The organism is Candidatus Harpocratesius sp., from assembly GCF_054039255.1.
The window spans coordinates 1-46,904 of the sequence record NZ_JBPLBG010000037.1 but is presented as its reverse complement, the minus strand read 5'-3'; the positions used below and the strand labels follow the sequence as shown (position 1 = coordinate 46,904).

49 protein-coding genes and 1 tRNA gene are annotated in these 46,904 nt (G+C 31.2%); 17 read left to right on the top strand and 33 right to left on the bottom strand.

All coding sequences use genetic code 11. The features are described 5' to 3' along the window. Positions 1-180: 180 nt before the first annotated feature. The gene (locus ACXLDF_RS09465; RefSeq protein ID WP_457558276.1) at positions 181-312 is read right to left on the bottom strand and encodes a hypothetical protein; all 132 of its coding nucleotides are present in this window, start codon (positions 310-312) and stop codon (positions 181-183) included. A 321-nt stretch (positions 313-633) separates the two neighbouring features. Between ACXLDF_RS09465 and ACXLDF_RS09460 the strand changes: the two genes are divergently transcribed. Further along, positions 634-2,733, top strand: coding sequence for a hypothetical protein (locus tag ACXLDF_RS09460; protein WP_457558275.1), 2,100 nt, complete (start codon positions 634-636; stop codon positions 2,731-2,733). Positions 2,734-2,790: 57 nt separating this feature from the next. Here the strand turns inward: ACXLDF_RS09460 and ACXLDF_RS09455 are convergent, their stop codons facing one another. From ACXLDF_RS09455 to ACXLDF_RS09445, 3 genes are all read right to left on the bottom strand, one after another. Next, positions 2,791-3,915: an ABC transporter ATP-binding protein gene (locus tag ACXLDF_RS09455; RefSeq protein WP_457558274.1), complete on the bottom strand. Its 1,125-nt coding sequence runs from the start codon at positions 3,913-3,915 to the stop codon at positions 2,791-2,793. 82 nt (positions 3,916-3,997) lie between these two features. Further along, entirely contained in the window at positions 3,998-5,755 is a 1,758-nt protein-coding gene (locus ACXLDF_RS09450; protein ID WP_457558273.1) for an ABC transporter permease, read from the bottom strand. 19 nt (positions 5,756-5,774) lie between these two features. Next, a complete protein-coding gene (locus ACXLDF_RS09445; protein ID WP_457558272.1) occupies positions 5,775-7,049 on the bottom strand; it encodes a thiamine ABC transporter substrate-binding protein in 1,275 nt (424 codons plus the stop codon). A gap of 146 nt (positions 7,050-7,195) precedes the next feature. On the opposite strand from ACXLDF_RS09445, the gene ACXLDF_RS09440 reads away from it, so the two are divergent. Together ACXLDF_RS09440 and ACXLDF_RS09435 are read left to right on the top strand one after the other, a co-directional pair. Beyond that, entirely contained in the window at positions 7,196-7,870 is a 675-nt protein-coding gene (locus tag ACXLDF_RS09440; RefSeq protein WP_457558271.1) for a thiamine diphosphokinase, read from the top strand. Positions 7,871-8,015: 145 nt separating this feature from the next. Further along, complete coding sequence (locus ACXLDF_RS09435; RefSeq protein ID WP_457558270.1) at positions 8,016-8,489, top strand: zinc ribbon domain-containing protein; 474 nt, start codon at positions 8,016-8,018, stop codon at positions 8,487-8,489. Between the two features lie 65 nt (positions 8,490-8,554). On the opposite strand, the gene ACXLDF_RS09430 is transcribed toward ACXLDF_RS09435, so the two are convergent. From ACXLDF_RS09430 to ACXLDF_RS09420, 3 genes are all read right to left on the bottom strand, one after another. After that, positions 8,555-9,052 (bottom strand): NUDIX hydrolase, encoded by a 498-nt coding sequence (locus tag ACXLDF_RS09430; protein ID WP_457558269.1) that lies wholly within the window; start codon positions 9,050-9,052, stop codon positions 8,555-8,557. A gap of 296 nt (positions 9,053-9,348) precedes the next feature. Beyond that, on the bottom strand, positions 9,349-9,699 hold the full coding sequence (locus ACXLDF_RS09425) for a nucleotidyltransferase domain-containing protein (protein WP_457558268.1): 351 nt from the start codon (positions 9,697-9,699) through the stop codon (positions 9,349-9,351). Beyond that, on the bottom strand, positions 9,686-10,096 hold the full coding sequence (locus tag ACXLDF_RS09420) for a DUF86 domain-containing protein (protein WP_457558267.1): 411 nt from the start codon (positions 10,094-10,096) through the stop codon (positions 9,686-9,688). Before ACXLDF_RS09420 ends, ACXLDF_RS09425 begins: the two co-directional genes overlap by 14 nt. 406 nt (positions 10,097-10,502) lie before the next feature. Between ACXLDF_RS09420 and ppdK the strand changes: the two genes are divergently transcribed. Further along, entirely contained in the window at positions 10,503-13,199 is a 2,697-nt protein-coding gene (gene ppdK / locus ACXLDF_RS09415; protein ID WP_457558266.1) for a pyruvate, phosphate dikinase, read from the top strand. A gap of 149 nt (positions 13,200-13,348) precedes the next feature. Further along, complete coding sequence (locus tag ACXLDF_RS09410) at positions 13,349-14,491, top strand: tyrosine--tRNA ligase (RefSeq protein ID WP_457558265.1); 1,143 nt, start codon at positions 13,349-13,351, stop codon at positions 14,489-14,491. 66 nt (positions 14,492-14,557) lie between these two features. On the opposite strand, the gene ACXLDF_RS09405 is transcribed toward ACXLDF_RS09410, so the two are convergent. Next, complete coding sequence (locus tag ACXLDF_RS09405) at positions 14,558-14,731, bottom strand: hypothetical protein (RefSeq protein ID WP_457558264.1); 174 nt, start codon at positions 14,729-14,731, stop codon at positions 14,558-14,560. Positions 14,732-14,947: 216 nt separating this feature from the next. Between ACXLDF_RS09405 and ACXLDF_RS09400 the strand changes: the two genes are divergently transcribed. Further along, on the top strand, positions 14,948-16,459 hold the full coding sequence (locus ACXLDF_RS09400) for an acetate--CoA ligase family protein (protein WP_457558263.1): 1,512 nt from the start codon (positions 14,948-14,950) through the stop codon (positions 16,457-16,459). Positions 16,460-16,523: 64 nt separating this feature from the next. On the opposite strand, the gene ACXLDF_RS09395 is transcribed toward ACXLDF_RS09400, so the two are convergent. Further along, positions 16,524-16,832, bottom strand: coding sequence for a hypothetical protein (locus tag ACXLDF_RS09395; protein WP_457558262.1), 309 nt, complete (start codon positions 16,830-16,832; stop codon positions 16,524-16,526). A 373-nt stretch (positions 16,833-17,205) separates the two neighbouring features. Between ACXLDF_RS09395 and ACXLDF_RS09390 the strand changes: the two genes are divergently transcribed. After that, on the top strand, positions 17,206-17,577 hold the full coding sequence (locus tag ACXLDF_RS09390; RefSeq protein ID WP_457558261.1) for a roadblock/LC7 domain-containing protein: 372 nt from the start codon (positions 17,206-17,208) through the stop codon (positions 17,575-17,577). 298 nt (positions 17,578-17,875) lie between these two features. Then, positions 17,876-19,123: a DNA repair and recombination protein RadA gene (gene radA, locus ACXLDF_RS09385; protein ID WP_457558260.1), complete on the top strand. Its 1,248-nt coding sequence runs from the start codon at positions 17,876-17,878 to the stop codon at positions 19,121-19,123. 96 nt (positions 19,124-19,219) lie between these two features. Here radA and glgP read toward each other — a convergent pair whose 3' ends face one another. After that, a complete protein-coding gene (gene glgP / locus ACXLDF_RS09380) occupies positions 19,220-20,929 on the bottom strand; it encodes an alpha-glucan family phosphorylase (protein WP_457558259.1) in 1,710 nt (569 codons plus the stop codon). An 82-nt stretch (positions 20,930-21,011) separates the two neighbouring features. Next, on the bottom strand, positions 21,012-22,136 hold the full coding sequence (locus tag ACXLDF_RS09375) for a tRNA-dihydrouridine synthase family protein (protein WP_457558258.1): 1,125 nt from the start codon (positions 22,134-22,136) through the stop codon (positions 21,012-21,014). Between the two features lie 73 nt (positions 22,137-22,209). Here ACXLDF_RS09375 and ACXLDF_RS09370 point away from each other — a divergent pair, with 73 nt between their 5' ends. From ACXLDF_RS09370 to ACXLDF_RS09345, 6 genes are all read left to right on the top strand, one after another. Continuing rightward, a complete protein-coding gene (locus ACXLDF_RS09370) occupies positions 22,210-22,713 on the top strand; it encodes an MPN domain-containing protein (protein WP_457558257.1) in 504 nt (167 codons plus the stop codon). Between the two features lie 45 nt (positions 22,714-22,758). Next, positions 22,759-23,625, top strand: a complete 867-nt coding sequence (locus ACXLDF_RS09365; RefSeq protein WP_457558256.1) for a hypothetical protein — start codon at positions 22,759-22,761, stop codon at positions 23,623-23,625. Positions 23,626-23,919: 294 nt separating this feature from the next. Next, positions 23,920-25,215 carry a glutamine synthetase family protein gene (locus ACXLDF_RS09360; RefSeq protein WP_457558255.1) on the top strand — a complete coding sequence of 432 codons (1,296 nt, stop codon included), beginning with the start codon at positions 23,920-23,922 and terminating at the stop codon, positions 25,213-25,215. Positions 25,216-25,421: 206 nt separating this feature from the next. Next, positions 25,422-25,958, top strand: a complete 537-nt coding sequence (locus ACXLDF_RS09355; RefSeq protein WP_457558254.1) for a hypothetical protein — start codon at positions 25,422-25,424, stop codon at positions 25,956-25,958. Positions 25,959-25,974: 16 nt separating this feature from the next. Next, entirely contained in the window at positions 25,975-27,831 is a 1,857-nt protein-coding gene (locus ACXLDF_RS09350; RefSeq protein WP_457558253.1) for an ABC transporter ATP-binding protein, read from the top strand. Between the two features lie 2 nt (positions 27,832-27,833). Beyond that, a complete protein-coding gene (locus ACXLDF_RS09345; RefSeq protein WP_457558252.1) occupies positions 27,834-30,098 on the top strand; it encodes an ABC transporter ATP-binding protein in 2,265 nt (754 codons plus the stop codon). Between the two features lie 174 nt (positions 30,099-30,272). Here the strand turns inward: ACXLDF_RS09345 and ACXLDF_RS09340 are convergent, their stop codons facing one another. The 4 genes from ACXLDF_RS09340 to ACXLDF_RS09325 form a co-directional block, all read right to left on the bottom strand. Then, positions 30,273-31,364 (bottom strand): M42 family metallopeptidase, encoded by a 1,092-nt coding sequence (locus tag ACXLDF_RS09340; protein ID WP_457558251.1) that lies wholly within the window; start codon positions 31,362-31,364, stop codon positions 30,273-30,275. Between the two features lie 24 nt (positions 31,365-31,388). After that, entirely contained in the window at positions 31,389-32,177 is a 789-nt protein-coding gene (locus ACXLDF_RS09335; RefSeq protein ID WP_457558250.1) for a hypothetical protein, read from the bottom strand. 31 nt (positions 32,178-32,208) lie between these two features. Continuing rightward, positions 32,209-32,496 (bottom strand): winged helix-turn-helix domain-containing protein, encoded by a 288-nt coding sequence (locus ACXLDF_RS09330; RefSeq protein ID WP_457558249.1) that lies wholly within the window; start codon positions 32,494-32,496, stop codon positions 32,209-32,211. Between the two features lie 170 nt (positions 32,497-32,666). Further along, positions 32,667-33,230, bottom strand: coding sequence for an HD domain-containing protein (locus ACXLDF_RS09325; protein WP_457558248.1), 564 nt, complete (start codon positions 33,228-33,230; stop codon positions 32,667-32,669). A gap of 180 nt (positions 33,231-33,410) precedes the next feature. Between ACXLDF_RS09325 and ACXLDF_RS09320 the strand changes: the two genes are divergently transcribed. The 3 genes from ACXLDF_RS09320 to ACXLDF_RS09310 all read left to right on the top strand — a co-directional run bounded on the left by ACXLDF_RS09320 (position 33,411) and on the right by ACXLDF_RS09310 (position 36,534). Further along, positions 33,411-35,036: a hypothetical protein gene (locus ACXLDF_RS09320; protein ID WP_457558247.1), complete on the top strand. Its 1,626-nt coding sequence runs from the start codon at positions 33,411-33,413 to the stop codon at positions 35,034-35,036. 367 nt (positions 35,037-35,403) lie between these two features. Beyond that, entirely contained in the window at positions 35,404-36,318 is a 915-nt protein-coding gene (locus ACXLDF_RS09315) for an ADP-ribosylation factor-like protein (protein ID WP_457558246.1), read from the top strand. Between the two features lie 126 nt (positions 36,319-36,444). Further along, a tRNA-Sec gene (locus ACXLDF_RS09310) sits at positions 36,445-36,534 on the top strand. Between the two features lie 555 nt (positions 36,535-37,089). Here the strand turns inward: ACXLDF_RS09310 and ACXLDF_RS09305 are convergent. From ACXLDF_RS09305 to ACXLDF_RS09220, 18 genes are all read right to left on the bottom strand, one after another. Next, the gene (locus tag ACXLDF_RS09305) at positions 37,090-38,064 is read right to left on the bottom strand and encodes a tyrosine-type recombinase/integrase (protein ID WP_457558245.1); all 975 of its coding nucleotides are present in this window, start codon (positions 38,062-38,064) and stop codon (positions 37,090-37,092) included. Then, a complete protein-coding gene (locus ACXLDF_RS09300; protein ID WP_457558244.1) occupies positions 38,061-38,345 on the bottom strand; it encodes a hypothetical protein in 285 nt (94 codons plus the stop codon). Before ACXLDF_RS09300 ends, ACXLDF_RS09305 begins: the two co-directional genes overlap by 4 nt. Positions 38,346-38,361: 16 nt before the next feature. Next, entirely contained in the window at positions 38,362-39,006 is a 645-nt protein-coding gene (locus ACXLDF_RS09295; RefSeq protein WP_457558243.1) for a DUF5591 domain-containing protein, read from the bottom strand. Between the two features lie 14 nt (positions 39,007-39,020). Further along, a complete protein-coding gene (locus ACXLDF_RS09290) occupies positions 39,021-39,290 on the bottom strand; it encodes a hypothetical protein (protein WP_457558242.1) in 270 nt (89 codons plus the stop codon). 27 nt (positions 39,291-39,317) lie between these two features. Then, a complete protein-coding gene (locus ACXLDF_RS09285; RefSeq protein WP_457558241.1) occupies positions 39,318-39,779 on the bottom strand; it encodes a hypothetical protein in 462 nt (153 codons plus the stop codon). 187 nt (positions 39,780-39,966) lie between these two features. Next, complete coding sequence (locus tag ACXLDF_RS09280; RefSeq protein ID WP_457558240.1) at positions 39,967-41,349, bottom strand: winged helix-turn-helix domain-containing protein; 1,383 nt, start codon at positions 41,347-41,349, stop codon at positions 39,967-39,969. A gap of 8 nt (positions 41,350-41,357) precedes the next feature. Then, positions 41,358-41,699, bottom strand: coding sequence for a hypothetical protein (locus ACXLDF_RS09275; protein ID WP_457558239.1), 342 nt, complete (start codon positions 41,697-41,699; stop codon positions 41,358-41,360). 3 nt (positions 41,700-41,702) lie between these two features. Next, entirely contained in the window at positions 41,703-42,560 is an 858-nt protein-coding gene (locus ACXLDF_RS09270; RefSeq protein WP_457558238.1) for a DNA methyltransferase, read from the bottom strand. Further along, positions 42,547-43,956, bottom strand: a complete 1,410-nt coding sequence (locus ACXLDF_RS09265; RefSeq protein ID WP_457558237.1) for an ATP-binding protein — start codon at positions 43,954-43,956, stop codon at positions 42,547-42,549. The genes ACXLDF_RS09270 and ACXLDF_RS09265 overlap by 14 nt, the downstream gene beginning before the upstream one ends. Beyond that, positions 43,953-44,393 (bottom strand): ASCH domain-containing protein, encoded by a 441-nt coding sequence (locus ACXLDF_RS09260; RefSeq protein ID WP_457558236.1) that lies wholly within the window; start codon positions 44,391-44,393, stop codon positions 43,953-43,955. Before ACXLDF_RS09260 ends, ACXLDF_RS09265 begins: the two co-directional genes overlap by 4 nt. Further along, positions 44,390-44,824 carry a DUF488 family protein, N3 subclade gene (locus ACXLDF_RS09255; protein WP_457558235.1) on the bottom strand — a complete coding sequence of 145 codons (435 nt, stop codon included), beginning with the start codon at positions 44,822-44,824 and terminating at the stop codon, positions 44,390-44,392. The genes ACXLDF_RS09260 and ACXLDF_RS09255 overlap by 4 nt, the downstream gene beginning before the upstream one ends. A 2-nt stretch (positions 44,825-44,826) precedes the next feature. Beyond that, positions 44,827-45,156 carry a hypothetical protein gene (locus ACXLDF_RS09250; RefSeq protein WP_457558234.1) on the bottom strand — a complete coding sequence of 110 codons (330 nt, stop codon included), beginning with the start codon at positions 45,154-45,156 and terminating at the stop codon, positions 44,827-44,829. Next, the gene (locus tag ACXLDF_RS09245) at positions 45,153-45,467 is read right to left on the bottom strand and encodes a hypothetical protein (RefSeq protein ID WP_457558233.1); all 315 of its coding nucleotides are present in this window, start codon (positions 45,465-45,467) and stop codon (positions 45,153-45,155) included. The genes ACXLDF_RS09250 and ACXLDF_RS09245 overlap by 4 nt, the downstream gene beginning before the upstream one ends. A 13-nt stretch (positions 45,468-45,480) precedes the next feature. Next, positions 45,481-45,687 (bottom strand): hypothetical protein, encoded by a 207-nt coding sequence (locus ACXLDF_RS09240; RefSeq protein ID WP_457558232.1) that lies wholly within the window; start codon positions 45,685-45,687, stop codon positions 45,481-45,483. Then, positions 45,684-45,980: a ribbon-helix-helix domain-containing protein gene (locus ACXLDF_RS09235; protein ID WP_457558231.1), complete on the bottom strand. Its 297-nt coding sequence runs from the start codon at positions 45,978-45,980 to the stop codon at positions 45,684-45,686. Before ACXLDF_RS09235 ends, ACXLDF_RS09240 begins: the two co-directional genes overlap by 4 nt. Next, positions 45,977-46,162 (bottom strand): ribbon-helix-helix protein, CopG family, encoded by a 186-nt coding sequence (locus ACXLDF_RS09230; RefSeq protein WP_457558230.1) that lies wholly within the window; start codon positions 46,160-46,162, stop codon positions 45,977-45,979. The genes ACXLDF_RS09235 and ACXLDF_RS09230 overlap by 4 nt, the downstream gene beginning before the upstream one ends. Before the next feature lie 17 nt (positions 46,163-46,179). Beyond that, complete coding sequence (locus ACXLDF_RS09225; RefSeq protein WP_457558229.1) at positions 46,180-46,389, bottom strand: hypothetical protein; 210 nt, start codon at positions 46,387-46,389, stop codon at positions 46,180-46,182. After that, positions 46,386-46,571 (bottom strand): hypothetical protein, encoded by a 186-nt coding sequence (locus tag ACXLDF_RS09220; RefSeq protein WP_457558228.1) that lies wholly within the window; start codon positions 46,569-46,571, stop codon positions 46,386-46,388. The genes ACXLDF_RS09225 and ACXLDF_RS09220 overlap by 4 nt, the downstream gene beginning before the upstream one ends. Positions 46,572-46,904: the final 333 nt, after the last annotated feature.

Here is a 46,904-nt window from a genome sequence, read left to right as displayed (position 1 = left end):
CGATTGGATTGATATATCTAATGGTTCACTTATCATAATAATAAGGAAGAATGGAAATATTATAAATGCTTAACAATTATGATATATTAATTAGATTTTTGTCGAACATGGGAATTTAAAAATTCTCTAAAAATGAATTAAAAAAAAATAAATCAAGTTTTTAAATTAAGGACCACCCAATTATATCCCTTTTGTCATAGTTGAAATAAGATATCCACCAATTTGTATTGAGACAAATATGCCAATTTCAATACTTCCAGAGTTCATCACAGTGGTAGTAATATATGGAAGTAAAAATTCGATGTAAAACATGTTTAATCCATTCTAAAAGACGATTTTAAGCACTATATTAAAGTCAACGGTAAAAGATATTTCTCTTTTTTCTAATTTGGGCGATAGGTCTGGGATTCTATTATTTTTATTATTTTCCATTGATATAAATAAATGATTAGCTAATTTGAAATTTTGGTTGAAAAAAGTGTCAAATAAATTCAAAATCATGAAAATTTGTGTTCGAAAAAGTTGGAAAGTGCATGGCAATTTTAACGAGAAATCAAACTTTAAAGGTTTTATTACTTTTTCTAACCATATTTGAAAAAGAATAGAGCGTAAAGGGTGGGTCGTTCATACAGTATGAATCAATCGAAAAAAAAAATGGAATGTATTTTTTGCAATCTTCCGATAAACTTTTTAGATTTGTCCAGTAAGGCAAAGTTGAAGGATCAAAAAGTGTATAAGTGTGTCAACGGCCACTTAATTCATCATGATTGTTTAAAAAAGCGCTTATTAATTGCACAAACTTGTCAAATCTGCGGAGAACCATATTCATCTGAAATAATTCAAGTTTTAGATATCAAACCTATAAAAGTACCATTAAATTCAGCAGCTTCAAATAAAATATCATCAAATTTGGTCTCAACGAGTGCCTCAAATACTGAAAATAGAAATGAAATCCAAATGCTCGAGAAAATACAAGAGAATATTGGTGAATTAGGAAAACAATTAGTAGAAATCAAGCAACAAGAAAAAAAACTTAATAAAGATCTCACAATAATCAAAAAGCGCAAAACAACACTTGAACATGAACTTCAAACATTAAATGGAAAAGAAATTGCTCTCCGTATGCAATTGGAACAAATTCACAAGCAAATTAAAGCGGTTAATAAACAAATTAACGAATATGAACACATCATTCCTACATTAACGACATCAACTGGAAAATCTTCACAACAATTAATATCAAAACGTAAAGTAGCAGAACAAAGTAAGAATATTGTATCAAGTTCAGATCAATCAAAATTGTATTCAGATGTAGATAATGATATAAAAAAATTCGAAAAAAAGCGTAAAAAAGTTCGTACTAAATTAATGGGTCCTGGAATGGACGAATCTATTAATAAACGCGCCAATACAATGCGATCTTCTTTAAATTTTGCCAGTTCGATAGCAGAACAAGTGAATCAAAAAGGATTAAATAATGAGTTATTTTCAACCAACTCTCTGAATAATCATAAAAGTGCTAGTGAAGCAGATGTTTTTGATCCTGGTTTAGATGATGATTTTGATCCATTGAATTTTGCTGAAACAGTCACCAGACGGGCGAAACGGAAACAACATGAGACGAATAAAAAAGAACATATTCCTTTTCAAGATATTACTGCAAAAACAGCAAAAGAAATTCCTGGAAAAATCATTCGTCCTTCCTTTATTGATACAGCGGATATCGCTTCTGAAATTCAGAAACCAACTCCAAAAAAGCAAACCTCATTAAAATCAGTTCGCACTTCATCCCAGATACTAAAAAATAGATCTAAAACACAAAGTAAATTTATAGCTCCTGAAAAAAAGCTAATGAAACCACGTCCAAAGGTTGCTTCATTGAAAAGTCTACATCCTATTTCTTCAACAGAAGTATCAAAATCTACTTCAAGTAAAATTCCAAAACCTTCTCAATCTTTTTCTTCTTCTAAGTCTAGTTCTTCTCTTACATCGCAAAAATCGATCTCACAGGCGAAATCAGATAAAAAGGGTCCACTTTGTGTTATTTGTCATGCTCCAATCATAGAACAAGATCTTGGAGAATCTGAAAATAATTTTGATGATGAATTAATAAACTGTCCAAATGATCATCCAGTTCACCGTGGTTGCTTGAAAATGTGGATTGTGCACAGTAATCTCTGTCCATTATGCCATGAACAGTATAGCGAAGAAGTTGTTGCAAGTTTTGATAGTTTTAAGAAAGAATTTGAAGATCAAAAGCAAACAGAAAAAGAACAAGCTGAAAGGGAACGGTTAAAACGTGAACGTGAAGAACTCTTAAAAGAGATCAATCCAGAATTTACGAAAAAATACAACGAAGCCGATAAATTGATGAAAGTTAAGGAATTTAATAAAGCACTTAAAATATTTTGGGAGATTATAGATAATGAATATTTTCCTCTAAAAGACCAGCGCATGTTACGAACAACCTTAAACATCGGTTTAATTTATTACAAACAAGGTAAACACGCTCAAGCGATCAAACAATTCATGAAAATTGTAAAGATTGATTTTAATTATCCTCTCGCTTTCTACTTTTTAGGATTGTGCTATGATCAAATGGGTTTTGCTGATAAAACTAAGTGGGCTTTTGAAAGAGCTTTGAAAAATACTCAAGCTTTGGCTGTTGATAACCCAAAATATAGTAAATTTGTTAAGGATATAGAGCATCGATTGCAAAGACTTCCAATATAGAATTAAATAAATACAATTCGATTATTCAAGATTGAATTATAATAAAGATGAAAGTTATTAAAAAATTACAAAATCGGACCATGAAATTCGAATCCTATAAAAAATGTTTGAAGAACAAGATAAATTTAAATCATTTTTAATAAATATCTTGATAATTTCCGAGTAATTGGGCCAGATGCGTAGAATTATTTTTTTATACTCGCTTTTTTGATCAATAATTGCATTGATTTTACATATGAAAGAAAATTCTTTTTTCTTTTCATCTATATTAATAGATGATTCATTTTCCATGTAACTTGAAGATTTTGATTCAAAATCAGGAAGAAGTTCAAGAGAATAGATATTTAATGGAAGTTCAATTCCTGTAGGTGATTTTGATTTTAATGATTTTTCATAAATAATAATGCTTCCTAAATTAGTTTTAAGGATAACAGAATCACTTTGTTTGATGATTTCTATAATAGGCCAGATATTTTCTTTTCCTAAAATCTTGGCGACTTGATAATTTTTTGGATGACTATATACATCTGGAGTATGTCCAATCTGCTGAATTTTACCATCAAAAAGAACCGCAATTCTGTCAGCAAGCAATCTTGCTTCCTCATGATTATGGGTCACATAAATAATCGTAGTATTCGTTTCTTGTTGAATCAAACGAATCATTAAAGCCAATTCTTCTCTACCTGTTGCATCAATGCTACTTAATGGTTCATCAAGTAATAAAAACTGAGGTTCAATAACCAAAGCCCGTGCAAGAGCCACTCGTTGTTGTTGACCGCCGCTTAATTCATCAGGAAATCTATCTTCAAATTCAATTAACTGTGTTAGTGCTAATGCTTGTTTGTAGCGCCGATCTGGTTGAGTTAAAGACTTGTTTACTCTCAAACCAAACATAATATTTTCTTTTACTGTCATATGTGGGAATAAAACTTGAGCTTGAGGAACATAACCCATTTTTCTTTTTTGGGGAGGAAGAAAAGTAATATCTCGTTCATTTAAGCGAACTGTTCCTTCATCTGGAGTTAATATTCCTAAAAGAATTTTCAGTAATGATGTTTTTCCACATCCACTTTGGCCTAAAAAAACAATTATTTCCCCTTCATTAATTGTCAGATTCAAGCCATCTATAATGAATTCTTTTTGATATTTCAAACGAAGATTAATAATTTCCAGTTTTTTCATTAAATTTTCACTTCAAAATGATTCATCATTCTATATTTTCGAATTTTTCAGTTTTCAATTTTTCATATAAATTTCGAATAAATTATATACGAAAGCGTGTTTCTCCTAAATGTTGAATTAATATAAAAGATAAGAATGTTATTACAATAAGTATTGCAGCCATACTGGCAGTAAGTTGAATATTTCTCGTATACATTAATTTTGAAATTGCTATGGAAAGTGTACTGAATTTACCACGAGCCAGAAAATTAGTTGCACCAAATTCTCCAATGCTAATTGCAAAACTAAAAAGTCCGCCAATAAATAGACTACGTTTAATTAGGGGAAATTCTATTTTTCGAAAAATTTCCCAATTTGATGCACCTAAAGTTGAAGCAACATTAAGTAATTCAGTATCAATTCGATTATAAGCATTGATTACGGTGCGGGTTGCAAAAGGAACTCCAATAAGGATATGAGCTGCAATAATTAGCATCCACGGATATTTTACATAAAGGATACTATCTTTAAATTGGAGAAAAAGACCAAGAGCGAGTGTAATTGTGGAAGTTGCCATGGGAAGTATGATGAATAATGCTAAAATTGTATCAATTGATGAATACTTATATTGAGAAATAGAACGATAACGTCGTCGATAGATAAGCAATATAGCAAAAGTAAAAATTAGAGTTATAATCATCGTTATAAGCGCAAATAATAGAGTATTAATAAGTAATCGAAAAATTGAAGCACCCAATAAAGGATCATAAGAAGAAGAAAATAATAAAGAAAATCCTGTAAAAATAGAATTTGATTCTCTTATAGGGGTAAATGCGGTGATTATTACAGCAATTAATGGTAGTAACTCGAAAATCAAGATAATACATAAAAAGAAAATTCTTCCAATTAACTTCATTTTTTGAACTTTAGATAAGTTATAAAAAATAAGCTGCTTATATTCAAAGGTGCTTTTAACGTTAGAATTTGTTCTTATTTTACTACGATCCAATTGAAGATAAGTTAGAATAAGTAATATATTAATCATTAATTGTGTGATCGCCAAAATTGTTCCAGAGCGATAATCAAATGAAACCTGTATAAGTTTATAAATTCTAACTTCCAATGTTTGTAATTGAGCATTTCCTAAATATAAAACAATTGCGAAACTATTAAAAGAATAAATCAAAACAAGTAACGCAGAAGAGATTAAAGAAGATCTTATCTGTGGAAATATAATTTTCCAAAAAATTTTCCATTGTGAAGCTCCAATTGAACGAGCTACATCAACTTGATCATAATTAAGTTGTTGCCATGCAGGAATCATGAATTGAACTACGACTGAAATATTATAAAATACATGAGCGAGAATAATTCCTACATAACTACCATAAATTGAAAAAAGTCCTTGTGTTCCGTTAGAAATTTCTTTCCACAAAGAATTTATCCAGCCACCATCACCATAAACTATTACAAAACCAATTAAAACCACAATAGGAGGAAGAACAAAAGGAATAGTCATAATTTGTAAAAGAAATTTTCTACCTTTGAAATTATATTTAGCAATGAAGATTGCAACTGGAATTCCTAAAATTAAGCAAAAAAAAGTAGTAATTAGCGATTCAATTAAGCTGAATTGAAGTGCTCGGAAATTTAATGAATAACTGAGAATTTCTCCAAAGGATTTGCTTGATTCAAAAGGGTCTAAAGAAAAAGCAAAATGAAATACTGTTCCTAAAGGAAAATAAAAAAATACAAGAAAAAATGAGACCAAAACAAGTAAACATATAAGAATCACTCCAAAAGGGGTAAAGATTCCAAATTTCTTCTTTAATTTGTTTTTTTCTGTTTGGTCTGTAATCATATACGTTCATTCCACATGATTAGGTGCAAGAAGCATTCTTTCCAAATTGGAAGATTTTTCGCTGCTGTAAAAGTAAAATTACCCCAAGACTAAAACTTATTGCGAAAATAAATAGAAAAGGGTTCTGAAAACCTGAAATGTTAGGAGATTTCATTACAATTGTTTCTTCCCAATCTTGTTTCCATTTAGCAAGATTTGATTCCAACATTGAAGGAGCTATCAAATTATTTAGAATATTTACATCATCTGGATTAATTGCAGCATTATTAAAGCAAGAAGAAATTTGAACATGTTGATTTGCAGGATACATCCAATTATTTTCTGCAATTTGACTTTGCAATTCTTCTCCGAGAAACCAATCAATAAAGTGTTGACCTTCAATTGTATGCGAAGCGCCATTAACCAAACCAATTCCTTCAATCTGTAACCACGCATTTGCTGTACCATTCTCATGAGACAAAAATGCTTTTAGATTATCTCCCCATCCTTGGCAAACAGTATAGGCAGGGCTTGTACCATAAGATACCATTATTGGTCGATTTTCATTTGGTTCATAATAAATATCAAATGCAGCTCCCCAACTATTTGCAATCCGAAGATCTTCAGCTGCACTCTTCCACCAATTTCGCCAATCGTTACCCAGTATCCCAGTAAAATTTATTGATGGGTCTCCAAATACAGCAATTGTCCATAAAAGAAATCCTAATCCGGGAGAGCTTAGTGTGGGATCTTCAACAACAATCTTATTTGCTAAATCCAAATCTAAAATTTCATTCAACGTTAGATTTTCAAGATCTGGAACTGTTGTTGTATTAATTCTCAACTGATCGTAATTGAAAGCAATTATTCCGTAATCATATGGTAAAAGATAATGTTCAGGATCTAAATTGCTAATCAATGATGAAGATAAATTCTCTACTAATGGTGAAGAATAAGGACTTAAAAGATTATATCTTTTTGCTTCAAAAATTAAACTGTTGTCCAGTCCAATCACCACATCGGCAACAGGAGAGTCTTTTTCTCCCAATAATCGTGTAATTAAACTATTTGCATCTTCTAAGGCCACTACTTTAATCTGATCTTTAGGAATTCCAGAATAATTAGAATAACCTCCGATGAAATCATAACCTGGATCCGCAAGTAAAGATTCATATGTATAGATTGTCAATTTAGGTTCTGACTCAACAGCTCGAATTGAATGTGGAAAGGCAAATATTCCAAAAAAAAGACAGAAAAGAAGTATAACTTCAAAAACTCGATTTTTTTTCATGATTTTGAACTTCATTTTACTCATGTAAATTGGAGAAACAAATATATAAAAATTTTTTACTTTTTGGTTCTATAGCCCATTATTTTCCCGCAAAACACCGTTTCTGAGGAATATTTTTAATAAATTTTGTTTGAGTTAACTTTTTTTACTAAAGGCACGTATTTTTGATTATGAATTATGGCTATCTACAAAAAAAAACTGCACTTCTTATTTCTGGGAGCCCTCAATTTGACATTAAAGCTTTAAAAATAATTCCAGAAATCATTCTTAAACATTCTTTTATTATTGCAATCGATAAAGGATTAGAATTTGCATGGGAAAATCATATTTCTCCTGATTTGATTATTGGAGATTTTGATTCTGTCGATCCTGTTCTTTTGAACTCATTCTCTAAAACAAAAAAAAAATCATTTCCATCAAAAAAAAATAGATCAGATACAGAAATTGCACTGGATTTTTCAATAGAGAAAAAATTTGAACTAATTTTAGGAATCAATATGATAGGAGGACGATTAGATCACGATCTTTTTAATAGGCTCTTATTATTTAAAGCACCTGAGATATTTTGGTTAATTAGTGCAAATGGATCTCTAAGGGCTTTGTCTCCTTTGAAGAAATATAAAATACCTGTCAAAAAAGGAAAAATCTTTTCTCTTATTCCATTTTCTGAGTGTTATAATGTTAATCTTTCTGGATGTGAGTATCCTCTACAAAACCAAACTTTACAGCAATCTTCATTAACTTTAAGTAATGTAAGTAATGGAAATATACAGATATTCTTTGATTCAGGCAATCTCCTGCTTTTTGTTGAAGATTTATCCGTTATTTGGAAAGAACTCGAATAGAAAGTAAGATTGCTAATTACCAGCCTCCAAATGCTTTTAGATTTGTTAAATTCTATTAATAATTAGAAATATTTATTCTGTATAAGGTTATATTTTAATACAAATAAATCATCCAAATCTTGATTACTCATTTAAGGTAAGTATTATGGCAACAAATTCAAATTTAAATAATTATAAATACGAAAAAAAAATGGATAGCGGTAGAGATTGTTCAAATTCAGAATATAATGAAACTAAAGATTCTTTTGAAGAAATTCCATTAAAAGATTATTTAAAAGCAAAAGGGAAAAAATTCAAAATTCAAGTAAAAGAGAAATCAAAGGCCATCAAAAAAAAATCGAAAAAATTATCGAAGCAAATTAAAGAACAAGCAAAAACCACTGCTATGAGAATAAAAGAGCTTTCTATTGAAACAAAAGAAAAAATTCAGAAAAAACACAAAGAATGGAAAGAAAAAGAAAGAATACATAAGCAATCACAAATGGAAAATGAAACAACTTTCGCCTCTACTAGGGAAAAATCTAAAACATCTCGTGATTCCCCTCGATTTTGTCCATCATGTGGGCATGAAGTGACTCAAGGAGGAAAATTTTGTCCTAACTGCGGTAATTCTTATTGATCCTTAATAATTTATCAATTTTATAATTTGAATTCTAAATTAAAATATTTTCTTCATTTATAGAACTACTTAAGAATTTTTAGATTTTTGAATAATTTCCTCACAGTTGGTGTAAGTTCATAGTTTGGTAATTCTTTGAAATGAACAAAACGCGCATCAATTACATCTGATTGAGGAATTAACTGAGGTGGTTCTTGAAAGGATTCAGCATTTGGTATTATCATCCAATAATCACAAAGGACATAATGATATTCAATTTTTCCAGTTGAATCATAATCAATTTTATCAATCACTGAAGCCAATTTTCCAACTTCAAGTAATAAACCTGTTTCTTCTATGCATTCGCGTAAAGCACCATCTGAGGCGCGTTCACCTAATTTTAAATGTCCTCCAGGAATAGCCCATTTTCCTTGATTCGGATTATATTTTCTTTTTATTATTACGACATAATCCTTCCAGCAAATTATACCTCCAACACCTACGTGAGGTCGAACAGGATAATGTCGAAGATCGAAGTTTAGCTTTTGCTCAGATGTAAATCTTTCCTTTTTTCTTTTAACCATACAAAAAATAATATTTTAATAGAATAATTTCTTTTGATATTTTATTTATTCTATATGGATTTAATATTCCATGAAAATTTAGTTAAAGTTATACTGATCACATAGAATACCCAGAATTAATAAAAAAGGGAATATTTGAAAGAATTAGGAAATCAGAAAAAATTCGTATAGATCTTTGGAGATATTTAAAAATTATTATTTTTTTCAATTGTTAGTTCAAGAAATTAAAAAATTTGAAAATTTGGAATTTCTTTTCAATCTTTTGTGAAAAGTTATTAAATTCAATGTACTTGCTCTTATTGAAGAATTCGGTGTTTACAATCTCTCCAAAGTTTATAAAAATAATAAAAATATTCTGAAATTTCCAAGGGATCTCCAAAAATAACAAAATAATCTTTAATGATACTCATTTGTATATAAATGGGAAAAAGTTCAAATACTCTGAGATCATAACCATCTCGATAAAAATTTAAAACATCTATTTGAATTTGTATATTAACATCAATATCACGGCTTCGTGTTATAATGGCAATATCATAATCTGATTGAGGGCGTGTACTACCAGTTACTTGCGAACCATACAACACAACCTCAAATTTATTTTTTAAACCACTTAATTCTTTTCTAATTTGCTCAATTGTCTTCAAGTGTTTCTAAAACCTCTTCAATTTTTTCGATCCATTCATTTAAATTTGTTTTTAATAAATTTAGAGTCTTAGATATTAATTCTTTTTGAATTCCATTATATTGGTGAACAATTACATTGCGTAATCCATTAGCTTTAATTAGATTATTGGCCATTTCAGATTTCCATCTCAAATGTTTAACTAAATTTTCAATATTAGTTCGATCATCAGAAATTATAATTCCTAAATCTTTTACAAGCATTGCAGCTAAATCAACAGTACTTTCGATTGCGACTTGGATAGAATATAAAATTCCACGATTGATAATTTCATCTTCGCCAAAATCTTGAAAGTAGGTTAACGATTCTTTCACATAATAGATTTTATCTTTATACCTTTTTCTTCGCAATATATTCATATATATCGTACTAAGATAAGTAATTACTAAAAAAATTTATTGAAAAATTACAAATATGGTAATTCTAGCAAGTAAGGATTAGTGTAAATTGATTTCGCTATATTATTCAAATCAAATTTCGAAATTCATCTAAAAAGTATATGAATTAAAGTGAACAATTTTTATAGAAAGCGTAAAATTGTTTATATAAGATTAATATTCAAATTTTCAAATGAATTATTATTTAATGTATCATTTTGAATAGAAAATAATACAAAATACTGTCATTTGTAAAAATCTTCCTATTAAAACCTTTAGAGTGGAAATATCAGAAATTTTATTTTTTTTGCTTCGTTATCATACTTAAAAAAATTTCTTTCACTAATTTTGAAAAAGTGTGAGAAAAGAAAAAAAATGTGAAAATGATATGGCCGAAAAAATGGTTTATATGTTTGATGAAATTGATCCAAATCAATTTGGGTCAACAGCCGAATTAAAGGAATTTTTCGGCGGAAAGGGTGCAGGATTAGCCAATATGACTGCGCTTGGATTGCCAATTCCCTATGGATTTAATATTCCATGCAAATTTAGTTTATATTATGCCAATCATAAAGAATGGCCGGAAGGATTAAAAGAACAAATTATTGAAAGTATAAAGAAGTTGGAAAACAAAAGTGGATATATTTTTGGAGATATTCAAAAACCATTATTACTTTCGGTCCGTAGTGGAGCACCTATCAGTATGCCAGGTATGATGGATACTGTTCTAAATTTAGGTATGTCACAAGAAATTGCAGAACAAATGTCTAAATCTAACGAACGATTTGCTTGGGATTCATGGCGCCGTTTTGTTATGTCTTATTCTGATATTGTTAAAGGTACGGGTCGTGAACCTTATGATCTCATTATGGAAGATTATAAGGAGAAAAAGGGAAAAAAACTCGATATTGAATTAGATGCCTCAGAAATGCAAGAATTAGGTGAGTTGTATTTAGTTGAATATGAGAAATTAATTGGAGAAAAATTCCCTATGGATCCTTGGATTCAGTTATTTGGAGCAATTAATGCAGTATTTCAATCATGGGATAGCGAACGGGCTGTAGCTTATCGAAAAATGAATAAAATTCCAAATTATGGAACTGCAGTAAATGTAATGCGAATGGTTTTTGGAAATCAAAATGATAATTCAGGAACTGGAGTTCTTTTTACCCGATCTCCAATGGATGGGGAGAAAAAAGTTATGGGGGAATATTTAGTTAATGCCCAAGGAGAAGATGTTGTTGCAGGTGTTCGAACTCCAATTAGTTTAGATGAATTGAAACAAGATCATCCTGAAATTGTTGCTCAAATTTATGAATTAGCTCATAAATTAGAAGATCATTACAAAGATATGCAAGATTGCGAATTTACTGTAGAAAATGGTAAGTTATACTTTTTACAAACGCGTACTGGAAAGCGTACAGCTTCAGCAGCAGTTAAAATTGCTATTGATATGTTAGATGAAGGTTATATTGATGAGAAAACCGCAATTTTACGCGTTTTACCCTCAAAAATCGAAGAATTGCTTCATAAACGTATTTCCCCTAATGAACGAAAAGCTCCTATAGTAAAAGGTTTTAATGCTTCACCTGGTGCTGTTTCTGGAAAAGCTATTTTTGATGTGCATCGAGCAATTGAAGCTAAAAAAGCTGGTGAAAAAATTATTTTAGTTCGTAAGGAAACTAAACCTGAAGATTTTCCTGGAATGGTAGCATCTGTTGGAATTTTAACTTCTCGAGGTGGGAAAACATGCCATGCTGCAGTTGTTGCTCGTGGAATTGGTCTTCCTGCTGTTGTTGGAGCTGGAGATTTGGAAATTGATGAAGAAGCTGGAATTGCCAAAGTGAGTGGTCAAATTTCTTTCAAAGAAGGAGATATTATTTCTATTGATGGTTTAAATGGTAATGTTTATGTTGGTGAAGTAGAGGTTGTGGATCCAGAAATAACTGGTGCTTTCCAACGATATTTGGATTTATGCGATAAATATCGAATTTTAGGTGTTCGTACAAATGCAGACACTCCTCAAATGGCTATGGATGCTGTGCGAAATGGTGCAGAAGGAATTGGCTTGTGTCGAACAGAGCGAATGTTTAATGCACAAGATCGTTTGCCAAAAGTCGTGAAAATGATTGTTGCTGAGGATTTAGAGGGGCGGGAAGAAGCCTTAAAGGAATTAGAACCCTTGCAAAGTAGTGATTTTTATGAGATTTTCAAAGTGATGAATGGAAAACCAGTCACAATTCGTTTACTCGATCCTCCTCTTCATGAATTTTTACCAGACTATAAAACAATGTTGGTTGAATTTACCGAATTACGTGTAAAAGGAGATAAAGGTGAACGTTTCAAAGAATTGGAGTTTATGATTCGAAAATATGAAGAATTGAAAGAAGAAAACGCTATGTTAGGGCATCGAGGTGTTCGATTAGGAAATACAAATCCTGAAATTTACGAAATGCAAGTACGTGCCTTGATGACAGCACTAATCCAAGCTCAAAATGAAGGTATTGATGTACATTTAGAAATAATGCTTCCCTTAGTTTCTCATGTAAATGAATTTATTCGATTGAAATCCATTTTAAAGCCTTTAGCTGAACAAATTATAACTGAAGCTAATTTTACACCTAAAAATCCAATAAAATGGGGGACTATGATTGAAATTCCTCGTGCAGCATTAACTGCTGAAGAAATTGCTAAGGAAGCAGAATTCTTCTCTTTTGGAACCAATGATTTAACTCAAATGACCTTTGGATTCAGCAGAGATGATGTAGAAGCTAAATTTTTGCAGAAATATATTGATGAAATTAATCCTCCTATCATGAAAGAAAATCCATTTGAGCATATTGATGTGAAAGGTGTTGGAAAACTTGTGAAAATGTGCGTGGAAGATGGAAGAAAAGGTAGAGCTGAATCTCACAACGGTGAACATTTAAAAGTTGGAATATGTGGTGAAGTCGGAGGCGATCCTGATACAATTATGTTCCTGCAGACCGTTGATTTGGATTATGTAAGCTGCAGTCCATTCCGTGTTCCTGTGGCTCGAGTTGCTGCCGCACATGCAGCAATTAAATATCAAAAGCAAGAATAAGAGCTTTTAACCATTTAATATTTTAATTTTTTATTTTTTTTCTTGAGTTATCGAGGAATAAGGAATAGTCTTGATAAATAGATAACTCACTTATTAAGAGTTAAGTAAATCAACAGAAAATTTTTGTAAGATCCTACTAATTTCAATTCATGCAAAAAACTAATGTGCAAGATCCCGCTAAATTATCTATAGATGAACGCTTAGCTCTATTAATTTCTGTTGGGAAAGGTGGCGAGATTGTTGAAGATGAAGGACATTTACGATGGTTGTTAGAACATCGAGAACCTTATGAGATTATTGCATACGATGGATTTGAACCATCAGGGAAAATTCACATTGCACAAGGTCTCCTTCGAGCTATCAATATTAATAAATTTACTTCAGCAGGTGTAAAATTCGTTATGTTTGTAGCAGATTGGCATGCTGCTGCAAATCAGAAATTTGGTGGTAATTTAGATGTAATAAAGAAAGTAGGTGATTATTTTGTTGAAGTATGGAAAGCTTGTGGAATTAACCTAACTCATGTTGAATTTATATATGCGAGTGATTTAGTTAAAGATCCGAAATATTGGGAGTTAGTTTTAAAGATATCAATGAATACCAGTTTGAATAGGGTTTTAAGATGTACACAAATTATGGGTCGAAATTCAACAGATGCTCTCCAATCTTCTCAAATTTTATATCCATTAATGCAATGTGCGGATATTTTTACATTGAAAGCAGATATATGTCAACTAGGATTAGATCAGCGTAAAGTGAATATGCTGGCAAGAGAAGTGGCAAAAACATTGGGATATCATAAACCTGCAGCAATTCACCATCATATGTTAATGGGCTTAGGAAAGCCTCCAGAAAATAACTTGGATGAAGTAGATAAGAAAATAGCTCGTAAAATGAGTAAATCTGATCCTAATAGTGCAATTTTCATGCTAGACTCTCGCAAACAAATACAAAAGAAAATTGGAAAGGCATGGTGCCCACCAAAAGAAATTAAAGAAAATCCTGTGTTGGAATATTGTCAGTATATTATTTTCGAACGTTTTGATACATTTGAAGTAAAACGACCTGAAAAATATGGTGGAAATATCTCTTTTTCATCCTATAAGGAGTTAGAAAATGCTTATCATCAAGGAATTTTAAGTCCTATTGATCTTAAGAATACAGTGGTCGAATATTTAGATAAGCTGATTAACCCTGTTCGGGAATATTTCGAAACAAATCATGAGGCAAAGCAATTAGCGGAATTTGTTCAAAAAGAAATGGAAAAACAAGCCAGAAAAGGCAAAAAATAAAAAAACCCCTTTTTATTTATTTTTCAATCAAAAATAACATTTCCTAATTTTTTTCTTATTACTCAATTAAATTAAACTTGGATATAATGTATGTTCAATCATTCGAGCAATATCTGGATTATCTTCTGGATCAGTGATAAATCCATCTAAATGTCCTTCATAGTCGATCATAAGGACATCTGCTTCGGTATTATAAAATTTAAACACATTTCTTACTTTATATTCGCTAGTTTTTGACATTATTTCACACTACCAATTATTTATTTATATAAATAACTCTTTGAAAAAAAATATTTAAAGATTTTACAACCATTACGAAGATTAGATGTCGGAAGTTTCTAATTTCTGTAAATTATCGAGAACATAGAAAGAATGGGGGATTCTCAATTTCTTTTTTAATAAATTTTGAAATAATGAAAACAAGAGTTTTTATTAGATCAGAATCGATAACGAATCATGGTAAATGGCGATATCTCATCACATTTCTTACACAATTTTGTAAATCCAAAATCTATCGCAATTTTCGGTGCTAATGAAAAAATCCCAGAAAATATGGGTGCTTTTCAATTATTGACCCTAATTGATAATGGATATTCTGGTAAAATTTATCCAATTCATCCAAAATTGTCTTCCGTCTTTGGGAAAAATGCATATCGTTCAGTAAAAGAAGTTCCTGGTAAAATTGATCTAGCAGAAATTATCTTATCAAAACAACATGTCCCTCAAATTTTAAAGGATTTAGGAGAACATGATTGTCATAATGTGATTATTGTTTCTGCAGGATATCGGGAGCAAAATAACGTTCAAGGTCGAGAAGAGATTTTAGATATTGCAAAAAAATATGATATGCATATTTTAGGTCCAAATTGTATCGGAATTTTAAATACACATTGTCATTTTTCTAATGATCCACAAGAAACCTGTATTTTGAATACAACTGTGCAATCTTATAATCAAAAAGCAGGTAATGTTAGTATAATCAGTCAAAGTGGAACATTTGTCTCGCATGTTTTTATGGTACTCGAAGAACGTGATCTACATTTATCAAAAACCTTTTCTGTGGGTAATGAAGCAGATATTGATATTTGTGATTGCTTAAGTTATCTGGGGGATGATCCAGAAACAGATGTAATTTTGATATATATTGAAGAAATAAAAAGGGGACGTTTGTTTTTTAATTTAGCACGAAAAATTTCACTGAAGAAGCCCATTGTTTGTCTTTATGTTGGGGGAAGTGAAGGTGGTGCGAAAGCAGCTATGTCACATACTGGTTCTATTGGAGGTAATGATGCTGTATTTAATGGAATGATAAAACAAACAGGGATTATTAGAGTAAGTTCATTAGAAGAACTTGTTGATACTGCTATGATCTTTGCAAAGTTACTCCCTCAAAATGTTTTACCAAAAGGAAAGCGAATTGCGGTAGTTACAAATTCAGGAGGGCCTGGAGCAACAATGGCTGATAGGTGTTCTAGACTTGGTTTGGAAATTCCTGATTTTTCTCCAGAGTTACAAGCAAAACTTAAGAGATACATGCCTCCAACAGCACAAATTACTAATCCACTTGATTATACTTTCTCTTTAAATCCTGTATTTTTTTATCAATCGGTTCCTAAAATAATTGCAAAATCCAAAGAAGTTGATGCCATGCTTGTTTATGGCGCTCTTGGAGAGTCTTTCTTTAGTTATGAAGGTGTAGGGGCAGATGTTCTTCAATATACTAATAATAAGAAAAAAATGAAAGATTGGCTTTCTTTAAGTCGTGAAAGTATTAAATCTGCAAGAAGAATAATGAAGAAATATTCATTTCCAATAATTAATGTCAATTTCCTTGGAATTAAGGAGCCGATCTTTCAGTTTTTAAATTCTATTGGCTTTCCTTCTTTTAAAATGCCTCATCAAGCTGTTTTATCTCTGAATAATATGATCCAATATTATATTTGGATTTCTAATCAAAAAAACAAATAAAAAGCAATAATTTATTGATAAAAGAAATAATAAAAAGAAGAATGAGAAGAGGAAGAACAAAAAATTAATCATAATCTGCTTCAAATAAATCTTCAAAAGCAGCACGTTCTTCTTCTGAAATCGAAGGTTTTTTTTTAGTTTCTTCTACAATTGCTGTTTTAAGAATTTGTTTTTTTTCTTTTTTCTTGATTGCAGCTCCTTTTCTGTCAACTTTTTTGTATTGTTGCATTTTATCCTTCATTGGATATTCTTTATTACATATTCGGCAATAAAGTGTGTTTGTACGACGTTTAGGCAATAGTATATTTCCACAATCAGGACAGAATCCAAAACCGGATTTGATTGTTTTCTTTTTTGGTTTTGCTGTACTCATATTCATCACCTTTTGATTTTGCTATCACTAGAAGATGGTTAAAGTTTCTACATTCATATTTATCTGTTAAATTTATATGAACAATTAAAAGGGGTACATATTTTTAAAGGTTTAGTTTCAATTTCTTTACATTTTATGATTTTTCGACTATCATTTAAATGAATCTTTAAAAATGACAAGATTAATATTTATAGATCATTCATGTAATAATTTATATGTAATTTAATTCGTTTTAGGGTCTTCTGATCCTAGTGAAAAAGAAAATATTTAAGGTATTTATTGTAATTATAATTGTAGAGTGTCAATTATTTAGACGATTAAATTTATTATATGATCGATAAAAGCATTCATAGCAAACGTTGGTGCAAAAAACTTGGAAGAAGAAGCGCAGTTAAATTATTTATTACGAGAACTTATGCAAAAGATAGAAGGGTTGGGTAGTGCAGCGTTAGTATCACGGGAAGGTTTAATTGTATCGGCTGTATTGGAAGATGGAATCAGTGATATGCATATTGCCGCTATGTCTGCAATTATTTTATCGACCTGTGAGCGTGTATTAATGGAATTGAAAAAAGGAACGCTGGACATCTGTATCATCCAAGGTAGTGAAGGGAAATTTTTGGTTATGCAATGTGGAGAAGATTACATTATCGTTGGCGTATTAGACGCTGATGCACGAATGGATCTCGCCTTTGTTAATATGCGAGCTACAACTAATCGAATTATCGATATACTCGAAGAATAATTTTTTATTTTTATTTTATTAATGGCATATAATATGTTATTATTATTTCATCGAGTAACTTTTTTGAGAAAGACAAAATTAATTCTCATTTGTTCGATCTTTTTATTGATATTTTGAAATTATTAAGTTAAATAAAATAAATTAGTAATTTACCAATAGGCTTCTTTTTAAATAAAAATATAATATTTGATATATATTAGGAATGAAATTCTTCTCGCTCAAAATTTAATTTAATTTTCTAAAATTTTGAGTCGAATTTATTTATTTCTCAGTTAATGGAAAAGGTTATCGATTTATTATGCCAGCAAAAAAGAAAAAAACATCTAAATCAAAAGCAACTACAAAAGCAAAAAAGAGTACTGCAAAAAAAAGTACAAGAAAAAAGACTGGAGAGAAGAAAATTGAAGAAATCAATGAAGATGAACTTTTGGAAGAATTAATTAGTGATGATGATGAAATACTTGACAAAAAAAATAAAAAAAATTCTTCAAAATCTATAACTGAAGTTAATAATAATAATAATAATATAAAGAATTCTGAAATTGATGAAGAACTAGAAGAAGAAATATTAGATGCCGCCATGGATGGTTTATCTGAAATCAATTATGATATTAAAGATTTACCTGGTGTTGGTGCTACAATTGCTAAAAAACTGACAGATGCCGGATTTGGTACAGTTAATGCAATCGCAATCACTCCAGCAAAAATCCTAATTGAAGAAGGTGGGTTGGGGGAAAAAACAGCTCAAAAAATAATTAGTGCTGCTCGTGAAGCTTTAAATATTGGATTTAAAACTGCAGATATTGTTTGGGAACGTCGAAAATCACTTGCTCGAATTACCACAAATAGTAAAAGTTTAGATGAACTATTAGGTGGAAGTGGTGTCGAAACTGGGGGGATTACGGAATTTTATGGTGAATATCGGACAGGGAAGACACAAATAATGCACCAACTTTGTGTCAGTGTTCAAATGTCTCGTGAAGATGGTGGAATTAATGGAAAGGCATTATATATAGATACAGAAGGTACATTTCGACCAGAACGTTTAATTCAAATGGCAGAAGCTAAAGGATTAGATTATAAGAAAGTACTAAAAAATGTAATTTATGCTCGAGCTTATTCAAGTGATCATCAAATAATGCTAATAAAAGATGCTATGAAAATAATTGCAGAGAAAAACATCAAATTAATTATTGTAGATTCCTTAATTTCACATTTTAGAGCTGAATATATTGGACGTGGGACACTGGCAAATCGACAACAACTATTAAATTTACATATTCATGATCTTCTACGACTTGCTGAAATGTATCCAGATGTAGCGGTTGTGGTAACCAATCAAGTTCAAAGTAAACCAGATGTCTTTTTTGGTGATCCAACAAAGTCTACTGGGGGTAATGTAGTTGCTCATGGTGCTACTGTCCGAATTTACTTAAGAAAAGGAAAAGGAGATCAAAGGGTTGCAAAAATGATAGATTCCCCTAATTTGGCTGAAGGTGAAGCTGTTTTTCGATTAGCTGAAGAAGGCGTTTTAGATATTGAGTAAATTACTATTTTTTTAAATATACTTTTTTTAAATATGTTTATTTAAAGATACAAATAAAAAATATTGTAAAGGAATATAAAATAATTATAAAAAATTTTAAAAGTTTAATTCTGATTGCCAACGAGGTTGTAACTTCAATTTCCATGCTCTTTTTGCATATTCTTCTATCATCCGATGAGTATTAAAGTATGCAGATAATCTAATTGCATGTTTCATTCGTTCTGTCCATCCGTCTCTATTATTATAATAAAGTGGAATGATTTCTCGTTCAAGTTTGTGATAAAGATCATTTGCATCATAAGAATCAGGATATTTAGTTGCATTTGGATCTTGTGGGCCTGGACCAATCGCCCATCCAGCCATTGGATCTTTTTGATAACCCTCAATCCACCATCCATCCAATACACTAAAATTTAAAACTCCATTTAATGTTGCTTTCATTCCACTTGTTCCTGAAGCCTCCATATATCTACGTGGATTATTTAACCATACATCTACACCACTTACCAGTAAATGAGCAAGATCCATATCATATGCACCTAGAAAAACCAATCCTATACCATACGAATCATAAAGATAATCTGACATATCACTTATTTGTTTTATAAAATCTTTTCCTTGAGTATCTCTTGGATGAGCTTTTCCTGCAAAAATAAATTGAACTCGATTCTTACATATTTTCCCTAGTCTCTCAACATCATTAAAAATCAAGGTTGGTCTTTTATATTCTGTAATTCTTCGAGCAAATCCTATCGTCAATTTCTTTTCGTCTAATAAGACCCAACTATGAGACTTTTCATAATCCATTAAATCAATTTTTGCTTTCATATGCTGGTTCCATAATTCATAATTTCCGATATCCCATACATCTTGGAGTAAATTATAATCCATTGACCATCCAGGAATCTGTTCATCAAAGAGTTTTCTAAAATATGGATTTAACCAGAAGTTATTATGAATTCCATTAGTAATTCCATCAATCTCAAATCCAGGAAACATTTTACGAGATACAATTGCATGCTTTTGAGCAACTCCATTACAGTATCGTGAGCCATTTAATGCCAAAAGTGACATATTAAGCTGATCTTTACCACCTAAATCTCTAAAATTTGATGGAAGTCTATCTCGAAAGATATCTTTAATTAGTTCATAATCGAACCGATCATGACCAGCAGGGACAGGTGTATGAGTTGTAAAAATGCAGCGTTTTTTCACTTCTTCCAAATTTCCATGGTATTTATTTAATAATTCAAAAACTCCAAAAGCTGCATGTCCTTCATTCATATGGTATGTTTGGATTCCAGAAAAACCTAAAATTTCTAGCATTTTAATTCCACCTTGACCTAAAATCATTTCTTGAACAACACGCTGAAACGGAGTTGCATCATAAAGGATATGGGTGAAATTCTTTTGCCAATGCTCATTTCCTTCAATATTCGAATCTAATAGAACAACAGGAATCTCAAACCCAGTTTTTCCTCTTACTTTGTATAACCAACCTCCAATCTTAAATTTCTTGTCTTGAATATGCAATTCTACAATATTTGGTAGTTTTTCAAATTCAGAACTGAATTCCCATTGAATTTCACGTTCAATTTGGCGACCTTGAATTACTTCTTGAAAAAAGTATCCTTTATCATAACATAACGTGACTGCAACTAATGGTATTTCTAAATCTGCTGCTGATCGTAGGGTATCTCCTGCTAATACACCTAATCCGCCGCTGTATGTTGGAATGTCGCTCTCTAATGCAATTTCCATAGAAAAATAGGCAATTTTCCGGTCTTTATTTTCTAATTCAAACATATTGAATATATTAATCAAAGGTTCTAAAAATATTTCACGAATATCTAAAAATAAATAAGAATATGCCAGAGTTTATTCAATTTTATTGGATTTTTAATTTTTTTAACCAATTGGACCATAATTCTATCGATATTTCCGGAAAAACGATATTAAGAGTTTTAACAAATTCAATGGGGGTGAAATGGGAACGATGCCATTTATTAAATCCATAACCTGGAGGCAATGATTTTCCCATATGAGTAAACTTATATTTAATAAATGGATAGATTTGCCTTTTTAGTTCCCCAATAGATGTCCACCTACCTTGTTTATGTGTGGCATAGAATTGAGCAATTTGCATAAATTTTTCTAAACCTTCTTTTAAATTATTGGGTTTTAAATTTCTTTCTTGATCTTTTGTTTGAAAAAAATAATTTAGGGTTGATTGGAAAATTTGTGGATTTCCCAAAGCTGATCGCCCAATCATTACTCCAGAAATTTCTATTTGTGAAAAAATTTCTTGAATTTGCTTTGGAGAATTAAAACCCCCATTCGCAATTATAGGTATTTTATTTTCAACTGCATTTATCGCTTGTTGAAAAGGTTGGATGTTCTCAATGATTGAATTAAAATCTATTCCCTGCATTTTAACTGGTGCGCGATTAATTGTTATCCACGCTATGTTTTGACCAAATTCACTGTAAATTTGTGATAGTAATGGGATTGGCGTGTCTTGTAATGAGTATCCGCGCCGAATTTTAACTGAAATAGGGAGATCTGTATATTTTATTGCTTTTTCAATAATTTTTAAAATAATATGTGGGTTTTTAAGTAATTCTCCTCCTCGATTTTGAGGGAGTATTTTATATCCAGGACAGCAAAAATTTAAATCAATGTAATCAATTCCAAGTGCATGTGAATTGTCAGAAAGAAATTTTAAGGCTGGTTTAAGTGGATCTTCTAGATGAGCGATAATTTGTACTCCGTCATATATTGATTTTTTCGATTTTTGAAGAATTTTCTCCCAATATTGCCACTTTTTCGCCTTTAATAAATGTTGTGGGAGAATTTTAGGGCGACATACCACTTTTGCGCCAAAATCTCCCATTAATTCTCTTAATATTGGATTTGCAGTTAATGGTTCCATAGGAGCAAAAAAAAGAAAAATTTCATCCTTATTTGTTCTTTCTATAGATTGGTGAAAAAGGCGACTAAAATCAATGTTCATTAATGGAAAGAAAGGAATTCTAAAAGAATAAAATTATTCTTTATCTGTATACTAAGGGAAATGAGATTCTCAAATGCTGTCTAAAACTGATCTAATGATCCCGCTCTCAGTTTATGAAACAATGATGGATTTTGCACAATCTTCACCTAATAGGGAAGTAATTGGCCCTATATTTGGTATACCTTATGAAGATGGTTCTATTTTGCTTACTGCTTCATATACTTTTCGTATAGGTTCAACTACTGAAGTACATTTTATAGATTCTGATTATGAGAAGTTATTACCCCTTATTAAAAAGCATGAACAGCAAAATGAAGAATGGGTTGGATGGTTCCATAGTCATCCTTTTCAAGGTGGTGATTTTCTTTATATGTCAAAAACTGACATAAAATATCATACTATTGCTCAAAAAGGAAATCCGTTATGGACTGCCATTATTTTAAATCCACATCAAAAAAATGATCCTAAGGCAATTTATGGTATGCGTGCTTTTCGTTTAGTAGAGTATCCATCAAAAAGAAAAAAGTCTAAATATCGTGTTAAAGAATTATTCTTTAATATAATCGATGAAAAATGATAAATATTAAAACTTTTAAGATTGGATTTATAAACTAAGTTTAATATGCAGATTTCTGATAAATTCTTGATTGTACTCTGGAATTTAATTGAAAAAGAAGCAACTATTATTAAAACTCAGAAAATCAGACTGCATGAAATTTTAATTCTTCATTGGAAGGATTATGACTTTCAAATTCCAGAAATTGATGATTTTTTACCAGATAAAGTAGCATTTTTTTCTGATCTCTTATATCGAAAGAATTTACTTCATCAACTTGCGCAAATTTTTACTCAATCTTTACAAGCAATTCTTCGAATTGTCGAAATTCTATTAATTTATTATACCGAATCGCAAGATTTTAAGAATACTTTTTCTTTCAAAAATAGTGATTTTATCATTTATAAGATTGCTTCAGATATGATAGGGAGCTTACTTCCAATTCTTTCGTTTTGTCAAACACCAATAAAAAAAGATCTAGTTTTAATAGGTGCATTTAAATCAGAATTAAAAATTACTGGTCTATCAGTAGAAGAAATTCAAGAAAAATTACTTCATTATGGACTACAATATCATCAATCTGAAATAAATGAAACATTTCGAAAAATTCAAGAAAATTGTAAATATTTATCAATTTCACACTCATTAACAGATGAAGGAATACGAATTTGGAAAATAAATAACGAAACCCCAATTTCACAAGAAATACTAAATAAATACACAAGAAAAATAACTCCTTTAGTCAATTGGGTCATTAATACATGGAGAAGTTTATATAATATACGAGAATTACATATGCCGATTCCACCAGATTATCCTGAAGCAGAAGGGCTTCAAAAAGTAGTAAATCTTGCAAACAAACAGGGTTTTAATGCAGCTTTGGAAGTAATAGAGAATTTGAGTGCATATTACAAATATATTGCCGAAAAATGACAATTAAATTTCTTTTATAATATATTCGGGATGTTTCTTTGCCCATATTAATAGATCTTGTTCAATTTTTTCCAAATCTTTGGAATTGATCATTACTTTCACCTTCCTAAATAATTAAATGCTTTCCAAACCGACAAAAAATTAAATCAAATTTAAAATTTTCGGCACTCAATTCTTTTATTCATGCAAAAATGGATTTTTGTATGAAAATGATGCATTAAATGGGAGTTGAATGGGAAGACCAAGAATTTTTATCTTGGGAGAGAATTAATATAACTACTTAGGTTGAGTATTATGGATTCATTTAGTGCAGAATATTTTGAAGAACAAGGAATTCAATTTATTCAATTTCAATTCACTACTATATCTGGAGAATTGAAAGAAGTTGAATTTCCAGCAAAAAACTGGGAATCGATGAAGAATGGGACAGGAGTCGATGGTAGTTCTTTAGGTTTTTTATCAACAGAACAGTCAGATATGCGTGCCATCCCCGATCTCAATACATTTTCTATTCTACCCTGGGATCCTCAAGTGGGACGATTTATCTGTAATCTTTATGATAATGATAATAATCCCTATCCTACAGATCCTCGCTCGTTATTAATTCGTGTTTTGAAAAAAGGAGAAGAATTGGGATATTTTTTTAAGGTTCGACCTGAATTAGAGTGGTATTTTATCGATGATGATCTTCAACCTGCAGATTCTGGTTCTTATATGTGTACTGTTCCTGAAGATGACCTACATTTAGTAAGACGAGAAATCGCTCGTGATATGTTATCGATGTTTTCTCATGGATCTCCTCATACTATTCACCATGAAGTAGGGCCTGGTCAACAAGAAATAGAGTTATCAAAAGAAAATGCTTTATATCAAGCAGATAATGTTCAAACTTCCAAGATAATTGCAAAAAATGCAGCTCAAAATCATAATTTAAACTGCACCTTTATGCCAAAACCGTTCCCAGAAGAAGCAGGAAGTGGGCTACATATTCATATATACATGGAAGACAAGCAAGGTAATAATTTGTTTGCAAAAGAAAATGGAATTTCGGATGAGTTGCGATATTTTATTGGAGGAATCATCCATCATGCAGATGCGCTTTCGGCTATACTTAATCCTTCTACTAATTCTTATAAACGTTTGGTACCAAATCATGAAGCACCTGTTTATAAATCTTGGGGTGTAGGAAATCGTACTGCATTAATCCGGGTTCCTGGCTATGAAAATAAAGCGCACTTAGAATATCGTGCAGGAGATGCTTCCATGAATATTTATTTAGGTATGGCGGTATTATTTTCTGCTGGTTTGGATGGGATTAAGAATAAGATTCAACCCAATGAGCCCACATCATTGAATGTTGATCACATGAATATAGAAGAACGCAGTAAATTGAAAATTAGTAGATTACCCGTTGATTTAGAGCATGCTGTAGATGCTTTCAAAAAATCATCATTTATGAAAGATCTACTTGGAGAATTTCTAAATCAGATTTTGCTTGAGAATTATGAGAAAATTTTGGAAGCTCATCGTGTATCTATACGAAATGGCTATGAACACGAATGGGAATTGGATCAATATCTTGAATGCTGAGAAATTCAATATTTATATGAATTTTTTTTGAAGTATTTTTTTTCAAATTGAAATATTTCAAATCACTGTAATTTTAAATATCGAATATTTCAAAATGAAAAAAAATATAAATTCGGATCTATTTTTTTCATTAATTTATTATTTATCAACTTTAGTTAAATTGTGTATTTAGCTTGTGGATCAAAAATTTTCAAATAAAAAGTTTGATGGAAATCTTCAGTAAATTAAGATTGTTACTGATTTTTAATACTATTAAACAAAATTCTAATGGAATTACTTTTTATGAATTGAAGCAGTATAATCATATTCCTCACTCAAGAATATACCGGGAAATGAATCGTTTATATGAACATGGATTTTTAAGGAGAGAAGAAACTCAAAATGAACTAGGACGGCCAAAATATCTCTTTTTTCTCTCAAAAAAGGGTTTACAAGAAAAAGAAAAAATTACTGCAGATCTTCAAAAAATATTGGTATTTTTAAAAGAGAAATTTCCTGAAGATGGAAACTTGGATGTTGAGTCCTTTTTGTGTAATGCTTCTTTAAGTATGTGGCAAGATCCCATACAAAATATTTTAAAATCGGAGAAATCTTATGAGAAAAAAAAAGAAATTCTCGAAAGAATGTATGAAGATGTAGAAAATAGATTATCGATGATCTCTGATGCTCTGGAAAAATTAGAGAAGACTTATTCATCATCTACAAAAAATTTAACTGAAAAACATATAAAGGAAAATAAATAGAGGATAAAGAAATAAAATGGCAAAAAAAACAGAAAATAATCATGATTTATCAACCTCAATATCTACAAAAAAAAGCATTAGAATGATCTTCTCTTATGCGTGGATAAGTAAAAAGGAATTTATTCTGATGTTAGTTTTTATGGGTATTGGGATTGGATTTATGATGATATCGCCGCAAATTTTCCGAAGAGTTATAAATCTTTTGGAAAACAATGATTCGAGCGTAACAATAAGTGATCTTATTGAGATTATAGGTTTAGGTGTCGGAATTGCACTAGTTGGGGGTATAATTTTGGGTATTGGAAGATATTATTCTGCAATCGTGGGGACTGAAGCCCAGTACAACATTAGAAAAAGTGTTTATAATGCTATTAATCGCCAAACATTCTCGTTTTTTAATAAAGCTGAAACAGGTGATTTGGTTGCCAGAGCAACTTCTGACATTGAAATGACAACTGCTGTATTCAATCAAGGAATAACTCTCGGATTTCAATCAATAATTATGATGATCGGTGTTGTAGTTGGAATATCAGTTACCTTTCCTTCAATTTCATGGATAATTATAACAGCAGAAATAACATTCTTGTTTGTTATTGTGTTTTGTGCGAAGAAAATGCAAGATGCATATCTTAAGTCTCGTCGTACATTTGGAAATTTAACTACTGTTTTTCGAGAGAACATTATTGGTGCTCAAGTAGTTCGGATTTTTAACAGTCAAAATAAAGAAATTCGCAAATTTCAGGTTGAAAATGCTGATTTTAAAGATTATACCATTCAAGCTATTAAGTGGTCTACAATTTTGCGATATTCTGGTTGGGTCATGCTGGCTGTAATGTCTTCTTTCATTTTAGTATTTGGAGGTTGGAATGCCTATCAAGCATACTTAGCTAATGATCAATCATTTAATTTAGGTGTTTTTGTAGCAATGTTGAGTTATATTTCCATGTTGGGAATGCCTATTAATCAAATTAATAATGTGGTCATGAATTTTGTTCAAGCTAATGCCGCTATGGTTCGAGTTAAAGAAGTTTTAGATTCGATGCCTGAAATAGTTGAATCTCCTAATGCAATATCTGCTAAGGAAATCCGGGGTGATATAGAATTCAGAAATGTTAATTTTGGATATACATCAACATTAGTTTTAAAGAATATAAATCTAAAAGTTAAAGCAGGAACAACCGTAGCACTATTAGGAACAACTGGTTCTGGAAAATCGACTTTAATTTCTCTTTTACCGCGTTTTTATGATATACTTGATGGTGAACTCTTAATTGATGGCCGTAATATCAAAGATTATAAAATTGACGAATTGCGACGACAAATTGCAGTTTGTTCTCAGAATATTTTCCTATTTAACATTTCAATTGCCGATAATATACGTTATGGGCGTGATGATGCTTCTCTTGAAGAGGTAATTGAAGCTGCAAAAGCAGCAAATATCCATGATTTTATTGAAAGTTTGCCAGATAAATACGACACTCTAGTAGGAGAACGTGGTGTAGCCTTATCTGGAGGACAAAAGCAAAGAGTGGCAATTGCTCGCGCTTTAATATTAAAACCAAAAATCTTGATTCTGGATGATAGTACATCAAGTGTTGATATGAATACTGAATACAAAATTCAACAAGCATTGGAAAGAGTAATGAAAAATCGAACTACATTTATTATCACACAACGTCTCTCAACTATTCGGAATGCAAATTCAATTGTGGTAATGGATCAAGGAAGAATCGTAGGGGCAGGAACACATGAAGATCTCATTGGAAAAAATGCAATTTATACTCAAATCTATCAAACATTATTTGCAAAACAGAAATCAATGGAAACCCCCCAAGTTGCTGAAATTATGGCCGAAAAGAAAGGAGGTAACTAAATTTGTCCCATCAAAGGAATCGAATGATTTTAGAAAAAACAAAACGGTTTGTTGATGATAAAACACTTTGGAAATGGATGCTTTCCTATTTAAAAGATAATTTAGGTGTATTTATTATTGTTCTTTTAGGAATGTTTCTGTTCACAGGAATGCAGGCTGTATTGCCACTGCTTCAACAACGGTTAATAGATGATGGGATATTAAAAAGTAATGCTTCAGTTGTTATTTCAATCTTAATAATTTACGCCAGTTTCCGTATTATTTCTAGCGTTGGGAATGGATTCTCAGAATATATTTTGGCAAAGATAGGAACAAATGTTGTTTATAAGGTTCGTCAAGACTTATTCATCAATTTACAGAAAACTTCTATGGATTATTTTGATAAAGTGCATAGTGGAGATATTATTAGCACAGTTACTAATGATGTGGACCAACTCAACATGGTTTTTGGCGGTCAACTTGCAACCTTGTTAACAGATTTGTTCCGAGGATTGATGGTATTAGGATTAATGTTTTTTATGAATTGGGAATTAACCTTGGTTGCTTTATCACTTACCCCTCTGCTTTTTATTTTATCTCGGTTTTTTATAAAAAATGTACGTAATATGTTTAAAACTACCAGAAAGAAACTTTCTCAAGTAACCAGTGTGGCAGAGCAAAATATTTCTGGAATGAAGGTAATTCAAGCATATGGTAAGCAACGAGAAGCTGCAGAAGAATTTGATAGAGCAAATCGTAGTAACCAAGAGGCTTTTCTAAAGGTTCGTCGCATAATGTCGTTTCTATTTCCATTATTCTTTTTTATTTCTAGTTTAATTAGCGCAGTTGTGATGTTGTATAGTGGAAGTGCTTATCTTAATGGGATTGGATTCTTAGGTTCTACAATAACAATTGGTATCGTTTCTTCTTTTTCAAATTATTTAAACCAATTAATGATGCCCATAATGATGATTGCTTTCTTTACTCAGCAAATGCAATCAACTTTAGCTGCTGCTGAACGGGTCTATCTACTGTTAAATGAGAAAAGTGAGATTCCTGATCCTGAAAATCCTGTTGATTTTTCTAATATTTCTGGTGAAATCGAATTTAAAGATGTAACTTTTGCATACAGTAAACGGAAAGCGAAAAAGCCGTTAAAAATAATTGATCCTTCGGCAAAACGCAAGAAGAAAGCCTTAAAAAGAAAGAAAGAAGTAAAAAATGAAGTGGTTAATCCAGAACAGAAACAATTTATGCAAATGCAAGCTTTACTTCAAAATTCTGAAACATTTTTAAAATTAGCTCGACGTTTAGATGCTCAATTGAAGGGAAATAACTTTAGTCTTAAAATTTCTTCAAGTGGTGGGAATGGAGGAAGCAGTGGAGGAAGTGGGATAACTTCTGGGGAATCATCTATATCTGGGAAAGATGGAAAAGAGTCTATCTTAGATAATCTTCCCCGTGCTAAGATCCTTCAAATTTTAGGCTCACCTCGAGTCCCCAAAGAGATTTTCGATCAATTTTCTCCAACAGTTAAATCTTTGATTCAAGAAGATAAGTTAATTCGAGAACATGAATCCCAAACAGGAGATGTCTTGAAAAATGTATCATTGCATTTAGAAGCAGGGCGAACATTTGCTATAGTAGGACCAACAGGTGCTGGAAAAACGACCTTGATAAAATTAATTACCCGATTTTATGATCTGAAGCAAAATAATGGTGAAATTTTGATAGATAATATCAATATTAAGGATTTACGAAAAGAAGACTTAAGGAAAGCAATAGGTATGGTTCCTCAAGATAGTTTTCTTTTTAATGGAACAATCTTGGAAAACTTATATTATGGTCTTCCTGATGATGTTCCTCATGTAGTCGATGATAAAGTCTTAGAAATCACGCGCTTTTTAGGATTGGATAATTTTATCCGTGAAATGCCTGATCAATATAATACACGATTAAATGAGAATGCAAGTAATCTTTCCGTTGGACAGCGTCAATTAATCGCTTTTGCTCGTGTATTAATGGTAGATCCTGAAATATTGATTTTGGATGAAGCTACAAGCTCAGTTGATCCATATACTGAGACTTTGATTCAAGAAGCCCTTGAGAAGGCTAAAAAAGGTCGCACTACTATTATTATTGCACACCGATTATCAACTATTAAAAATGCGGATGAAATTTTTGTTATTGAGCATGGAGAAGTGGTTGAGCATGGAACACATGAAAACTTGATGCAACGGCAAGGAAGTTATGCCAAATTAGTAGAAATGCAGGCTAAAGGTATTTAATTTCCAGACTTTTTTCACCTTGATCTTTTCACTTGATCATATTTAATAATTATCTAAGCTCCGTTCTTCTTCTTTTTTTCTTCTTCTTTTACTTCTTCTTTTAGTTCATATTCTTTTATTCTTATTTTTTTCCAAATCATTTAGGATGTAAAGAAAAATCAAAAAAAAAATTGATTAAAATCCAATTTCAAATGGTTGTGAAATTGCTTTAAATAATACATTTACGACTGCTTCAACGTCAACCACATAATTTTGGGCGAGTGGTGAATGAATATAACGGCAGGGAACTGAAACACATGCTGCTGGAATTCCCTTTTTTAAAGTGTGAAAAGAACCAGCATTTGTTCCTCCAAATGTGGGAAGTTTATATTGGTATGGAATTCCCAGATCTTTTGCAGTATTTTGCAGATATTTAAGAAATTTTAAATTATAGACGGTTCCATGATCAGCAGCGCTAAATGCAGGTCCGTGTAAACAACTGGTTGGATTTTTATCTGGAGATACTCCAGGAACATCTGCGGCTATCGTATTTTCTAAAGCAATTCCAATATCTGGATTTAAACTATTTGCTGCAACCTTAGCGCCTCTTGCACCCACTTCTTCAGCAACTGTAAAAGCAAAACAAATTGTGTTCTCAATCTGATCAACTTCTGTAAGTATTTTTGCAATTTGAAGAAGAACATTACAACCGGTGCGATCATCAAAAGCTCGACCCCGCATTATGCCTAAAGAGGGGAGATATTCAAAATCTGCAGCCAAAACACCAGTAGATCCAATATCAATTCCCATTTTAAGAACATCTTCTTGAGTCTGTGCTCCAATATCGATAAATAAATCCATATAACTTGGGATTTTTTCTCGCTCTGATTGCGAGGTTATATGAGGTGGTGGCATTCCGATAATACCTGTGATTTTTGTTCCTTCATCAGAGAGAATTTCCACTTTACTTCCAGGATATAGACGAGGATCAATTCCTCCAAGTGGAGTAAATCGTAAAAATCCTCGTTTATCAATATAGCGAATCATAAATCCAACTTCATCCATATGTGCATCTAGCATAATCCGTAAACCATCAGCTTTAGAACCCTTTTTTTCAGCTAATACATTACCTAAGGGATCGATCCAAACATTATTTGCAAATTTCTTCATTTCTGTATAAATAAAATCGCGAACTTCGTCTTCCCGACCAGCTACTCCAATTAAACTGGTTAAATTCCTTTGTATGGCTACAATATTTTCTTTAAGAATCGAATTTTTCTCTACCATACCTTTTATAAAATAGAAAATATGTTAAAATTTTGGATCTTCTAAAAGCTTAGATAATTCATCCATATTAGGTAAATCATGGATAATTTGTTTTTCAATATGATTTATCATACGGAATCTTTTTGACCATATAATAAGTTGTCCGAATTCAAAACAGAGATAAATAAAGCATAATAAGGCACTTAATCTAAGCAATGTTTTATAAATAAAAAATATTTTAGGAAATTGGTGAGTTGAAGGAAGATGAATGTAATTTCGATAGATAATAAAGAAATAGATAAGAAGAAATATTGTCATAAATATTAAGATACGAATAAACTGAATTTGATTAATTATATGAAAATGTGTTCTTGTTAAAGAAAATTCCTTGGATCTTCTTGATAATTGATTCCATTTGAAGATAACGATGAATTGAATTACAGCCAAAATACTGATAAGAAAAAGAATGATAAAAATTCCGACAAATCGTAGAAGTTGAATACGTTCGAGTAAATAATTCATTCTTCGAGCTAAACGGTATATTATATATTCAATTAAAATAGTTAAAATTGTAAAAATAGCTCCAATAATTTGTATTATTTGGTTTTTGCGAGTTATACTACTATATTGATTTCGTAATCTTTGGTATTCGGGACTACTCGATGAAGATGGAATATATGTTTTTATTAATGTATCACCCTTTTGTTTTCTTGATTCTTCTGAGATAAAGAATTGTTCTGAATTTTGCTCCAGATCATGGTTTTGCGATATTTTTTTATGAAGATTTGGATACGATTTATCTTCATTATCATCTGGATTTTCTGGGTTATACAATTAAAGTCACCTTTTAATTTTGATTTTTTTTTCACATTTCTAATTCATTGGATAGCTGCATGAACCATGTAAATCTTTGTTCTCCCTTTGGTGTTATATGAACTTTCATACGAACACGTTCTTTACCCCAAGGTTCTTCTACAACATTAATATATCCTGCTGATACTAATTGTTCTATATATTTTTCACCAATTACTGTTTTAATTCCTACGTTTTTGTAGATCTGAGTCTTAACCATGCCTCCCCGCCCTGCTTTAATCAATTCTTCTAGAATAGATTGAATTAACATTACAGCAGATCGATATTTACGCGTGGTCATTCGACATCATTCTATTTTTCTTTAAGAGGTTAAAATATTTGAACTCTGAGGCACCTTTGGTACCCATTGTTAAAGATTAAATCTAAATATTCATTTAAAACGCATTATTCTATCATAAGAAAGGATGCTTCTTATTCTTATACAATACTACATTTTTAGTAGAAGATAATTTATATTATGATGTTTAGCATCTTCCAAAGCTTGTTAATCCATGGGATTCTTTTTTTTTCATAGAATTTAAATAATCGTTTATAATTTGCAATAATTTCATCTTTTTCAGCATGAAAAAAGGTAAAAATTGACCCACCTTGTTTTTTCCACCATGAAGTCATATCATCTAAATTATGATATTTATCTGCAGCAGATAAGCGAATTGCACTAATCGATGCAGTAGTAATTAAGCGATTATAATATCTTTGCTTTCGTTCTTGCCAAGAAAGTGATTTATTAGGTTCACTTACATCTGAAACAATATCTGCAACAACTTTGCCAAACTCTCTACTAATTTCTTCTAATGTCACTTGTGTATCTTCAACTACATCATGTAATATTGCTGCTATGATTAAATTTTTATCGTTGTAATAATCCGCTAATAAAGCTGCGACCGCAATAGGATGTAAAATAAAAGGTTCTCCACCTATTTTTCTCTTTTGACCTCGATGTGCATCAGCTGCGAATTCAATTGCATGATAGTATGTTTTTGTAGATAGAGAATCAAAACGGAATAATTTCATGGATAATGAAATTGTAACAAATATTTAAACAAGATCATTTGAAAAAAAAAGAGAGAAAATCTAAATTGTGGACCATTGGTCCGCAATAATTTATATGTAAAAACTGTGATAAAATTAATAGAACTTATTGTTCTCTTTATTTCTTCATTTTAAACTACATCAATGGAGATTATGATTAATATGAAAAAAAATACAACTATTATTACAAGTCTTTTACTGATGGTTGTCATGCTATCTAGTACTACAATTGCCTGGGCAACTGGAACTTATACCGTGTCTAATGCAATTGGGCATAAATTTACTGAAGAAAGTTGGGCCATCCGCTATGATGTCTTGAGTAAGAAATTAGTAGAAGATCTCACGCCTGGAAATTATTCTGGTGATCTTGATCCATCGATACCAGATCAAGCACCATATAAAGATGCTATATTCTATATTGCATATATGAATTTAGGGCAAGTGCAAACAGTATACATGGCATTCGATAGTTATTCGAATGATAATCGAAACACAACATATTATGGAGTATCACCTTATCAAATAATTCAACAACATTATCGCACTGCAGCAGGAAAACATGTGATTGTTCAAAATGCGTTTACAGGTCTGGTTGCATATAAAGAAAATGGAACTTTAAATGGTGTTCCAGATCGCAACGATAGTTTATACTTTGGAGATAGTATGAATAATCAACTGTACAAATATTATCTCAACCGCTTGTTATTTTTTACCTTAGGATATTTTCCTTTCGATATGAACAAAACTCCGAGTGCTTCTCCGAAAGTATTATCAAAAACTGAAACTGCAGATACATTTGAATATCGATTTGGAATGGACTACAGTGATCTTTTTATTGTTTGGTATCCTGTTGATATTCCAGATGATGTCAATGAAATTTCTAAAGGAGATTCACTATTAGGAAAAGTGGTTGCTTTTTCTGAATTATCATATTTGAATTTTACATATACCCTTTCTGGGGCCTTAATTGAAGACAAGCCTGTAAATATTACATTAACAACAGAATATGATATTGGACCAATTAATGATTTATGGATTGTCAACGATCCCCAAGACAAGACAGAAGCATTGGGAGGCGATTATTATTATCTATTTTCAGTTGGTGAAGCAATTTCACATTATAACTCAAGTGAAAGTATCATTGCCAGATTATCTGGTTCTGAGAATGTTCCGGGTTTCAGCTTAGCTGTTTCAAATTATGCCAGAATCATCAATATTGAAGCCACAGTTGAAGATGCCTATGATACAGAGGTTACTTCTGATAATGGGACAGTAGTTGATGGAGATCAGGCAAATGAAAATGTTACTTCTTTAGATTTAAGATCTGGTGATAAACCTGCCTATAAAATCGATTTTGCAAGTAAACCTGATTATACTTTAAATGGAGAAGCTACTTATGATGCTCCAGTTAAATTGTTTCCATTTGCACGAATTCGAAATCCAATATTCAATAAATTAGATGCTTTTGCATTTGTGTATTTAAATGCAATGACTCGAAGTATGATTCAAGCGCGTATAGAATTGGCAAAAGAGAAATTCTCATTGGAAGATAAACAACTTACAATTGATGTTACTCGTAGAAATGTCTTCTATACAATTTGTTTTCCTGAATGGGGCGGACAATCAATTTATCAAGATCCTACTTTTACAGCTTATGCTGATCCGGGAGATTTAAGCTCTGCAGCTGGAATATTAAGTAGAATTAATGGATTTGGATTAGGTGTATTTGTCCTTGCTGGATTAGGTGCTATAGCACTGATATCGAAAAAAACTAAACAAAATAGATAAAAATCACGTTCTAATGTGCGAATAAGTTTAAATTCAAATTTTTTTTTTTGTTTTTTTTTGACTTTTTCTTATTCATTTTAAGATTCGAATTTTTTTTTTTTAATTCACTGAAATAAGCAAAACTTGAATAAATTTTATTTCTAAGAAAAAAAAAGACGCAGTAATGGCTTATTTTTCTTCAAATTCTGCTAATGGTAACTATTTTTGATCGATTTTTAATTTCAAATCATATTATAAATTAATCAAATTGGAGATTTTATTAAATTGGTGATTTTAATTCTTCTTTTTTTATTATTCCAAAGTAATATAAGGATCATTTTTGCATTATATTATAAGGGGAAACTGACCTTCATTAATGGGGGATAGTATGGCAGATTCAAATCTTAAAATTGCACTTGTTGGGTTGGAAAATGCAGGAAAAACATCCATTATTCGAACTTTGAATCGCACTTATAATATTAATGGAAAAATTGCACCAACTAAGAGTGTTGAGAGAACAACTTTTACTTTATTTTCTCAAGAAGGTAGTATTTGGGACTATGCAGGACAGCTTGAGTATCGTCAAAGTTATCTACAAAATCCCGAACGCTATCTATCCGAAATTCAATTTCTCTTTTTCGTAATAGATATACAAGACTCATCACGATTTTCCAAAGCTTTTGAGTATTTCGAACAAATGTATAACTATATTCACCGAGAAAATCCAAAAGTTATTGTGGCAATTTTGTTTCATAAAGCTGATCCCAAATTATATGAAAATAGCCAAATTCCCCAAAATATTGAGGAATTATCCTTAAGATTTCAACACATTGTTGAAAATAACGAAATAAGTTTCTATCATACTTCAATTTTCGATCCTATTTCACTTCTTAATTCTATGTCTTTACCGATTTTAGGATCACAACCAGTTTATAATATTATTTCAATGATCTTAGCAGAATTTGCAATGGATCATTCTATTGAATATATCTCAGTATTGGTAAATGAATTGCTTGAATTGGGTTCGTTTCGTTTAAAAACACCTAAAGAAAGTTTTATCCAAGCATCACTTAATTTTTATCATCAAATTTCTAACAAAAATTCGAAATTTAAACCTGGAGAATATGAACTTAAAGGTTACAAATTTGTGATTATAAATCGAAATGTTTTGGATTATAATTATTGCTTGAATTATGCCCATCCCACTACTGAAGATGCTAAACCACCTTCAAAAGAAGAACTTCGACAACTTTTTGGAATAATCAATGAGAAAATCGAAGAATATAATCCAACCTTAATTTAAACTTTTTTTTTTACTCAATTATTCTATTAATAAGTCCTATGATTAAGGATTCCATTATAAATATGAAAAATTAAAGCAAAACTTTTTTTTGATGCTTCTTTTTCTTTTTTGTATTTAATCAATCATGGCCTCTAACAGTCAGGGTGGTCTCTGACGCTGGACTTCAAATCCAGATTACCTTCATAGGGTGGGGAGTTCGATTCTCCTTAGAGGCCGTTACTTTTGTATATACATTTGTATATACAACTTTCCTGGAAAATGTACTTACATTTTTTTGTGCTACACTTTTTTAAATCGGAATAGAATTAGTGTGTTTTTGAAATTTCTCACAAAATCTTTCCTTTTCTATGAATATTTGTTAATTTCATATTTTTTTAGAGAAAAAATCAGATTTTTCAAATATATTTATTTTTTTCATTCTAAAATTGAAGATTGAAAAAATATACATTTTTGGAGATTTTTCACTTTCGAAAAAAGTGAAAAATTAGTGAAAAATTTACTTGATTTTTCGAAAAATCAAGTCGCTAAAAAAGTGAAAAATTACCACAGAATTAAGAGAGTTTAGCCCAAGTTCCCTAAAATGAAATTTTTCACTTTTTCTCTAATTTTTCACTTTTTCTCTAATTTTTCACTTTTATTTGTTACTTCGATTTTTCATAAATTTTGTCAAATTTAAATCGCTTTCAAAAAGTGAAAAATTACCACAGAATCAAGATTAAAAATCAATTCCCTAAAAAAGTGAAAAATTACCACAGAATTAAGGAAAAAATTTTACTTTATAAAGCGCGCTTCAGGATAAGGAAAAAATTTATCATATAATTCTCGCAAATCTTCTGGGTATTCCGGATCTTTCAAGCTGTCAACATAATGTTTGACGTTTACATCACTTACATGCTGATTCAAAAGCATTTTTCGCAAATCTGGATCAATCAACCCCATTTTTAATCGCTCTACATTCAGAGTTTCCCTGAACTGATGAAGATGATAATCATTGTATGGATATTTTTTTAGTTGTCTGCGCAAATTTTGACTCGTAATATTAAAGAGATCTTCACTTTCCTGTCTTTCTAAAATGAATGCTTCTAAATCATTTCTGAAAAACTCCGGGAAAAAATACCTTACTTCTCCTGTCCGATTTGTTTTAGTTCTTTTTCCGATAGTTTTTATCATCCGATTTTTAAGATCAATATTCTGAACTTTTATATTCAGCAAGCCAATTGGTCTCATGCCTGTAAAGGCTAAAATTGCAAATGCAATATAATCCCGAAAATTGCGCGCGAAAAAAAATTTTAATATCTTTAGTACATCTTGCTTTGACATCTTATTTTCAGGCATTTTATTCTGGATATCAGTGAATTGAAAATAAGAGTTTGAAAAAATTATTGAATAATTGTATTTAATTGCTTCATTGCGCGCTATTTTCGGCGTGAGTACATAATTAAAGAAAGATTTTAACGATGTTCTATATTTTAGTTTCGTTCTTATTTTGAGAGAGGGATTTGTTTTTTTTTCAAGATGAATGAAGAAATCTCGAAATTGTTCAGGCGAAACTTCAAAAATTGATTTTACACCTGGATAATTTTGCATAATAAAATTGTTAAAATAATTGAGATGCTGAAGATGATGTCGTTTAATACTATCGGAATTTCGTGATTCTATATATTTTTCAATCAATTTTTTGTCAGACTTGCATAGATATACTTCTGGTGTCTTCGGGAATCTTCTTCCTTTTCTTTTTCGTATCATTTTTTTCTCTCCCAAATAATTAATTGTTCATAAGGATTCCATTTTGTGACCCTTATAAATTTCAAATCTTCTTCTTCTAAGTTGATACTTAATCGGTTTTGGTTATAGATAGAAATTGTTAGCCAAAAATAACTTGGTCCTTTTTCTAATTTTATTGTTTGGATTTTACAAAAGCGAGGATCAGCATTAATGAATGATCCATTCAATAAAAAGAACTGAACACACGTTTTTCGTTCATCTGCCTCATGGTAACTATAAAAAAATGAATGTTTCAAATTCATTTGCCTTTTGTACTCTTCAAATGTAGCAATTTTCATCAAATCTTTTACTTTTGCTATTTTTCTCACCCTTTTCCAATTTTCTGATAATTTTAGTAAAATATTTTGCATCTTTTGAATAATCTCGTATCCCTCGATAAGGTATTAGTGAAACAATTTCAAAATAATTCAATATGTGATTTGCCTTTGCTAAGAGAATATAATGGTGTTTCCCCCCAAAATAATAAATTCTTTTACGAACAGGGTTAACTTCTTTTAATTTAGCTAAAAAAATATTCAAACGTCTTACTAATTGCCATTCATCTCTTTTATTCAATTGACCAGGAGGATAATCATAAGCAGGACAACAATCTTCTAATTCATATGGAATAATTGTTTGAGGTTCGGATATAATAATTTTACAAAAAGCTGGATTCCGTGTGATTGCACTCATATAGCAGTGGCTTCGGGATCGTGAAATCGGTTTGACTTTTGCACATGGAAGAAAAACAATTGGCTTTTTTGTTTTATAATTGAATTGTTCTAATACTTTCACATAAAATTCCTGATTCTCCCGCGAATAAAAATCAGCATTGTTCTCAAAATCTCTTCCCCATTCACGATGTAATTCGGAGATTCCAGCCAATTGATAGTGTTGAGCTATAAAATCCATTAAATTCTTCATTTTAATCTCTCTTTTTATGGTAAGGGCGCTCCATCAGGAAAATTTAGCAAAATAGGATAACAAGGAGATTTTTTCCATCGTTGTAAACAATTTTCGTTTATAGTATTGTGTAGAAGAATACGATTAAAATAGCGTGATTGGAAATTACAATATGGACATCCGAATAAATAAGGAATTCCATCTTGTTTTCGTTTTTTCTTCTCTTCTTTTAAGCTTTCTCTTAATTCTTGAATCGCTTCTTTCATTATTTGTCTTTCGAGCCATTTATAGTTGTCTTCACTCATAACCCTCACTTTTACATGATTCTTTCGTTATTGTGTTAGATACCACCGCATTTGTTGGTCTTGGTCAACAACACCAGCTTCTTTCATATTTGCCAAGACTGCCAATACTGTTTTTGGCGATTCTTGACAGTATTTTGATAATATATTCAAAAAAAGCGAACGCCCTGTGAGATGTAATTTGATTTTTTCTTCCAGGGTTGGATTTGATTCTTGTTGCATATGAGCAATCTGAGATAAGATTATCTCTCTATCGAAATTGTATGTGTTTTTAACATCTTTTATCAATTCACGCAATTCAAAGAGTTGCTGAGAAAGAATTGAATCTTCTTTCCTAATTTCACTGATTCGTGTAAAATATTTTATTGATTCTCTAATTAACTGGGCAATACTGATATTTCGCTCTAATGCTATCTTTTCCCAAGTTTGCTTTTCAGTATCCGATAATCGAATCGAAAAGATTTTTTTTCGGGTATTTTTTTTGAGTGCCATCTCATAATTCCTTTGTTTTATATTTCCAATTTTAATTGTTTCAGTAAATTCCTAACTTTTTCTTGTTTCTGAATAATTTCTGCTTCAATCTCTTGATATTTCTTGAAAAGATAATCCAAATCTATTTTTGCAATTTTATTTTCTTGTTCGGTTTTTTTATGTATCGATAGAATTTTATACAACCTCCTTATGAATAGATATCAGATTTTGAAAAATTGGTAAATTTTTGCTCAGAATGCACTTGGTTCATTTGAGAACTGAGCAAATTCTTAGTCTGATTAACTAATTCTGTTATCTGAGCTGTAAAGCCCATAAAAGCTTTGGTTAAATTTTCCATTCCTTTCGCCATTTGACTAATATTTTCATTCATATTTTTTATTTGGATAGGAACTTCAAAGATCGATTGTGCTTTTTCTACATCTGCTTCTAATTCACCAGTCTTTAGTTTAGGTGAATCATCTGCATGCATTATCTCATTATCATTCCCATCTTTTATTTGAACTAATTCTTTTTTTCCCATATTGTCAAGTTCTGTTCCAGTTTTAAAAACACAGTGCCATTTTCCATGTTTTTTCGTGTTTGCAATATCCATCTTGACCTTATTTGTGAGAAAATGATATGGAATGTTTGATTTGAAATCTTCCACAAATTTTGTTAAATCTCGGATTTTTTCTTTTGGAAATCGATATCGCCAAAACACATTTCTCGTTGTAATTTCGATTGTCCAGTCTTTAAGAAAATTCTTGTAAATATATTTATTCGAATTTTTCCACTTTTTTACTTTGTATGCGTCTGCGACTTTTTTAGGATCAACAGGTTGAAGAAGGGGTGTTTTATAACAAATCCAATGCACGTTTTCCGCAATAATTGGCCAAGATCCTCTTTTTTCCTTTTTTTTTGGTTCAGAAGAATTTGATTTCGTAGTTACTTGTGGTGAAACTGATACAACTTGTTTTATTTGTTCATTGGCTTTTATCTGAGATTCATAAAATGTTAGAAAATCATAATTATACATCAAATCTTTGCGAACACGGTAGAAGCGAGGATATCTGTTGTAAGATTCAATAATACCTAATTTTTCTAATTTCTTTGTAATTCTAAACACTTTGGAGGGAGAAATTGCGTTAATTTTTGCAATATTTTGTTGCTGCAATCCTGCATTTAGATGTCGTGTTATATTTTTAACAAGATTCAAATCATATCTTGAAAACTCTGATTTAAGATCTTGTAAGTTGAATTTTTTTGAAACAATTGAAGATTTTGAAAGAATTTTTGTTCTTTTTTCAATATTTTCGCCTTTCTCGACAGTTTGCTCATGAGAAATCATTAGCGAATTAGGGACTATTTTACATAAATCCTTATACGAAAGACAGATCGCATATTCATTTGTCTTTGGAATGAATTGAATTTCCCGACGCTCTCGCATGAGACGAAGTGTACCAGGCAATGCTTGTTTGAATTCAATTCCTAATTTTTGCAAAATTTCGTGATATGCAATTTTTTGCGCGCGAGTATCGAAATAAAGTTTTAAGATCATTTCGCGCGTTGTTTTTTTGTCTTTCTTTTGCAAAGAATCACCTAATCTGCTGCTGAAAATTCATTGATCATTACATCTCCAGAAAATTTTGTTGCAATCAAAAATCTTGACTGTTTTTTCACTATAACTGAATTTTCAAGCAATTCTGCCAAAAACAACCCTATCTCTTCTTTTGTGAAATTCTTATTATATGTTATTTTAATATAATCACAAATATCATCGAGATTCAAGCCAGATCTGTTGATTTGTAAAACTTGTTTTATATATTCCGTTGCGTTTCCTTTAGTTTTCTTTTGGAACTTTGTATTTATTGTTTTATTCACTTCTTTTTTTGGATTTTTCATCAACTGTTGCTTTGCTAATTCTGAGTTTATTCTGTTCATTTTTCATCTCACATAAATTAATTCATTCAAAATTGTTTGTGTGGTTTGATTGTAAGGTGTTTCATAATATCTGAATAGTTCTTTACATGGTTTTGAAAAAATGCGATAATTCCTTCTTGCAAAATCAACATAATCTTGTTCTATATCAACACCATGGTATGAGATGTTCAATTTTTTCTCTTGATTGAGAAAATAAACTGCTTTAGCAATTGAACCAGTTCCCATAGCGGGATCATAAATTAACCCACCAGGTGGGCAACAGTGTTCAATAAAGGGAACCCATAGCTCCCATGGAGTTTGATTAATGTGGCATATTTTACGAACCCCTTTCGTTCCGGAATTATAATTTGGGATTGATATAATTGATGGAAAAGCAATCCCTTGACTTTCTCCATGCCATTTTCGCTTTGCGCTTTCTTTTGTTTTTTGCCACCAATATAATTTTTGCGCTTTATTATTCACATAAACTTCTATAAGTTCATGTTGTTTTCGGAATTTTCGCCCTAAACCAATTCGACACTTATCCCAGATGATTGAATAACTCCATTCAAGGACATTTTGAGATTTATAAAACTCTCGCGCGCTGTAATCATCAAATTTGATAATAAAATATGTCGATTTTGTCGAAATATCATGTTTTTTAAGTCTAAAAAACAAATTTGATAAGAATTTTTCCCATTTTTCACCCATAGGTGTCTCAATTGGTTCTAATTGGTTTTTATTTTGCTTCCGAATCTGCTTGTATTTTGTGATTTTAGGCTTGAAAGGAGGATCAAAAAGAACCAAATCGACATTATTCGTGGGAAAATTCTCTTGTTTAGAACCATCTCCTGCAATAAAAGTATATTTAGGCGAGTTCAACGCAAGTTCTACCTCCTTCAACAATTTTTATTTTCAACTTATTTGCTTTGATAAGAGCCGCACATTCTTTTTTCATTTCTTGCGGAATATCATGAACAAACATTATCTTCTTTCTTTTGATAATATTTAGCAAAGATTGTTCTATTTTCATATCTTTAAGGAAATATTTTCGTTCATCTTCAATTTCCGTTGAAGCAGGATGAAAAGTTTTTCTGGGTCGTACACGAATCCGACGCTCTGTTTTTTCTGCCATATTGTAATAATAAAAATTCCCAATATCCAACGATTTGATCTCTTTTCGAAAGATTCCGGGTTTTTTCTCTACTGGGAGCATTTTTTGAACCCCGTCTAAATCATCTTTGTAAGTTAATTGCCCGATAAACAAATGAACAATATTTGCATAGGTATAACGATCTAAATCAGGAGATTGTGAAATTGCTGTAAGCATGCAGCCACAATTTCGACCTTCTTTAATATATTTTTTTAAAATCCGATTTCCAGGAAGAAAGTTGTGGGCTTCATCTATCATTAGCATCACAGGAGGAATATAATCATATGGTTTTTCGATCAGTTTTCCATCAATTTTGGCTTGGGTTACTTTTCGATTCATCCGTTTTCTGATTTTTAAAAGTCGTTCCGCGAGAAAATTTACAATTGTTTTCGCAGTATAAGTATCTGACATTGAGACATCTAACACTGAAACTTTCTTTGCTTGGATTAAATCTGAAACTTGAATTCCGTCCTTTGTTATTAAATTTAATTCTTGCATGATGTCGAGTTTACAATTAAGTGCTTCGACAGTTTGAGACTTATAGTGCCAATCCTCAAAATCCCTTTGAACAATCGAAGTTAAATTTTGAAGATCAAACTCATTATTATATTCTTTTTTTGCTTGAGCAGCAGCTTTGCGGAATAGGGAAGTTTGTGGTTCAACACCATCTAATCCAAAAACATGTGCAAAAATTTCAGCACTTAATTGATTAGCTTGTAAAGAAAAAGTATGATCATACATTTCAGATTCAAATGAGTCTCTGTCACCTTCAGGAATCCAGATCTCTACATTTTTCATGATTTCGGGTTTTATTTGATTAAGAGGCATTGTTTGATTCCACAAGTGAATTGGTGTGGTTTCTCCACGAATTCTCAAAGTAGAGAAGATACCCATTGGATCAACAATTAAAATTGAATAATTTTGCATTGCACGAATCAATTCTTCAGCAAGTACACCTGCAACATATGATTTTCCAGAACCCGATTTTGCGATAATGAGGTAATGTTCTTTCTTCGAAAAATCAATCAGCAAAGGTTTATGAGGAATAAAACGATATGTTTTTTGCGTTCCAGAATAAATTTCTTGAAATTCCGCGCCTATTATCCCATAGCCGTATGTACTCATTGAATTCCCCCATATTGTAGTAATTCTTCAAATGTTTCTTGAAGAAGATATTTGAATTTTTGTGGTGCGCGAAAATCTTTAAAAAATTTCGAAGGATCAACTGGATCATCAAATTGAAATACATCTCCAATTTCATAACAATAACCCCATATTTTTCCGGAGAAATATTTATCAAAGTCTTCTTTGGATATTCCAGCAACTTTTTCATATCGCACCCATAACTTCTCAGGTGAATCTCTTCCAAACCCTCTGATTTTGAAAAATCCGATAATTTGCTTTATTGGATTTGAAGCATAAATTACAACAGTATCAACATCAGCACTCCATCCAATTCTTCGGAATTCTACCTTTTTTTCACCCAACATGATTTTTCTAACATATTCCGGCTTTATTGAGATTAATACTATATTTTTTTTCCGTGTGCCTGCTACAATCACTTTTCAACCCTCCAATTCCATTTGGCTAAGTAAAAGTTCAAATCCTCAATATAGCGTTTTAATAGCGAACGATGACATAATTTATCATTCACTTCGCAGCAAACGAGAAAAATTTGAGTTGTAGCGGATAGATCACGCAATAATCTTAACTCATTCACTGCATTACGATTGGTAAAAATCTCTTTTTCAAATAAAATAGCAAATTTCCTAAAATCGATCATGCCGGATTTTGCCTTTTTCAAAAGTTTTGGACTCGGGCTTAAAGTGGCTTGATTATATTCCGGCTCGAACGGAAAACGCATTACAATCCGAAACAGCGCGTTTGGATACTTTTCTTTATATTTTTTTAAGATTGCATAATAACAATTAGTATATATTCCTGCTTTTGCTGGCTTGGATGTAATCTTTGCAAAATTATCTAATGTCATCATAATCATTCCTTTTTAACAAAATCATAAATTTCAGCTAACATATTGAGTGCATCGATGATTTTCATTGCTTGAAAATTGGCATTACGATTTTTTGCCATATTCTCTTTTTCTAAAAGATCTCCAATTTTCCGATAGCGATTTATTTTTGTTGTTTTCGATTTTTCAATCAAACTTGCAACTAAATCATCGATTGTGATAGTCTTTGCTTTTCTTTTTGGAGGGTTTTTCCTTTTTTGAGATATTTGTGATTTTTGAGGTGGTTTTAAAGTTTTTTTTGGTGGTTTTTGAGTTTTTCTCCAAGTGTCTATATCAATATCATCCAGCGCGCTCATTGAGATTTCACCTTCTGCAACAATTCTTTAAGATAGAGATTATCTGCTTCCGTCAATTCGATATTTCCAGCATTTTTTTGGAAGAGTTGAAAAAAATAGACACATCCGGTCTTATATTCCGAAACGAGATTTACAAGCGCTTGCTTTTCTGTGTTCCAATTCTCTAATGTCTTAGCATGTGTTTGATAAAATTCGATGGCGGTATTGACATACTTTGATTTGTTAGTTTCAGGTATTTTTTCAACAAGTTCATTTCGAATTCGAACCGAAATATGTGTTGTATTTTTTGTTTTTCTTGCGCTTGTAGACATCGTTGCTTTACTCCTAATCGAGTGATTCGAATTTATCTTCAAGTTTAACTATGCAACCACACATGCGACAGAGAAAAACAGTTGTGATCTCGTTGCTTTTTACATCGCATTTTAATATCTCTATATCAGGAAAATTTGCATCGCCTTCAGTTGTCAATCCCGGATGTGCATTACAATTTGGGCATATGATTCTTTTTTGACTTATATATTCATCAATCATTGTAATTTCCCTCGGACCAATCGATAGGTTTTATATTCGGTGCCCCCATTACCTGTAGTAATCGGAACTTGTACGAACATGTTTTCATCGATTTTTTCTTGTTTTTTTTGCGATTGTATTCGCCCAGATTGATACTTTTGAAATGCTTTTGCCGTTGATAATTCATTGATTAAGAATTCACGCACTGCGACTCGAATCAATTCGGATCGAGATGGGTATAATCCTTCTTGCCCTGTCAGTTTATCAATCGCAGTGAGGTAAGAAACTGGAACATTCACAGTAATAATTCTCATTTCGATACCTCCATTAACGCATAAGTTTGCGCTTCTTTGACCAATAAGTTTTTTATGGCAAGTCGTATTCCTTCTGAACGCGAAGCAGTAATACCCATATCCCGCAATTTCTCAAGATTCGCAACATATATTGCAGGAAGGGCGATTGTAATGTTTTTCATTCGCTTTTTTTCAAAGTTCATTTTTTTCTTTTCACCTTTCATCTTACAAAAAACTGCGTGTAAATATATGCAGGATCCGGTTGATCTACAATCGCATCTTTAAGCAAACGCCGTTTAATTTGCTTTATTTTGCACGATTTGCATAAGAGAAAAGTTTTTACTTCAAGGCCAATTCTTTTTTTCTCTATGTGATATTCCCCAACCAGGATTTTTCCACATTTTTCGCATGTAAATACTGTTGTATTCATTCTTTCAACACTTGCACTATTCGTTTGAATTCATTCATGCTCATGAGATCATTTCCGAAAAATCCTTGCCTATATCGATTTCGATTTACTATGTTTAACACATTCTGCGGTATAGATCGTTCTTCTGGAGTTAATTCAGCACATGCACATTGAATTTCACGTAATTCACTCCTATAGAGCATAAGCCAAATTATTTGTTTGATCTTCTTGAATACTTTCAATTTTTTGACTTCCTTCACGACAGTTTGGATATAATGATAAAAAAGTGCCCCCCCGCCGGGACTTCCCGAAATGAAGGATTCATGTGATTGTTATGAGGAGAGCGGGGTTTGAGCCTTTCTTATTAAAAAAAAATAAAATTTCTTATTTTCCTATTGACCACTTTGTATCGCTTGATGCAAATATTTCACCAGAAATTTAACAGCCAACTGGGCTTCTTTTTCTAATCTACACAAATATGGAACGTAATCTTTACACCAACGTCTTTTATTTTTCAACCGTAATTCACCATATTT

Coding starts and splice junctions, on each gene's coding strand:
- ACXLDF_RS09465 (WP_457558276.1), bottom strand. CDS start 312: ATGTTTTACATCGAATTTTTACTTCCATATATTACTACCACTGTGATG.
- ACXLDF_RS09460 (WP_457558275.1), top strand. CDS start 634: ATGAATCAATCGAAAAAAAAAATGGAATGTATTTTTTGCAATCTTCCG.
- ACXLDF_RS09455 (WP_457558274.1), bottom strand. CDS start 3,915: ATGAAAAAACTGGAAATTATTAATCTTCGTTTGAAATATCAAAAAGAA.
- ACXLDF_RS09450 (WP_457558273.1), bottom strand. CDS start 5,755: ATGATTACAGACCAAACAGAAAAAAACAAATTAAAGAAGAAATTTGGA.
- ACXLDF_RS09445 (WP_457558272.1), bottom strand. CDS start 7,049: ATGAGTAAAATGAAGTTCAAAATCATGAAAAAAAATCGAGTTTTTGAA.
- ACXLDF_RS09440 (WP_457558271.1), top strand. CDS start 7,196: ATGAATTATGGCTATCTACAAAAAAAAACTGCACTTCTTATTTCTGGG.
- ACXLDF_RS09435 (WP_457558270.1), top strand. CDS start 8,016: ATGGCAACAAATTCAAATTTAAATAATTATAAATACGAAAAAAAAATG.
- ACXLDF_RS09430 (WP_457558269.1), bottom strand. CDS start 9,052: ATGGTTAAAAGAAAAAAGGAAAGATTTACATCTGAGCAAAAGCTAAAC.
- ACXLDF_RS09420 (WP_457558267.1), bottom strand. CDS start 10,096: ATGAATATATTGCGAAGAAAAAGGTATAAAGATAAAATCTATTATGTG.
- ppdK (WP_457558266.1), top strand. CDS start 10,503: ATGGCCGAAAAAATGGTTTATATGTTTGATGAAATTGATCCAAATCAA.
- ACXLDF_RS09410 (WP_457558265.1), top strand. CDS start 13,349: ATGCAAAAAACTAATGTGCAAGATCCCGCTAAATTATCTATAGATGAA.
- ACXLDF_RS09405 (WP_457558264.1), bottom strand. CDS start 14,731: ATGTCAAAAACTAGCGAATATAAAGTAAGAAATGTGTTTAAATTTTAT.
- ACXLDF_RS09400 (WP_457558263.1), top strand. CDS start 14,948: ATGGTAAATGGCGATATCTCATCACATTTCTTACACAATTTTGTAAAT.
- ACXLDF_RS09395 (WP_457558262.1), bottom strand. CDS start 16,832: ATGAGTACAGCAAAACCAAAAAAGAAAACAATCAAATCCGGTTTTGGA.
- radA (WP_457558260.1), top strand. CDS start 17,876: ATGCCAGCAAAAAAGAAAAAAACATCTAAATCAAAAGCAACTACAAAA.
- glgP (WP_457558259.1), bottom strand. CDS start 20,929: ATGTTTGAATTAGAAAATAAAGACCGGAAAATTGCCTATTTTTCTATG.
- ACXLDF_RS09375 (WP_457558258.1), bottom strand. CDS start 22,136: ATGAACATTGATTTTAGTCGCCTTTTTCACCAATCTATAGAAAGAACA.
- ACXLDF_RS09370 (WP_457558257.1), top strand. CDS start 22,210: ATGCTGTCTAAAACTGATCTAATGATCCCGCTCTCAGTTTATGAAACA.
- ACXLDF_RS09365 (WP_457558256.1), top strand. CDS start 22,759: ATGCAGATTTCTGATAAATTCTTGATTGTACTCTGGAATTTAATTGAA.
- ACXLDF_RS09360 (WP_457558255.1), top strand. CDS start 23,920: ATGGATTCATTTAGTGCAGAATATTTTGAAGAACAAGGAATTCAATTT.
- ACXLDF_RS09355 (WP_457558254.1), top strand. CDS start 25,422: ATGGAAATCTTCAGTAAATTAAGATTGTTACTGATTTTTAATACTATT.
- ACXLDF_RS09350 (WP_457558253.1), top strand. CDS start 25,975: ATGGCAAAAAAAACAGAAAATAATCATGATTTATCAACCTCAATATCT.
- ACXLDF_RS09340 (WP_457558251.1), bottom strand. CDS start 31,364: ATGGTAGAGAAAAATTCGATTCTTAAAGAAAATATTGTAGCCATACAA.
- ACXLDF_RS09330 (WP_457558249.1), bottom strand. CDS start 32,496: ATGACCACGCGTAAATATCGATCTGCTGTAATGTTAATTCAATCTATT.
- ACXLDF_RS09325 (WP_457558248.1), bottom strand. CDS start 33,230: ATGAAATTATTCCGTTTTGATTCTCTATCTACAAAAACATACTATCAT.
- ACXLDF_RS09320 (WP_457558247.1), top strand. CDS start 33,411: ATGAAAAAAAATACAACTATTATTACAAGTCTTTTACTGATGGTTGTC.
- ACXLDF_RS09315 (WP_457558246.1), top strand. CDS start 35,404: ATGGCAGATTCAAATCTTAAAATTGCACTTGTTGGGTTGGAAAATGCA.
- ACXLDF_RS09305 (WP_457558245.1), bottom strand. CDS start 38,064: ATGATACGAAAAAGAAAAGGAAGAAGATTCCCGAAGACACCAGAAGTA.
- ACXLDF_RS09300 (WP_457558244.1), bottom strand. CDS start 38,345: ATGAATTTGAAACATTCATTTTTTTATAGTTACCATGAGGCAGATGAA.
- ACXLDF_RS09295 (WP_457558243.1), bottom strand. CDS start 39,006: ATGAAGAATTTAATGGATTTTATAGCTCAACACTATCAATTGGCTGGA.
- ACXLDF_RS09290 (WP_457558242.1), bottom strand. CDS start 39,290: ATGAGTGAAGACAACTATAAATGGCTCGAAAGACAAATAATGAAAGAA.
- ACXLDF_RS09285 (WP_457558241.1), bottom strand. CDS start 39,779: ATGGCACTCAAAAAAAATACCCGAAAAAAAATCTTTTCGATTCGATTA.
- ACXLDF_RS09275 (WP_457558239.1), bottom strand. CDS start 41,699: ATGAACAGAATAAACTCAGAATTAGCAAAGCAACAGTTGATGAAAAAT.
- ACXLDF_RS09265 (WP_457558237.1), bottom strand. CDS start 43,956: ATGAGTACATACGGCTATGGGATAATAGGCGCGGAATTTCAAGAAATT.
- ACXLDF_RS09255 (WP_457558235.1), bottom strand. CDS start 44,824: ATGATGACATTAGATAATTTTGCAAAGATTACATCCAAGCCAGCAAAA.
- ACXLDF_RS09250 (WP_457558234.1), bottom strand. CDS start 45,156: ATGAGCGCGCTGGATGATATTGATATAGACACTTGGAGAAAAACTCAA.
- ACXLDF_RS09245 (WP_457558233.1), bottom strand. CDS start 45,467: ATGTCTACAAGCGCAAGAAAAACAAAAAATACAACACATATTTCGGTT.
- ACXLDF_RS09240 (WP_457558232.1), bottom strand. CDS start 45,687: ATGATTGATGAATATATAAGTCAAAAAAGAATCATATGCCCAAATTGT.
- ACXLDF_RS09235 (WP_457558231.1), bottom strand. CDS start 45,980: ATGAGAATTATTACTGTGAATGTTCCAGTTTCTTACCTCACTGCGATT.
- ACXLDF_RS09230 (WP_457558230.1), bottom strand. CDS start 46,162: ATGAACTTTGAAAAAAAGCGAATGAAAAACATTACAATCGCCCTTCCT.
- ACXLDF_RS09225 (WP_457558229.1), bottom strand. CDS start 46,389: ATGAATACAACAGTATTTACATGCGAAAAATGTGGAAAAATCCTGGTT.
- ACXLDF_RS09220 (WP_457558228.1), bottom strand. CDS start 46,571: ATGCTCTATAGGAGTGAATTACGTGAAATTCAATGTGCATGTGCTGAA.